This window comes from Tessaracoccus sp. O5.2 (assembly GCF_964266725.1).
GTDB lineage: Bacteria > Actinomycetota > Actinomycetes > Propionibacteriales > Propionibacteriaceae > Arachnia > Arachnia lapidicapta.
The window spans coordinates 57,672-115,048 of the sequence record NZ_CAXWGV010000054.1 but is presented as its reverse complement, the minus strand read 5'-3'; the positions used below and the strand labels follow the sequence as shown (position 1 = coordinate 115,048).

Genomic DNA, 57,377 nt, shown 5'->3' with positions numbered 1-57,377 from the left:
CGAGCGAGCCCACGTTCGCCATGGCGTCGAGCATGGTCTGGCCCGTTCGTGCCGACAACTCGGCGATGGTGACGTTCTCCCGCGGCCGGACCGCCTCACGGATCTCGCGCGGCCCCTCCTCGAGCAGGTCGATCGGCCGGTTCGCTCCGCGACCGGAGGGTTCGGGGACGGTGCCGACCTCCGCCAGGAGTCCGAGGATGTCGTCGGCCGAGGTCACCAGCACGGCCTCGCCGTCGCGGATCAGCCGGTGTGGCGTGGCCGTCAACGACGACGTCACCGGCCCCGGCACGGCCATCACCTGGCGCCCCATGGCCGCGGCCCACGACGCCGTGTTCTTCGCGCCGGACCGATTGGAGGCCTCCACCACGACCACCGCCGCAGAGAGGGCCGCGATGAGCCGGTTCCGGGCCAGGAACGCATATCGGGTGGGCCGATATCCGGGCGGCATCTCCGAGACCAGCGCGCCCTGCCCGATCACCGCGTCCGCCAGCCGCGCGTTCGCAGAAGGGTAGGGCTGATCGAGGCCGCTGGCCACGACGCCGAGCGTCAGACCGCGTGACCCGAGGGCTCCCCGGTGGGCGGCGGCGTCGATACCGAACGCCAGCCCCGAGACGACCGGACGCCCCGCCGCGGCCACGTCGGCCGCCAGCGTCGCCGCCACCTGCTCCCCGTACGTAGTGCAGGCGCGCGCCCCCACCACCGCCACGCCGCCGGTCAAGGCGGACAGCTCAGTGCCCCGCACCCAGAGGCCCAGCGGGGGGCCGGCCTGGCCCCCCACCGACACCCCGGCGAGGAGGTCCACCTCCGCGGGCCACTCGGAGTCGCCCGGGATGAGGAACCGGCTCTCGCATGCCGCCGTCGCGCGCGCGATGACGTCCGGGTCCACCACCGCCGCCCGACGGCCCATGGCCGACGACTCCATCTCCGCGCGCAGCCCCTCCCAGACCGCCTCAGCTCCGACCGCGGCCACGGCTTCGGCCACCGCCGGCGAACCCATGGCCCCCAGCCCGCACAGCCCCATCCTGGCGCGGCGCTCCCCCGCGCTCACGCTGCCCCCCGCATGTCGCCCTGCCTGAGCTGCAGTGCCGCCCTGACCTCCCGCTCGCCGACCCGGTCCCGCCCCGACAGATCCGCGAGTGTCCAGGCGAGCCTCAGGACCTTGTCGACGCCGCGGGCGCTGAGGGTGCCCCGTTGCAGCGCCGTGTTGAGGACCCCGAGGTCCGACGGCAGTGGCAGCTGCTGACGCAGGTACGACCCGGCCACTTCTCCGTTGGTGGTCCACGGGGTGCCGGCAAGGCGCCGCCGCTGCCGGTCCCGCGCCGCCACGACGCGCTGCAGCACCGCGGAGCTCGGTTCCGCGGCCACCGAGCCCACCTCCATGAGCACCCGGTTGACCGACGACATCTGATGCTTGATGTCGATGCGGTCCAGGATGGGTCCGCTCAACCTCTCCTGGTAGCGGCGAACCTTCAGGGGGTCGCACGTGCAGTCCATGCCCGCCAGTCCATGGCGGCCGCAGGGGCACGGGTTCGCGGCCAGGACGAGCTGGAACCGAGCGGGGAACGTGGCGGAGTGCCGGGCGCGGCTCACCGTGATCGTGCCCTTCTCCAGGGGCGTGCGCAGGGCATCGAGCTTGGTGCCGAAGTCCGGGCACTCGTCCAGGAACAGCACCCCGCGGTGAGCCAACGAGATGGCCCCCGGCCGAAGCTCGCCGGTGCCGCCGCCCACCAGCGCCACCGGCGTGACGGAGTGGTGCGGGTCCGCGTACGGGGGCCGCACGATCAGGCCGGTGAGCTGCCGCCCGGCCAGCGAGTGCACCGCGGAGACCTCCACGGCCTCCTCCTCGTCGAGATCCGGCAAGATCGACGGCAGCCGGGCGGCCAGCATTGTCTTGCCCACGCCGGGCGCGCCGTGCAGGAACAGGTGGTGGCGGCCGGCGGCGGCCACCTCCAGGGCGAACTTCCCGTCCTCGTGGCCGATGACCTCGGACAGGTCGGGGGCGAAACCGTCCGGCCCGTCGAAGGGCGGGGACGAGGCGTCGGCCGCCTCTGTGGGGTTCGTCACCGGCTTCCCCGTCAGCAGGTCGATCACCTCCGCGAGGCGACCGGCGCCCCACACCGTGACCCCGGGAACGAGGGCGGCCTCGTCCTGCTGCCCGGCGGGAACGATGGCGCGCTCGAATCCCGCTTTCGCGGCCGCCAGCATGGCCGGCAGGACGCCGCGCACCTTCCGGATGCGCCCGTCCAGGCTCAGCTCCCCGATGAGCACGGTCCGAACCGAGGACACCAGTTCGACCTCCCGCTGGGCGATGAGGGCCGCGACGGCGACCGCCACGTCGTAGTGAGTGCCGCCCTTCGGGAGGCTCGCGGGCGACAGGTTGATCGTCACCAGGCCCGGCGGCCACTCGAGCCCCGTTGCCAGCACGGCCGCCCGGACCCGGGCCTTCGCCTCGCTGAGGGCCGCGTCCGGCAGGCCCACAAGCTGCACCCTCGGCAGGCCGCCGCCGGTGGCGGCCTCCACCTCCACCGGGAAGCCGTCGATCCCCGACAGCGCCACCGACCAGACCCGTGGCCTCACCATTCGTCGATCCCCCGGGCGTAGCTCAGTTCGCACTCCCCGTCCCGCGGCCACAGCACCCCGACGGCGTCCACCCTGATCCGCGGGGGCCGCAGCCGTCGCTCGCGCACGAACAGGGTGCCCAGCCGCCGGAGCCGGCACGCCTTGGCGTAGGTGATGGTCTCCAGCGGAGCCCCGTAGCCGGTGCCCGAGCGGCTCTTGACCTCGACCACGACGAGCGTCCGGCCATCGGGCTCCACCGCCACGATGTCGATCTCGCCCTCGCGGCAGCGCCAGTTCCTGGCGATCACTCGCCAGCCGCGCTCCTCGAGAAACTCGGCTGCCCGTTCCTCACCACGGCGCCCCAGCGCCTGCGTCGGTCTTTCCATCGTCGACCACCTCCGGACCCGTGATCGGCGGACGTGGCGTCCGTTTCCCGTTATCCACAGGAAACGGTGGGTGTCACTTGTTCTCGGGCACCTGGAGCTCGGAGTGGGCGATCTCCTCGATGGACACGTCGCGGAAGGTCAGGACCTTGGCGGACTTCACGAACCGTGCGGGGCGGTACATGTCCCAGACCCAGGCATCGCCCATGGACACCTCGTAGTAGACGTCACCGCCCTCGGTGCGCACCTTGAGATCCACCGCGTTGCAGAGGTAGAAGCGCCGCTCGGTCTCCACCGCGTAGGTAAAGATGCCGACCACGTCCTTGTATTCGCGATACAGGTCGAGCTCGAGCCGGCTCTCATACTGTTCAAGGTCTTCGGCGCTCATGGTCTTCTCACTCTAGCCGCTCGCACCACGTTGTCGAAGCACCAGCGGTGGATGTCGGACGGGCCGTGCAGGTCCAGCGCGGCCTGATGGACGGAGGTGCAGTATCCCTTGTGGACGGCGAAGCCGTACTCCGGGTAGGTGGCGTCGTGCGCCACCATGATGCGGTCCCGGGTGACCTTCGCGACGATCGACGCGGCGCTGACACAGGCCGCCACCTTGTCGCCCTTCCACATCGCCAGCCCCGGCACCCCGAGCCCGTCGACGGCGAATCCGTCGGTGAGGACGAAGTTGGGGGCCACATCCAGCCGGCCGACCGCGCGGCGCAGCCCCTGCAGATCCGCCTGGTGCATGCCGAGGGCGTCGCACTCGCTCGGCTCCACGACCGCGACGGCCACGGCGACCGCCCGCGACATGATCTGACCGTGCAGCCGTTCGCGCGCCTCCGCGCTCAACACTTTGGAGTCGTCCAACCCCTCGATGGGGCGCCCCGGGTCGAGGATCACCGCGGCGGCCACCAGCGGCCCCGCGCACGCCCCACGGCCCGCCTCGTCGGCGCCGGCCACCGGCCCCAGCCCCGCCCGGACCAGCGCGCGCTCATAGCCGTACGGCCCGCGTCCCAGCCGGATCATCAGCAACCGGGCTCCACGTGGATCAGTTCGGGCTCGGCGGGCGGCTCGCCGGTGGCCGCCGGTACCGTCGTGAAGGTCTCCGGCAGCGAGAACGTCGCGAGCCGGTCCAGCGGCGCCACGATGGCCACGGCAGCGCCCACCACGTTGTCGACGGGCACGAAGGCGCTCGCCCCGGGGTTGCGCGACACGTCAGCCAGGCGACACCGCGAGTCCGCCGACGCGTTGCGATGGTCGCCCATCACGAAGATCCGGTCGGCCGGCACGATGATCTCGAAGGGAACGCTGACGGCGGCGACCTGCACGCCGTTCTCGCTGTAGAGATACGGCGTCTCGTCGAGGACGGCGCCGTTGACCTCGATCCGCCCGTCGTCGGTGGTGCGCACCCGGTCCCCTGGCATCCCGATCACGCGCTTGATGAGGTGTTCGGTCCCCGAGTTGGGGAGCACACCGACGAACTCGAGGGCGATCTTGACGGGATTGGTCGTCGGCTCCGTCGCCCCCAACCAGTCGCCCGGATCCTCGAACACCACAACGTCGCCACGCTGGAAGCCGCCGAACTTCGCCACCAGCACCCGGTCGTTGACCTGCAGCGTGTTCTCCATCGACCCCGAGGGAATCACGAACATCTGCCCGACGAAGCTGCGCAGGAGGGTGGCGATGACGACGGCGCCCACGAGGATGAGCACACCCTCGGTCACCCAGGAGAGAAGCCGACGCCCCAAACTCGGACGCCCGGGCTCAGGCGGCCGCACGTCATCGGGGCGATCGGTGGTCGGTTCCACGAATGTCAGTCCTTCGGCGGGGCGGCAACGCTGCCCCAGCATACCGCCCGCGCTCCTGCCCCGAACGCAGCGGACCGCCGGTGACGAATGTCACCGGCGGTCCTACGACGCGGAGCGTGCGCTCAGTCGCGCTTCTCCTTGATCTTGGCGGCCTTACCGCGCAGCCCGCGCAGGTAGTACAGCTTGGCGCGACGGACGTCACCGCGGCGCTCGACCTCGATCTTCTCGATGATCGGGCTGTGCAGCGGGAACGTGCGCTCGACGCCGACGCCGAAGCTCACCTTGCGGACCGTGAAGGCCTCCTGCACGCCACCGGCGGTGCGGGAGATCACGACGCCGGCGAACACCTGGACGCGCGAGCGGGTGCCTTCGACGACCTTCACGTGCACCTTGACCGAGTCGCCGGGGCGGAAGTCGGGCAGGTCGTCGCGGAGAGCGGCCTTGTCGATCTCGAGGATCAGTTTGTTGGTCATGATCAGCCTTCCGTCAGTGCCACAGGTCACCGCGGGGTAGTTCCTACCTGGGTCCGGCGCAGGCGTTCCCCCCATGGCAGGAGCTGCGTGGATCAGGGCTGCCCGGTTGCGGGCAACGACTTGTCATTATGGCAGACACCGGGCCGCGCATGAAATGCGGGGTGGGCTCCCGGGGACAGTCCCCGAGAGCCCACCCGTCAGATGTCGATGCGGACTCGCCTGGCGGCTCGTCCTGTACTCAAGCTGAGTTCTCTCCGGCTACTGCCGGAGCGAACTCACTTCCCGTCGGCCTTGAACATCGCCGCGATGAGATCGCGGTTCAGCTTCGAGATCGACTCGAGCGGGATGCCCTTGGGGCACACCGCCGCGCACTCGCCGATGTTGGTGCAGTTGCCGAAGCCCTCTTCGTCGTGCTGCGCCACCATCGACTTCACGCGGCGGTAGCGCTCGGGCTGGCCCTGCGGCAGCATCGCCAGGTGCGTGATCTTCGCCGCCGTGAACAGCATCGCGGAGCTGTTCGGGCACGCCGCGACGCAGGCGCCGCAGCCGATGCACGTGGCGTTGTCGAACGCTTCGTCGGCCTCCCGTTTGGGGGCGGGGGTCGAGTGCGCGTCCGGCGCCGAGCCCGTGTTCGAGGAGATGAAGCCGCCCGCCTGGATGATCCGGTCGAACGAGGTTCGATCCACCGCGAGGTCCTTGATCACCGGGAACGCACCCGCACGCCACGGCTCGATGTCGATGGTCGCGCCGTCGGCGAAGGAGCGCATGTGGAGCTGGCACGTCGTGGTGCGCACACCCTCCGGCGCGCCATGGGCGACACCGTTGATGACCACGCCACACATGCCGCAGATACCCTCGCGGCAGTCGTGGTCGAACGCCACCGGCTCCTCGTTGCGGTTGGTGAGATTCTCGTTGAGAAGGTCAAGCATCTCCAGGAAGGACATGTCCTCGGACACGCCGTCCAGGTCGTACTCGACCATCCGGCCGGCAACCTCCGGGCCGGCCTGACGCCAGATACGTAGCTTGAGCTTCACTTGTAACTCCGTTGCTTCAGTTCGATTGCCTTGTAGTTCAGCGGCTCTCGGTGCAGCACGGGCTTGCCACCCTCGCCGCCCCACTCCCAGGCCCCCACGTAGAGGAACTCGTCGTCGTGACGCAGCGCCTCGCCGTCCTCGGTCTGGGACTCACCCCGGAAGTGACCGCCACAGGACTCGCGACGGTGCAGGGCGTCGATGCACATGAGCTCGCCCAGCTCGAAGAAGTCCGCGACGCGGCCGGCCCGCTCCAGGGCCTGGTTGAAGTCCTCGTTCACGCCGGTGACCCGGACGTTGGACCAGAACTCCTGCTTGAGCGCACGGATGAGGCGGATGGCCTTCTTCAGACCCTCATCGGTGCGGTACATGCCGCAGTACTCCCACATGATGTTGCCGAGTTCCTTGTGGAACGAGTCCACCGAGCGGGTGCCCCGGATGCTCAGCAGCTTGTCGATGCGGGCCTGTGCCGACTCCCGGGCCTCGACGACCGCGGGGTGGTCCTGACCGACCTTGTCGAACGGTGCGTCCGCGAGGTAGTCGTTGATGGTGTTCGGCAGGACGAAGTAGCCGTCCGCCAGGCCCTGCATCAGCGCGGAGGCACCGAGGCGGTTCGCGCCGTGATCGGAGAAGTTGGCCTCGCCGGTCACGTACAGGCCGGTGATCGACGACTGCAGGTCGTAGTCCACCCACAGGCCACCCATGGTGTAGTGCACCGCCGGGTAGATGCGCATCGGCACCTCGTACGGGTTCTCACCGGTGATCTGCTGGTACATGTCGAAGAGGTTGCCGTACTTGGCTTCGACGGCCTTCTGCCCGAGACGCTTGATGGCGTCCGAGAAATCGAGGTACACGCCGCGGCGGACCTGACGCTCGACACCGTGCTCGTCGCGCTCCGTGACGGCCGGGCCGACGCCGCGGCCCTCGTCGCACATGTTCTTCGCCTGCCGCGACGCGATGTCGCGCGGGACCAGGTTGCCGAAGGACGGGTAGATCCGCTCCAGGTAGTAGTCGCGGTCCTCCTCGGCGATCTGCCGCGGATCCTTCGCGCAGTCCTCGGCCCGCTTCGGGACCCAGATGCGGCCGTCGTTGCGGAGCGACTCGGACATCAGCGTGAGCTTCGACTGCGTGTCGCCGTGCACCGGGATGCAGGTCGGGTGGATCTGCGTGTAGCAGGGGTTGCCGAAGTAGGCACCCTTGCGGTGCGCCCGCCAGGTGGCGGTCACGTTGCAGCCCATGGCGTTGGTGGACAGGAAGAAGACGTTGCCGTAGCCGCCGGTGGCGAGCACGACGGCGTCCGCGGTCCAGGTCTCGACCTTGCCGTTGACCATGTTGCGGGTCACGATGCCGCGGGCACGCCCGTCGACCAGGATCAGCTCCACCATCTCGTGGCGGGCGTACATCTTGACCGTTCCGGCCGCGATCTGACGCTCGAGCTGCTGGTAGACGCCGATCAGCAGCTGCTGACCCGTCTGGCCGCGCGCGTAGAAGGTGCGCTGCACCTGCACGCCGCCGAAGGACCGGGTGTCGAGCAGGCCGCCGTACTCGCGGGCGAAGGGGACGCCCTGCGCGACGCACTGGTCGATGATGTTGGCCGACACCTCGGCGAGCCGGTAGACGTTGGTCTCCCGGGCGCGGTAGTCGCCGCCCTTGACCGTGTCGTAGAACAGGCGGTGCGTGGAGTCGTTGTCGTTGCGGTAGTTCTTCGCCGCGTTGATGCCGCCCTGGGCCGCGATGGAGTGGGCCCGGCGCGGGCTGTCCTGGTAGCAGAAGTTGAGGACGTTGTAGCCGGCCTCACCCAGCGTCGCGGCCGCGGCGCCACCGGCGAGGCCGGTGCCGACGACGATGATGCTGAGCTTGCGGCGGTTCGCCGGGTTGACCAGGCGGGCCTGGAACTGGCGGGTCTGCCACACCTTGTCGATCGGCACACCCTGGGGGGCCTTGGTGTCGGCGATGTCCTGGCCGTCGACCCAGTAGTCGTTGACGGCCGCGGGGGTCGTGGTGGGTGCAGTCATCAGATACCAACTCCGAACAGAACGGCCAGCGGCATGATCATGAAGCCGACGAACAGGACGACCGCCACGATGATGGCCAGCACGTTGAGGATGCGTGCCGAGCGGCCGCTCGTGTTGCCGCCGAGGGTGACGAAGGCGCTCCAGAATCCGTGCCGGATGTGCATGCAGATGAGCACCATGCAGACGGCGTAGAGGAGCACCATCCACCAGAGGCTGAACGCGGCCAGCACCAGCGTGTGCGGCTCGTCCGCGTCCCCGCCGCTGACCGAACCGGGCACGATCGTGAACTGGATGAGGTGGAAGATCAGGAAGGCCGCGATGATGATGCCGCCCCAGCGCATGGTGCGCGAGGAGTACGTCTGCGCCTTCTTGCGGCTCGTCACGTACTTGTCACCGCGGTTCTTCAGCGTCCCGGCCGACAGCGACGCCGCGGCCCAGATGTGGAGGATGACGGACAGGACGAGGGCGAACCGGAAGATCCAGATGAACCACCCGGCCGGGAGGATCGGGTACAGGATCCCGCCGTCCTCGGTGGTCCCCTTGAGCCAGTGAGCGTAGTGATCGAAGGCCTCGGGACCCAGGAACATCTTCAGGTTGCCGTACATGTGCATGAGCAGGAACGCGATCATGATGAGTCCGGTCACCGCCATGATGACCTTCTTCACCACCGTCGAACGCAGCGCACGTTGATGAAGGGTGAGTGTTGTTGCCACGGACGTCACTCTAGCCAACTGGACCCGCGAGAGGGCGGTGGGGTGACTTATCGAACCCGCGTTTCGCTAGGCTATTTACGTGCGTTTCTCGTCGCGAATATCATCGCCGAGCAGATCTGGGCGGCGGGTACGGGTGCGCTCCAGTGCCTGTTCCGACCTCCACTGCGCCACTCGGCCGTGGTGGCCGCTGAGGAGGACGTCGGGTACCTCGCGGCCCCGCCAGACGGGCGGCTTGGTGTAGTTGGGATACTCCAGCAATTGGTCGTGTCCCGCGGAGTGCGACTCCTCCACCAGCGATTCCGGGTTGCCCAGGACCCCCGGGAGCAGTCTGACGACCGCCTCGATGATGGCCAGCGCCGCCACCTCCCCGCCGTTGAGGACGTAGTCGCCCAGCGACACCTCGACCAGTTCGTAGGCGTCTGCGCAGTGGTCGATGACCCGCTGGTCGATGCCTTCGTAGCGGCCGCAGGCGAAGACGAGACGGGGGCGACCCGCCAGCTCGTAGGCCAGCTCCTGCGTGAAAGGCCGGCCGGCCGGGGTGGGCACGACGACGGTCATGGGCAGCGGCGACGTCTGCTCCAGCGCGTCGAACGCCTCGCCCCACGGTTCGGGCTTCATGACCATGCCCGCGCCGCCTCCGTACGGGGTGTCGTCGACGGTGCGGTGGCGGTCGTGCGTCCAGTCCCGCAGGTCGTGGACCGCGACGTCGACGGTGCCGGCGTTGATGGCCTTACCGACGAGGCTGAGCCCGAGGGGCGCGAAGTAGTCGGGGAAGATCGTGACGATGTCGAGCCTCATTCGTCGATGTCCTCCAGCAGTCCCCCGACGTCGGCCAACCTGACCACCCCTGCCGCGAGGTCGACCTCAGGCACGAGAGCCGCCACGAATGGGACGAGCCGCTCCTCGCCCGACGCCGTCGCGATCTGCAGCACGTCCTGCGCGGGCAGGTGCAGGACGTCCTCGACCCGACCGACCTCACGCCCCACATGGTCCAGGACCAGCAGCCCCACGAGCTGCCGGTCGAAGTACTCCTCCGGCTCGCTCGGCGACTCGTCGGCCGGCACGCGAGCGGTGAGGAGCGCCCCGGTGAGCGCCTCGACGGCGGTGCGGTCCGGATAGCCGACGAGGCCGACCACCAGCCGGCCGCGGTTCCACCGCACCCGCGCGACCTCAATCCGTCGGCCGTCGATGAAGAGCTCGGCCCCCTCGTGGAACCGGCGCCCGGGCTCGTCGGTGAGCACGTCGACGGCGATGTCGCCTTTGATGCCGTGGGCGCGCCCCAGCCGCCCGACGGTGACCTCGATGAGCTCGCTCATCCCTTGACCTGCCTCTCGTGGGGCGGAGCGCCCCGTGACGCGCGGACGCCCCGGGCTCCGCAGGGGAACCCGGGGCGTCCGCGCGATGTTCAGCGCCGGCGCGGACGATCGACGTCCACGAAGTCGACGCGGATGCTCTCCTTGCCGGCGAGCGCCGTGATGACGGTCCGCAGGGCCTGCGCGGTGCGGCCCTGGCGCCCGATCACCTTGCCGACGTCGTCGGGGTGGACGCGGACCTCGAGGAGTCGACCTCGCCGCAGATCCTTGTCCTTGACGGTCACGTCGTCCGGATTCGACACGATTCCGGCGACGAGGTGCTCCAGCGCCTCGGCCAGCACGATCAGGCCTCTTCGGCCGGCGCCTCGGCGTCGTCGGCCGCGGGGGCCTCAGCCGCAGGAGCCTTCTCCGCCTCGGAGGCCTTCTTCTTGGCCTTCGAGATGGCCGGCGCGGTGGCGTCGGAATCCTCGGCGAGAGCCTTCGCGAACTCGGCCTCACGGTCGCGGCGCGGGGGCTGCGGGTCGATGCCCGCCGGCGTGGTGTCGCCGGTGAACTTCTGCCAGTCACCGCTGCGCTTGAGGATCGCGACGACAGCCTCGGTGGGCTGCGCGCCCACGGACAGCCAGTACTGGGCGCGCTCCGAGTCCACGCGGATCACCGAGGGATCGTTCTTCGGGTGGTAGATGCCGATCTCTTCGATGGCCTTGCCGTCACGCTTGGCGCGCGAATCGATCACGATGATGCGGTAGTGGGGCGAGCGAATCTTGCCGAGTCGCTTCAGGCGAATCTTGGTTGCCACTGGTGTGGGATCTCCTGTACTGAGAGTCTGGTGCAGACGTTGAGCGATGGACATGCGCAGGCGCGTGGGGCACGCTGCACGTGAACCTGGGTCCCCTGCGTCCGGTTGAGAGGGCCCGGGCACAGAGATGCATCCGACATTGTGCCAGATGCCGCACCGGCGCCCAAACGCCGGCGCGGCCCGTCGCCTAGGATCACGGCGTGGACATCAGCGAGGCGGCGTTCGAGTCGCTGGTCGAGGAGGCGTTGGGGCAGCTGCCCGAGCAACTCACCGTCGGCCTGGACAACCTCATCTTCGTCATCGAGGACGAGCCGGAGGACGGCTCGGACTCGCTCGGCTGGTACGAGGGGACGGCGCTGACCGAGCGTGACCAGTACGGCTACGGCCAGCTGCCGGATCGCATCGTGCTGTTCCGAGGCCCCCTGACGCGCATGTGCCGCCACGAGGACCAGCTGTTCGAGGAGATCTGGGTCACGCTGCTGCACGAGCTCGGCCACTACCACGGCATCGAGGAGGACGCCCTCCACGAGCTGGGTTGGGGCTGAGTCAGCCGCAGACCGCCGGCAGCTGGCCCGCGAAGGCGAGCGGCTGTCCCCCACCGCAGAACGCGCCGCTGACCGCCGGGCGCACGCCCTCGCGGGCGTCGACGGCGGGCGACTGGCCGAACGGGCGCTCGACACCCAGCCACGCCTCCCACATGTCCGGCGGCTGCACCGCCTCGACGCGCGTGTCGTCGGGATCCAGCCCGGCGGCCTCGGCGGCGTGCCGGAAGAAGTCCTCCCGGCCCATCACGCCGTCGATCAGGCCGAGCTCCTGCGCGCGGCGCGAGTCGTAGAGGTGCGCCCCGAGGGTGTCGCGGATGGCGTCCTCGGCGATGCCCCGGTGCTCCGCGACGTGGGAGACGAAGGCGTCGTACTCGTTGGCCAGCCCCTGCTGGTACACCGCCCGCTCCTCGTCGGTCATCGGACGGTACGGGTTGCCGAAGTCCTTGCCCTCGCCCGCGGTCAGGTACTCGGTGGTGATGCCGCCGGTGGTCGTCACGCCGCTCTCAAGCAGGCTGCCGCTGGTGGCGATCACGCCGTCGTAGTACACGAAGGGGCCGAAGATGACCCCGATGGATCCGACCATCGCCCCGTGGTCGGCGAGGATCTCGTCGGCGGGCGCGGTGGCGTACACGCCGCCGGAGGCGGACGTCGAGCTCACGTGCACCAGGACCGGGTTCCCGGTGCGCTCGCGGTAGCGGACGATCGCGTCGCTGATCGCCCGCGACCCCGCGATGCTGCCACCCGGGGTGTTGACGAGCAGCACGACGCCCGAGGCGTCGTCGTCGCCGAGCGAGTCGATCTCGGAGGCCACCTCGTAGCCGTACGTGCCGGAGACCAGGAGCGAGCCGTCGGAGGCGTCGGCCAGGATCGGTCCCGCCACCGGGACCGCCCGCAGCGTCTGGGACCCGTCGCCCCAGATGGTCGCCAGGCGCGTGGTGGCGGAGCCCGCGGCGGTGCCGACCAGCGTCAGCGAGCTCGCGATCAGGAGCGCGCCCAGCGCCAGCGAGCTGACCAGGATCGCCACGCCGAGCCCGAGGCCGATGCCGGTGCCCAGGCCGAAGCCGTGTCCGAAGCCTCCTGCGGGCCGTGCCGCGGCGGGCGCCGGCGCGGAGACAGGTTCCATCCTGCCGGGGCCGGGCGGGGGCAGGTCGGGCGAGCGCTCGCCGACGGACGGGGGCGGGAAGGCGGGCTGCTGATCGGTCATCGGGTCCTCCTGCTGGTCGACGCGCCCACCCTAGCCGGAGGCGGGTCCGCCGCCGGAGGTCAGCCGATGACGCGGCCGCGGAGCACCAGGGCCCGCGGGCGGCGCAGCGTGCTGAGGTCCTGGCGCGGGTCGGCGTCGAGGACGATGAGGTCGGCGCTCGCCCCGGGGGTCAGGGAGTCGGCACCGAGCCAGGTCCGCGCGCGCCAGCTCGCCGCGCCCAAGGCGTAGTCGGCGCCGGCGATCGCGGCCAGTTCGTCGATCTCGTCGCGGATCCGGCCGTGCTCGATGACCGTCCCGGCGTCAGTACCGGCGTAGACGGGCACACCCGCCTCGATGGCGGCCCCGATGGTGCGGTGGCGGCGCTCGTAGAGGTCCATCATGTGCGTGAAGTAGCGGGGGAACTTCTCCTGCGCCGGGGCGGCGTAGGCGGGGAAGTTATCCAGGTTGATCATCGTCGGCACCAGCGCGGTGCCGCGGGCGGCCATGTCGGCGATGCCCTCGTCCGACAGTCCGGTGCCGTGTTCGATGCAGTCGATGCCGGCGGCGACGAGTTCGTGCACTGCCTGCTCCCCGAAGCAGTGCGCCGTGACCCGGGCGCCCTCCTCGTGCGCTACGGCGATCGCCTGCGCCGCGACGTCGGCGGGCCACAGCGGAGCCAGGTCACCGACGCCCCGGTCGATCCAGTCCCCCACCAGCTTGACCCAGCCGTCGCCGGACCGCGCCTCGTGGCGCACCTGGTCGACGAGCTGCTCCGGTTCCACCTCGGCGCCCAGGTGACGGATGTACCGCTTGGGCCGGGCGACGTGCCGGCCGGCGCGGAGGAGCCGCGGCAGCGCCGCGTCCTGCTGCACCCACCGGGTGTCCGACGGCGATCCGGCGTCGCGGATCAGCATCGTGCCCGCGGCGAGGTCGGCTCGGGCCTGCTGCAGGGTGCGGTCGTGGCTGACCCCGCCCTCGGGCCCCAGGCCGATGTGGCAGTGGGCGTCGACGAGCCCCGGCAGGACCCAGCACCCCTCCGCGAGGGTCTCCGCGCCGGACACGGGTTCGTCGGTCAGGAGCCCGCCGTCGATCCAGAGCTCCCGCGGCTCGTCGTCGGGCAGGAACACTCCAGCGATGCGCAGGGCCATGGATGTCTCCTGGTCAGAACTTGGGCTTGTTGGCGTCGAACATCTTCTGCAGCTCCGGGGGCAGCTGGAACTCGTCCAGTGACTGCGGGGCGGGGGCGGCGGGCCGGGCCGACGGCTGGCTGCGCACGCCCTTGGGCCCCTTGCGCTGCTGCTTCTTCGGCTGCTTCTTCTGCGGTGCGCGCCGTCCGCCCATGCCCGGCATCCCCGGCATGCCGGGCATGCCGCCGCCGGCCATGGCCTCCATCATCTTGCGGGCCTCGACGAACCGGGTGACGAGCTTGTTGACCTCCGACACCTGGACGCCGGCGCCCTTGGCGATGCGCGCGCGGCGGGATCCGTTGAGGACCGACACGTCGTCGCGCTCGGCCGGGGTCATGGAGTAGATGATCGCCTCGATCCGGTCGATCTCCTTCTCGTCGATCTCGTTGATGGCGTCCTTGAACTGGCCGGCACCGGGCAGCATGCCGAGGATCTTGGACATGGGTCCCATCTTGCGCAGCTGCTGCATCTGCGACAGGAAGTCCTGCAGGCCGAACTTGCCGCGCCCCATGAGCTTCTCGGCGGCCGCGCGCGACTGCTCGGCGTCGAAGGTCTTCTCGGCCTGCTCGATCAGGGTGAGCACGTCGCCCATGCCGAGGATGCGCGACGCCATCCGGTCCGGGTGGAAGCGGTCGAAGTCGCCCAGCGCCTCGCCGCTCGAGGCGAACATGATGGGCTTGCCGAGGACGCGCGCGATGGAGAGCGCCGCGCCGCCGCGGGCGTCGCCGTCGAGTTTGGTGAGCACGACCCCGTCGACCCCGACCCCCTCGTCGAAGGCCTTGGCGGTGTTGACGGCGTCCTGGCCGATCATGGCGTCGACGACGAACAGCGTCTCGTGCGGGCGGACCGCGGCCTTGATGTCCGCGGCCTGCTGCATGAGCTCCTCGTCGATGCCCAGCCGGCCCGCGGTGTCGACGATGACGACGTCGTACAGCTTGGCCGACGCGTGGGCGATGGCACGGCGGGCCACGTCGACCGGGTCACCGACGCCGTTGCCGGGTTCGGGGGCGAAGACGTGCACGCCGGCGCGCTCGCCGACGATCTGCAGCTGGTTGACGGCATTGGGCCGCTGCAGGTCCGCGGCCACGAGCAGCGGAGCGTGCTTCTCGGCCTTCAGCCAGCGGGCCAGCTTGCCGGCCAGGGTCGTCTTGCCCGCGCCCTGGAGGCCGGCGAGCATGATGACCGTGGGCGGCTGCTTGGCGAAGCGGACCGCGCGCGCCTCACCGCCGAGGATCGAGATGAGTTCCTCGTGGACGAACTTGATGACCTGCTGCGACGGGTTGAGCGCCTTGGAGAGCTCGGCCTCCATCGCCCGGCCCTTCACGGCCGCGACGAACTCCTTGACCACACCAAGGTTGACGTCGGCCTCAAGCAGCGCGATGCGGATCTCCCGCATGGTGGCGTCGATGTCCGCCTCGGTGAGGCGGCCCTTGGCCCGCAGGCCCTTGAACACCGACGACAACCGGTCCTGCAGCGTGTCGAACACTGTTTGAGCCCTTCACCAGACGACTGAACCGCACCAGGATACCGGGGATCGGACCCGCCTCCGCCCCGGCGGCGCGGCTACCGATAGGCTCCTGACACACTCGCCCGATGACTGCGAAAGGAACCGCCCGCATGAGGATCGGCATCCCCGACGAGGCCCCCGAGACCCGGGCTGCGGCCACACCGGCCACCGTGACGGCTTTGTTGACCCTCGGCTACGACGTCGTCGTCCAGGCCGGCGCGGGGGCGCGGTCCTCGTTCCCCGACCACGCGTATCGCGACGCGGGAGCCGCGATCGGTACCGCCGACGACGTGTGGTCCAGCGATGTCGTGGCGATGGTCGGCGAGCCCTCACCTGCCCAGCAGGCGCTCATGCGTCCCGGTCACGTCCTCATCGGGTTCCTGCACCCGCGGTCGGACACCGCGCTCATCGAGGCGTTGGCGGCGCGGGGCGTCACGGCGCTGTCGATGGACATGGTGCCGCGCATCTCCCGCGCCCAGTCACTGGACGCGCTCAGCTCCATGGCCAACATCGCCGGCTACCGAGCCGTCATTGAGGCCGGGCACGCCTTCGGGCGGTTCTTCACGGGCCAGGTGACCGCGGCCGGCAAGGTGCCGCCCGCCAAGGTGTTCGTCATCGGCACTGGCGTCGCGGGGCTCGCCGCCATCGGCGCCGCCGGCGGCCTCGGCGCCGAGGTGACCGCCACCGACGTCCGCCCCGAGACCGCCGAGCAGGTCGAATCGATGGGTGCGAAGTTCGTCAAGGTCGCCGAGGTGGAGGAGGTGCGCTCCTCCGACGGCTACGCGCGCGACACGTCCGCGGACTACGCGGCCAAGGCCGCGGAGCTCTACGCCAGGCAGGCGGCCACCGTCGACATCATCATCACCACCGCCGCGATCCCGGGCCGCCCGTCGCCCAAGCTCATCACGGCGGAGATGGTCGAGTCCATGAGGCCCGGGAGCGTCATCGTCGACCTGGCCGCGGCTGGCGGCGGCAACTGCGTCCTCACACGGCCGGGTGAGACCTACACCACCGACGGCGGCGTCACGATCGTCGGCTACACGGACCTCGCGAGCCGACTGCCCGGCCAGGCCTCCCAGCTGTACGGCACCAACATCGTCAACCTGCTCAAACTGCTCACCCCCGACAAGGACGGCGAGCTGCGACTCGACTTCAACGACGTCGTGCACCGCCAGATGACCGTCGTGCGCGACGGAGAGGTGACGTTCCCGCCACCCCCCATCGAGGTGTCCGTGGCGCCCGCTGCCGCAGCCGCCCCGGCCCCCGTCGCCATCCCCACCGCCGCCCCGCCACCGGACCAGTGGGCGCGCTTCCGGATGGTGCTGATGCTGGTGGCCGGTTGGCTGCTGCTGTCGCTGCTGCTGCCCGGCGGTTTCCTGTCCAGCATCCTGGTCTTCGGACTGGCGATGGTCGTGGGCTACTACGTCATCTGGGGTGTCGAGCCCGCCCTCTACACGCCGCTGATGAGCGTGTCCAACGCGGTGTCCGGCATCACGATCGTCGGCGCCATCACCCAGCTCACGTCCCCCCTGCTGTCCGTGCAGATCATCGCCTTCGTCGCCATCGTCCTGGCCGGCATCAACTGCGTGGGCGGCTTCGCCATCACCAACCGCATGCTCGCCATGTTCAAGAGGAGCTGAACCCATGCTCGACAACATCGTGTTCGGCGGCTACATCGCGGCCGCGCTCCTGTTCATCCTCAGCATCGTCGGGCTCGGCAAGCAGGAGACGGCCCGCAGCGGCAACGCCTTCGGCATCGCCGGCATGACGCTCGCGGTGCTCGCCACGGTCATCCACACCTTCACGCGCGAGTGGAACACGGTCGGCTTCGTCCTGCTCCTGGTCGCGCTCGCCATCGCCTTCACCGTCGGGCTCCTCTACTCCACGCGGGTCGCCATGACGGGTCTGCCCGGGCTCGTGGCGCTGTTCAACGCGTTCGGCGGCCAGGCGTCCGCCGCGGTGGGCATCAACTCCGCGCTGCAGGTCGAGAGCTACCCGGTCCTCAGCGACCAGATCGTCCACGGCGTGACGGTGTGGGCCGCGGTGGTCGTGGGCGCCCTGACGTTCTCCGGCTCCATCGTCGCGTTCGGCAAGCTGGGCGGGCGGATCACGTCGCGCCCCGTCGTCCTGAGCGCCCGCTGGCTGGTGATGGGACTCCTCGGCGTGGGCCTGGTCGGCTCGCTCGCGTGGTACCTGGCCGCCCCGAACATCTGGCCGCTGGTCATCGCGCACGTCCTCGGCTACGTGTTCGGCATCCTCATGGTCCTCGCGATCGGCGGCGCGGACATGCCCGTGGTCGTCAGCTTCCTCAACTCCTTCTCGGGCTGGGCAGGGGCGCTGTCCGGCTTCGCGATCGGCTCGGACCTCCTCGTCGTGGCCGGCACGATCGTCGGCATGTCCGGCATCATCCTGTCGATCGTCATGGCGCGCGGCATGAACCGCTCGATCGCCAACGTGCTGCTCGGCGGATTCGGCACGGCCGACTCGACCGGCGCCGCGGTCGCGATGCTCGACGCTGACGGCAACCCGCTGCAGGCGGTCAGCGCCGGCGCCGACGAGGTGGCGGGCTGGCTGCGGGACGCCGACTCCGTCATCATCGCGCCCGGCTACGGCATGGCCGTGGCGCAGGCGCAGCACCCGGTCGCGGAACTCACCCGACGCCTCATCGCGCAGGGCAAGACCGTGCGGTTCGCGATCCACCCGGTGGCGGGCCGGCTGCCCGGCCACATGAACGTCCTGCTGGCCGAGGCCCGGGTGCCCTACGACATCGTCCTGGAGATGGACGAGATCAACGACGACTTCCCCCGCACCGACGTCGTGCTCGTCATCGGCGCCAACGACACCGTCAACCCGGCCGCGATGGAGGCGGGCTCGCCCATCTCGGGCATGCCGGTCCTCCACGTGTGGGAGTCGCGGCAGGTGGTGGTGTTCAAGCGCTCCATGGCGGCCGGCTACTCGGGTGTCGAGAACCCGCTGTTCGTCCGCGAGAACACCGCGATGCTGTTCGGCGACGCCAAGGCCAGCGCCGAGGCGCTCGTCCAGGCGGTGGGGGCACCGGCGTCGGTCTGAGCTCTCAGCGCGCCGGCAGCGCCACGCGCAGCACCCACTCGCCGTCGTCGGGGCCGACGGCGAAGCGCCCGCCCAACAGGTCGACGCGCTCGCGGATCCCCGCCAGGCCGTACCCGAGGGACAGTCGCGACAGGCGACGCCGCGCGGGGATCGCGCTGCTCATGCGCAGGATGACCTCGTCGCCCAGCACCTCGACGGTGATGGCGCACTCGCCGTCGCGGCTGGCGTAGCGCAGGACGTTGGTGACGCCCTCCTGCATGACCCGGGTGAGGGTGCGCAGCGTGGGCGCCGGTAGCTCGTCGGCGGTCGCATCCACGGAGACCGATGACTTGAATCCGTTGTCGCGGAGGGTCTGGGACAGGACGCCGACGACCGTCGTGGGCCTGACCAGTGCGACCCCGTCGGCTCCGCCCTCTGCCCCGGCCATGATGCGCCCGAGGAGCTCCATCTCCTCCCCCGCCCCGATGATGGACCGGCGCATCCTGTCGAGGGCGGTGCGCAGTTCCACCGGGTCGTCGCTGTCGCCGAAGGCCATGCACTGGAGGGTGGCGACGGAGAGATGGTGCGCGACCACGTCGTGCAGCTCGCGCGCCAGCAGGTTGCGCTCCTCGGTGCGGATGCGTTCTGCCGTGGCCTGCAGCGCCCTCATCTCCGTCAGGTGCCGGCGGCGCGACATCAGGAAATGCCGGGCGGCCACCATCGTCGGGAGCGCGACGAGGACGATCGCGGCCACCAGCGCCCGCTCCCGCACGGCCCCGACGTCGACGGCGGTCGCCATGAGCAGCGCGACGGAGGCCGCGGCGCCCAGGAGACCGGCGGCCCAGCGCTTGGTGACCCGGGCGGCCTGCAGGCAGGCGACCAGGAGCAGCGCCAGCAGCGCAAGGTCGTCGGAGTGCGGCGTGAAGAGCATCCCCAGCGTCGCGGCCACCGCGGGCAGTGTGCCCACCACGGGCCACCAGAGCAGCAGGCCCGCCGCGGTGAATCCGGCTAGTTCCCAGGCGAGGTCCCAGCGGATCTCGCCGGCCATCAGCGCGCCGGGGAGTTGGGCGCCCGCCGTGAGCCCGCCCATGGTCAGGGCCATGGTCAGCACGCCGCGCAGCGTCGCCATCGACAGCCACTGCTGCCAGGCGGGTCCCGTGGCCGGTGTCTCGCGGTCCATGGCGGCGTCGAGTGCGGGCGGCAGTTCCATGCGCAGCATCCGCTTGCCGGCGCGGATCTGGGTCCGCAGGATGCCGCCGAGGGCGTCGACGCGCTGGCTGAGCCGGTCGAGGCGCCGCTCCTGCTCCGGGTCCGGGACCAGCGCGGCCGGGTAGGCGGCGTCGAGCAGCACCCATCCGCGACGGCGCTCCGCGGTGACTGTGACGGCAGTCCGGCCGTCGGTGGGAGGCTCCTCGGCCAGCGCGGCAAGGACGACCTCTTCCAAGGCCTTGACGACGGTGGCCTGCGTGACCCGGCTGAGTCCGTCGAGATCGGCCGGCAGGTCCAGAGCGGTGGACATCCCGCGGGCCGCGAGGCGCTGCTCCGAGCGGTGCGCCATGTCCGACACGGTCGGTCCGGCGATGGATTCGTCGTGTCCGCCTGCGGTCGCGTCCTCGCGGAGCATCCCCACCAGCGCGCGGACCTCGCCCAACGCCCTCAGGCAGGCGTCGTTGATCGCGTGGATGGCGCCGCGGAGGGTCGCGGGGTCCGTCACGGGCGCGGACTCCTCGAGCACGCGCCGGCTCTCGGCGAGCCCCACGGTGATGAGCGTGCGGAGTTCTCCGCCCAGCCGGGCGCGCTCCTCGGCTCGGATGCGCGACGTGTCGTCCTCCATGACGAGGATGCGTCCCTGGCCACGACGCCGGGCCAGCAGCATGCCCCGCAGCAGCCCCCCCGCCACCAACCCTGGGATGAGCAGGACCAGGTAGGAGGCCGTCATCTCCCACCAGGGAGGGCTCTGCAGTCCGCGGAGGACCGCGTAGCTGAGGAACAGCCCCACGGTCGCCGCGGCCTCCAACGGTTTGGCGACAGCCACAAACGCGCCGGTGACAAACACAGGAGCCAACACGTCAGCTTCCATGTTGCCGAATGTCAGCGTCAGCATCATGGGAGCCAGCGCGACCAGAAGGCTAAGTTTGGGACGCCAGAGCGCGATGACGCACGCTGTCGCCTCCAGCACCTGAGCCAGGGGCGAGACCGCGGTGTGCCATCCCGCCCGCTCCCATTCGATCAGATTGCCGAGTGCACCGAAGACCACCGTAGCCGCGAGGATGTAGCGGGAAGCGTTGAGCAGGTCCGTGGATCTAGTACGGACTGTCTTGGACGCACTTCCGCCGGGACTGGCCTGTCTAGCCTCGTCCCGGCGGAGAGATGGGGTGCTGATGGTGCCGAAGCGATCAGCGCGGGTGGCACATGGCGAGCCACGGGAAGATCGGGCAGATGAAGTTCGTGTCCTCGGTCACCTTGACGGTGCCGCCCACGGGCTGCGGGGCAGCCGTCTTGGGGGCCGCGACAGCGGACGGGGCGATGGCGACGGCGAGAATGAGACCTGCGACGAGAGAGCGGACCTTCATGGCAATCCTTCGGGGAAGAAATTTGTGGTGTGCAGTACAACTAATACCGGCCCCCCACGGCACCAGATACTGACTTTCGGCCAGACTTTTCCGAGAGCCCTGTAACTCTACCGCCGTGAAACCCCGTTAGGGTACTCACATGAACAGTCCGTGCCGCCTCCTCGTGGTCGACGACGACCCGATGGTCCGCGAGGCCTATCGCATCTTCTTCGCCCGCAATGCCGGCTACCAGGTCGTCGGCGAGGCCAGGGACGGCAACGAGGCGGTGCAGGCCTGGCGGACGCACCGTCCCGACGTGACCCTCATGGACCTCCAGATGCCCGAGAAGTCCGGGGTGGAGGCGACGCGTGAGATCTGCGGCCAGTGGCCCGAGGCCTGCGTCGTGGCGCTGACGACGTTCGGGACTCGCGAGTACATCGTCGCGGCCCTGCGCGCGGGGGCCTCGGGATACCTGCTCAAGGATGCGGGCGGTCCCGCGCTCATCGCCGGGATCCAGCAGGCGTTGGCGGGCGAGATGCCACTGTCGGCGGCGGTGCGCCGCGAGTTGGTCTCGAACGTCCTGGACACACCCGAGCCCAGCCGGCAGACGCCCCCGGATCCCGGGCTGGCTCCCCGCGAGAAGGAGCTCCTGCGGTGGCTGGCCCAAGGCCTGACCAACCAGCAGATCGGTGCGAAGATGTTCGTCTCGGAGGGCACGGTCAAGCAGTACCTGTCGCACATCGGCGACAAGATGGGCCTGAAGTCGAGGACTCAGATCCTGGTGCGGGCCATTCAGCTGGGCATCGTGGATCCAACCGAGATGGACCCCGTCACGAGTCGCTGACCTCAGCGGCGCGACACCGTCGCCGCGACACCGAACGCCCCCACGGCCAGCAGCCCCAGCCAGACCATCGCCGCGCCGATACTCCCCCACGAGCCGTCCGGAACCCCTGACGGGCCGCAGATCGCCGTCGCGACCGCCGACCCGAGCAGCAGCGGCCGGGCGGCGGGGACACCTGAGAGCAGGGGCTCGATGACGAGGGGCCACCCCAGCACCACCGCCATGGTGGGTCCGGTCCGGCGAAGGACCGACGCTACCGCCACGGCCAGGACCACCACGAACACCGCCACCACCGCGGCACGCGCCACCATGGGCGCCGCGGACATCGTCCCGAGACCCTCCTGGCGGTCGTCGGGCGTGACCAGGGCGACGACCACCACGGACAGGAGCGCCGCGAGCGCGGCCGCCACGGACGACACGAGGGCGTGCACGGTCATCGGGGCCAGGACCCAGCGCCATCCCGACGGTTGGAGGAGCCGGGCCACGTCATGGGTGCCGGTCGAGTACTCGCGGCTGACGGACCACGCCGCGGCGACTGCTAGCCCCAGGACGCCGACGCCCGTGAGCGGGACCATCGCGGACGAGTCGGACGCGGGTGGCAGCGCGGGGTCCGTCGCGACGGCCAGTGCGTGACGCAGCGGTAGCACGACGCCGGCCAGGGCGAGCACCAGCGCCGCCGGGACCCACCCCCGGATTCCTGCGAACCTGATGCGCTCCGCGTGCGTCGCGGCTGTGATCACCGCATCCCGCCGACAGCGAGCGCCGCGACACGCGGCACAGCGCCTCCCGCGAGACGGGCCAGGGTGTGGGCCAGACCGTCGTCGGTCTCGACCATGCTGAGGATCTCGAAGCCGACGGCCGCCTCGTTGATCCGCTGCGCCGAGAGTCCCGACACCTCGAGCGAGACACCGTCGTCGGTGAGCCGGGGGGTGACATCGGCGCCCATGCTCTGCAGGAGGTCGAAGAGTTCCCCTTGGCGCTCTGCGCGCAGGACGACGGTGGGGCGGGCCTGGGCCCGCAGTGCCGCGGCGTCCTCGTCGGCGACGATGCGCCCGTGGCCGAGCACGACCACCCGGTCCGCGACCGCGGCCAGCCTGCCGAGCGAGTGCCCGGTCACGAGGACCGCCTTGCCGCGGGCGGCCAGCCGGCGGAGCACCTGGCGCAGCCAGAGCGCGTCGAGTCCGTCGAGATGCCGCAGCGGGTCATCGAGGACGTAGTGGTCGGGGTCCCCGAGCATGGCCGACGCCACGCCCAGCCGGACGCGGAGGGCGGGGGTGAAGTCGCGTACCTTGATCCCCGCGACGCTACCCAGCCCGACCATCTCCAGCAGGTCGTCGACCCGCCGGGACGGCAGCGCCGATCCCGCGGCCATCCACCGCAGGTGATCGCGGGCGGTACGGGCCGGATGGGCCGGCGCTCCGGCCAGCAGGGTACCCACGGCGGTGAGCGGGGAGTCCAGTGATCCGTACGGGGCGCCGTCGATGAGGGCGGATCCGGTGCCGGCGCGGTCCAGTCCGACGATCGCGCGGACCAGCGAGGTGGCCTCGGCGGCGACGGGGCTGACCACTGCGGTGACCTGGCCCGCGGCGACGCGCAGGCTCACGCGATCCAGCACGGGGCGGCGCCCGTGGGTCGTCGAGAGGTCGCGCACGTCGATCACGTCCCGATCCTGCCTCGCGACGGTGCGGCGACGCCACGCGAAGGGGCCGGATCGGCCGGATCCTGGAAGAAAGTTAGGCGCTCACTCGCCCAGAATGCCCGCGACGAAGCCTTCGGGGTCGAACGGGGCCAGATCGTCCGGGCCCTCCCCCAGCCCGACGAGCTTGACCGGCACGCCCAGCTCTCGCTGGACCTGGATGACGATGCCGCCCTTGGCGGAGCCGTCCAGCTTCGTCAGCACGATGCCCGTGACATCGACGACCTCGGAGAAGATGCGCGCCTGCGTCATGCCGTTCTGGCCGGTGGTGGCGTCGAGGACCAGCAGGACCTCGCTGACCGCCGCCTTCTTCTCGATGACGCGCTTGACCTTGCCGAGCTCGTCCATGAGCCCGGTCTTGGTGTGCAGGCGGCCGGCGGTGTCGACGATGACGACGTCGACGCCCTCCGCCGCACCCTGTGCGACGGCGTCGAAGGCCACCGAGGCCGGGTCTCCGGCCTCGGGACCGCGGACGGTGTGGACGCCGACCCGTTCGCCCCAGGTGGCCAGCTGCTCGGTGGCGGCGGCGCGGAAGGTGTCGGCGGCGCCGAGCAGGACGCTGCGCCCCTCCGCGACGAGCACGCGGGCGAGCTTGCCCACCGTCGTCGTCTTGCCGGTGCCGTTGACTCCGACCACCAGCACGACCGCCGGCAGCCCGTCCGCGGACGGCGTGAGGTTGAGTGAACGGTCGAGGTGCGGATCGACGAGGGCGAGGAGTTCCTCGTGCAGGATGCGGCGGGCCTCCGCGGGATCGGCGACCCCGTCGACGGCGAACCGCCGGCGCAGCGCGCCGGTCAGCTCCGTGGTGGGGCCGACGCCCAGATCCGATGTGATGAGGGTGGTTTCGAAGTCGTCCCACGTCTCCTCGTCCAAGCGGTCCACCGAGAGGAGGTCGGCCAGCGCGCGGGCGAGGGCGTTGTTGCTGCCGGCGAGGCGCCGGCGCAGGCGCGCCCACCGTGAGGTCGCGGACTCGGGACGCTCGATGACGGCGGCCGGCGCTGCCGCGACGTCCGGAGCGCCGGCCGGGGGAACGGCTTCGGCGTAGGTGGGCTCCGCAGGCTCAGGGGTGACGGGCGGTACGACGACCTCGCCGCCCGGCTCACGCGGCTCGAGTTCGGGCCGCTCCTCGTGCTCCAGTTGGCGACGACGGTCGACCGCGACCACGATGCCTGCGATGAGGATCGCCAGTCCGACGATCGCGATGATGACCCAGAAGAACCACTCCACGCGGTCATCCTAGCCGTCGGCCGCGGGGCGGCCGATCCGGCGGTCAGGGCGTGCGCTGATCCAGCCGCTCGAGGAACTTCGGCACCACGCCGCGACCTTCGAGGTGCCGGGCGGCCGCGCTCACGAGGCGCTGCCAGGCGGGGTGCTTGACGGTGAGCCGCCCGGACGACTCCGCCACGACGGCGAGGAGGACGGCGGCGAGGAGGACGACTGAGAGGACAGCGAAGACTGCGACCAGCACGGACGTGCCCTTTCTTCGGCGGGGAAGCTGTTCCCATGGTGCCGCAGGACGGGGCGGGCGGCGAAATCTCCCCCGGCGAGTCTCAGCGTTCGTGAAGCCGCTGCGACACCACCGTCGAGATCCCGTCCCCGCGCATGGTGACGCCGTACAGCGAGTCGGCGATCTCCATGGTCCGCTTCTGGTGCGTGATGACGATGAGCTGCGAGGACGCGCGGAGCTCCTCGTAGATCGACAGCAGCCGCCCGAGGTTGGCGTCGTCGAGGGCGGCCTCGACCTCGTCGAGGATGTAGAACGGGCTGGGACGGGCGATGAACAACGCCACCAGGAAGGCCACGGCGACCAGCGACCGTTCGCCGCCCGAGAGCAGCGACAGCCGCTTGACCTGCTTGCCCGCCGGGCGCGCCTCGACGTCGACACCGGTCGTCAGCCAGTCGCCCGGGTCCGTGAGGACCAGGCGCCCCTCGCCGCCGGGGAAGAGACGGCTGAACACGTCGCGGAAGCTGGCCTCCACGTCCCGGTACGCGGCCTCGAACACCTCCTGGACGCGGCGGTCGACCTCTTCGACGATGTCCAGCAGGTCCGCCCGGGTCCGTTTGAGGTCGTCGAGCTGCTCCGCCAGGAACTGATGCCGGGCGGTCATGGCCTCGAACTCCTCGAGGGCCAACGGGTTCACCCGGCCCAGCACGGCGAGGTTGCGCTCCGCCGCGCGGAGCCTGGCGGTCTGCTGGGCCCGGTCGTAGGCGACCGGCGGGGGCTGCTCGTCGTCCTCGGTGAGGGCAGAGCCGTCGGGACGGGTGAGGACGGGGATGCTGCGGTCGGGGCCGTACTCTGCGACGAGGTCGTCGGCCTCCATCCCCAGGTCGTGCAGCGCGCGGTCGGCGAGCTGTTCCACCCGCATGCGCAGCTCGATCCTGACCATCTCGTCGCGGTGGGCGCCGCGCACGATCTCGTCGAGACGGGCGGCGGCGGCCTTCGCGGTGTGGCGGGCCCGGGTGGTGGCGCTCTCCGCCTCGCGCCTGGCCTGATCGGCCGCCTCCCGCGCCGCCGATGCCAGCCGGCGCGCGGTGTCGACCCGTTCAGCCAGCACCTGCGCCGCCCGGTGCACAGCCGCGGCCACCTCGGCCTCGCGGCGTAGCTGTTCGGCCCTGGCGCGCGCCTTGGCCCGGCTCTGCCGTTCGTGCTGCGCCGCGCGGGCGAGGGAGTCCGCCCGGCCGGCGATCGCCTTGACCTGCTCCTCCGCCGTGCGCAGCGCCAACCGGGCCTCCATCTCGGCCTGTCGTGCCCGGCGGGCCTCGGCGGCCTTGTCGTCGCGCTCGGCCGGGTCCGGCTCGGTGTCGTCGCCCTCGGCAGCCGCCGCCTCGAGCCGCGCGGTCAGCTCGGCCAGCTGCTCCTCATCGCGGGTGCGCGCCGCGCGCGCCGTCTCCATGGCCTCGGCCAACCGCTCGGCCTCCCGCCTGGCCGTCGCCTGGGTCTGGCGGTGCGCGTTGAGCTGCTCCGCCACCGCGGCCAGTTCGGCGTCGGAGGCGTGCAACGCGCTCAGCGCCTCACTCTCCCCGCGCTTCGCCTCCGCCAGCCTCGCCGCGATCTCCTGGGCCCGGAATCGCTGTCGCTCGGCCTCCTGCCGCGACTCCTCCAGGTCGTCGCGGGCCTCCGCGAGCTGCGCCTGCACCTCCAGCAGCGACGGCGCGGCGGCGGACCCGCCCTCGACCAGCCAGGCGGAGAACAGATCCCCGTCGCGGGTGACGGCCACGGCGTGCGGGTGCCGCGACACCACGCGCGTGGCCTCGTCCGCCGTCTCCACGGCGACGGCGGCGCCCAGCAGCCGGTCCAGCGCACCCGCAAGATGGTCGGGGGCGCGGACGAGGTCCAGCAGGCTGGTTCCGTCGCCGGGAATCTCGACGGCGTGACGCGGCGCCCCGGACACCAGCAGCGGGGCACGTCCCAGCTCCGAGTCGGCCAGGAACCGCGAGGCTTTCACGGCACCGTCGAGGGAGTGCACGACGACGGCCTCGGCCATCCCGCGCAGCGCGGCCGCGGCGGCGGCCTCCCAGCCCGCCTCGACCTCCAGGAGGTCGCTCAGCCGGCCGACGACGTCGTCGTGCCCGGCGTCGAGCAGGTCCGCGGTGCCGTCCTTGCGGCGTGTCAGCAGATCCAACGCCTCGATCCGGGCCTCCAGCGCCGCCCGGCGCCGGGTGGTGTCGGCCTCGGCGGAGCGCAGCGTCGCGGCCTCCGCCTCGAGCTCGGCGACCGCGGCGGCCGCCTGCTCGTACGCCTCGTCCAGGTCCGACTCGGAGGCGCCGAGGCCCGCGAGCGACGCCTCCGTGGCGACGTACCGGCCCCCCGCCTCGTCGGCGCGACCCAACGCCTCGTCGCGCCGCGCGGCGAGCCGGGCCATCTCCTCATCCGACGCCTCGAGGCGCGACCGGATGGAGTTCACCCGCCCGGTGAGCCGGGCGAGGCCCTCCCGGCGGTCGGCGATGGCCCGCAGCGCGGCGCTGTAGGACTGTTCGGCGGCGGCGTGCTCGTGCTCGGCGCCGGTGCGCCGCAGCGTCGCGTCGCTCAGCGCCGAACGCGCGGCGTCCACCTGCGCGGCCAGTTCCCGCTCGCGCGCGGCCAACTCCGCGGCCTCGGCCTCCAGGACCTCCGGGTCCCGGCCCCCCACCTCGAGGGCGGGCTGCGCCTCACCCGCCCGCATGCGCTCCGCGGCGATCGAGACGGTCGTCGTGACGCGCTCGCGCAGGCCCGCCAGCGCGTACCACTGTTCCTGCATGGCGTCGAAGTGCGCTGCCGCGGCCTTGAGGTGCGTCTCCGCCGCCTCCTCGGCCTCCAGCGCCGAGGAGACCTCCCGCTCCGCGCGGGCGCGCGCCTCGGCGGCGGCGGCCTCGTCGGCCAGTTCGGCCGCGAGCTTGGCCTGGGCCTGTGCGAGATCGTCGGCCAGCAGTCTCGCCTTCGCGTCGCGCAGTTCCGCCTGGATCACGGCGGCCTTGCGGGCGGCCTGGGCCTGGCGGCCGAGCGGCTTGAGTTGCCGCTGCAACTCGGACACGAGGTCGCCCAGGCGCTCGAGGTTGGCCTTCGTGGCGTCCAGCTTCCGCAGCGCCTTCTCCTTGCGCTTTCGGTGCTTGAGGACGCCGGCGGCCTCCTCGATGAAGCCGCGTCGGGACTCGGGCGTGGCCTGCAGGATGGCGTCGAGCTGGCCCTGCCCGACGATGACGTGCATCTCACGACCGATGCCGGAGTCGCTGAGCAGCTCCTGCACGTCGAGCAGCCGGGCGGCGGCACCGTTGATCGCGTACTCGGAGCCACCCGAGCGGAACATGGTGCGCGTGATGGTCACCTCGGAGTACTCGATGGGCAGCGCCCCGTCGGAGTTGTCGATGGTGAGTTCGACCTCCGCGCGGCCCAGCGGCGCCCGCTTGGCGGTGCCGGCGAAGATGACGTCTTCCATCTTCCCGCCGCGCAGGGTCTTGGCGCCCTGTTCCCCCATGACCCAGCTCAGGGCGTCGACGACGTTCGACTTGCCCGATCCGTTGGGCCCCACGACGCAGGTGATCCCGGGCTCGAAGACCAGCGTCGTCGCGGACGCGAAGGACTTGAAGCCGCGGAGAGTGAGCTGCTTGAGATACATGGCTGCGCTATGCCACCCCGATGGGGGCCTCTGGGCGGCGGATGGAACGGAAGGTCCAGAACTTGTTGAGCAGGAAGCTCACGGGGATCGTGAAGATGATCATGATGAGCTGCGCCCAGTACAGCTTGGTGCGCAGGCCCGAGGAGTTGTCGAACACGTCGCTCGGCAGGGCGATCGGTGAGGCCTCCCACATCAGCAGCGTGAGCAGGATCATGCCGATGCCCTGCGCGGCCAGTCCGACGGTGAGGAACGGCCAGTACTCGCGCCACCAGCGGGAATGCCGGTGCGACCCGAAGGTCCACCACCGGTTGAGCTGGAAGTTCACGAGGTTCGCCACGACGAAGGCCACCATGCTCATCACGTGGTACCAGCGGATGTTGAAGTCCGTTCCTGGGATGGCCCACCAGGCGCCGCCGCCGTAGGCGGAGCCGGGCCAGATGAGCGGCAGCGTGTGGCGCTGTGTCCAGATGACGCCCATGTTGACCAGGACACCGAGGCCACCGACTGTGCCGAACCGCAGGAACTGCCGGATGGAGTGCCGGTAGCGGTGCACGACCCGGGTGATCATGGGAGCTCCTTCGCGACCGGCTGGCAGGACGGGCAGTAGTGGCTGCTGCGGTTCATGAACGCCCGGCGGGCGATCGGGGTGCCGCACCGCGTGCAGGGCTGCTCCTCGCGACCGTACACGGCCAGTGACCGGGAGAAGTACCCGGACTCACCATTGACGTTGACGTAAAGCGAGTCGAAGGACGTGCCGCCCTCGGCGAGGGCCTCGGCCATGACGGAGGAGGCGGCCGCGAGGACCGACGTGGCCTGGTCCGGGGTGAGGGAGGCGGTGGGGTGGGCGTAGTGGACGCCGGCGCGCCACAGAGCCTCGTCGGCGTAGATGTTGCCGATGCCCGAGACCAGGGTCTGATCCAGCAGCGCACGCTTGACCTGGGTGCGGCGGCGGCGCAGCGCGGCCGCGGTCGCGGCGGCGTCGAACTCGGGATCGAACGGGTCGAGAGCGATGTGCGGCACCGGGCACACCGCCATCCCCGGCCGCAGCTCCAGGCCACCGAACATGCGCTGGTCGACGAAACGCAGCTGCGTCCCGTCGTCGAGATCGGCGACGACGCGCGTGTGCCGGGCGCGGGCGTCGCCCGGGGCGCTGACCCGGAACTGGCCGCTCATCCCCAGATGGATGACGAGGGCGTCGGCACCGAGGGCGAGCCACAGGTACTTGCCGCGGCGGCGCACCGCGTCGATGCGCCTCCCGGTGAGTTCGGCGGCAAAGGCGTCGGGGCCGAGGGGGTGGGCCCGCACAGGGCGGGGATGGAGCACGGAGACACCGAGGATCCGACGTCCCGTGACGTGAGCGTCGAGGCCGCGCCGGACGACCTCGACCTCCGGCAGTTCAGGCACCGCTGACGGCCCCGAAGGCGATGCTGGCCGCGATCTGCTCGGCCCGCTTCTTGCTGGGGGCCGTGCCGGTGCCCATGGGCTTGCCGTCGACGTAGACCACAGCCGTGAAGACCCGCTCGTGGTCCGGCCCGGTGCCGCTGACCTCGTAGCGGGGCAGCTCCCAACCGCGTTCAGCGCAGATCTCCTGCAGCGCGGTCTTGTGGTCCGAGTAGTCCCCCGTGGCCGCCGCGGCCTCGATCCGATGGTCCAGGTTGCGGTGGATGAACGCCGCCGCGGCATCTGGGCCGGCGGAGAGGAAGATCGCGCCGATGACCGCCTCCATCGTGTCGGCCAGGATCGACGTCTTCTCACGGCCCTTGGTGGCCAGTTCGCCCTTCCCGAGCAGGATGTGCTGGGCCAGGCCGAGTTCGCGGGCGACCTCGGCGAGGGCCACGGAACTCACGACCCGGGCGCGGAGCTTGGCCAGGTGCCCCTCGGGCAGGTCCGGGTGGCTGCGGTAGATGTGCTCCGTGACGACGATCTGCAGCACGGCGTCGCCCAGGAACTCCAACCGCTCGTTCGACGGCAGTCCCCCGGCCTCGTAGGCGTAGCTGCGGTGGGTGAAGGACAACTCAAAGAGCTGGGCGTCGACCTCGACGCCCAGCTCCCTCAGCTGGTCCTGTAGAGCGCTCATCCCGCCCTCAGCGGGAGAAGGCCGGCTCAGGCCTCGAGCACCTGGCGGCGCGAGCCACGCGGGCCGTACTGGCCGCAGCTCGGGCAGGCAGTGTGCTGCAGGTGACGCTCACGGCACGCCGGGTTGGCGCACACGACGGTGGGGACGACAGTCGTCTTCCACTGCGCGCGGCGCGACCGGGTGTTGCTGCGCGACATCTTCCGCTTCGGAACGGCCACGATGTTCTCCTAGGGTTTCTTCGACCTGATGATCTGCTCAGTTGGGTGCGTCCCCGCCGAGGTCCGCCAGCTTCTCCCACCGGGGATCGACCCGCTGACCATGGCTGTGCTCGGGATCGTCGTTGAGGTTGACCCCACATTCGGGGCAGAGCCCACGACAATCTTCCTCGCACAGTGGCGTGAACGGCAATTCAAGTACCACGGCGTCGCGCAGGGCCTCCTCGAGGTCGATCGTCTCGTCGACGACGACGCTCTCGTCCTCCTCCACCTCGTGTCCGGGGTAGAAGAAGAGCTCCTGCAGATCGAAGGAGGCTTCCCCCTCGATATCGTCCAGGCACCGGGAGCACTGGCCGTGCAGTTGCACGTCCGCCGTTCCCGTCACCAGGACGCCCTCGGTGACGGCCTCGAGCCGGAGATCCAGCTCGATGTCGGAACCGTGTGGCACCCCGATCATGTGGATGCCCAGGTCGGCCGGCGCGGGGACCGTCGTGGACACCTGCTTCATCGCGCCCGTCCGACGCGCCAGCTCGTGCACCTCGAGAACGAGGGGCGAGCGGCGGTCGGGGTGGGGATGCACGGGTGACACGTCGGATTCCCTTCGTAGACCGTCCAAGACCTCGTCATGACCGACCGCCAACTCTACCGAGTCGCGGTGCGATTTCCCAAAACGACGCCCCCGCCGCCACGCTCAGGCGTCGATGCTGCCCCTCAGCCGCGCCACCGCAGCGGCGACGTTGTCGGGGACGTAGTCGCTCACGTCACCGCCGAGGCGGATGACCTGCCTGATGATGGTCGACGACAGCGTCACGTGTCCCTTGGCCGCCGGCAGCAGGACGGTCTCGATGCCGCCCATGGCCTGGTTCATGTGCGCCATCTGCAGCTCGAAGTCGAAGTCCGCGCCGAAGCGCAGGCCCTTGACCACCGCCGGGATCCCTCGGGCGCGGCAGAAGTCGACCAACAGCCCGTCCATCGGTTCCACCGTGATGTGGTCCAGGTCCGCCGTCGCTCCGCGGACGAGGTCCACCCGCTCGTCGAAGCTGAACAGGTAGTCCTTGGTGGAGTTGTTGCCGATCGCGACGACGACCTCGCCGAACAGCGCGTGTGCGCGCCGGATGATGTCGAGGTGGCCGACGGTGATGGGGTCGAACGACCCCGGGCACAGCACTGCCATGACGCTCCTAGTCCACCGCTCCGAAGTAGAGGGTCGTCTCACCGTAGCCGCGGTGCCACGTGTCTGTGAACCGGACGGGCCAGACCGGCTCCCGGTCGCGCGTCGAGCGCTCGACGACGACGAGCCCCCGGTCCGCGAGCGTGTCCGCGGCCAGGCGCTGCAGCAGGGCGTCGACGCGCTCCGTGGGGAGGTCGTAGGGCGGGTCCAGGAAGATGAGGTCGAAGCGACGGCCCGGTTCGGCGGCCACCGATTCGGCGCGCGCGGCCCGCACCTCGACCGCCAGCCCGGTGGCGGCGGCGTTCTCGCGGATGATCCTGGCCGTCGGGCGATCCGCCTCCACGAGCACGACGGGCGCGGCCCCGCGGCTGGCCGCCTCGAGGCCGACCGCGCCGGAACCGGCGTAGAGGTCCAGCACCGAGAAGCCGGCGAGCTGCTCGGCGGGGTCGGCGTCCGCGGCGTCGAACCAGCTGGCGAGCGCCGAGAACAGGGCCTCGCGCGTGCGGTCCGTCGTGGGCCGGGTCGCCGAACCCTTGGGGGTGAGAAGCCGGTGCCCCTTGGCGCGCCCGGCGATGATGCGGCTCATGACTTCTCCATCCATTCGCCGGCCGCGAGCTGGTCCGCCTTCGCCATGAGGTCAGCCAGGAGCGGATCTGCGGCGGCGCGCTCGTCCGCGAGCACCCGCTCCGCCAGCACCTTCGCGCGACCGATCACCTCGGCGTCGTCCAGCGCCCGCAGCAGCTTGAGGGTGCCGCCGCCGGACTGCGCGGCGCCGAGCACGTCGCCCTCACGCCGGATCCGCAGGTCGAGCTCGGCGAGCTCGAAGCCGTCGGTGGTGTCCGCCAGGGCCCTGAGGCGGGCGTCGGCGTCGCTGTCCTCCCCCGGCGCCGCCAGCAGCAGGCAGAGTCCCGCGTGCCCCCCTCGCCCGATGCGGCCGCGCAGCTGGTGGAGCTGCGACAGACCGAAGCGGTCGGCGTCCAGCACCACCATGACCGACGCGTTGGGGACGTCGACGCCGACCTCGATGACGGTGGTGGCGACCAGCACGTCGAGCGCGCCCGCGGCGAAGGCCGTCATCGCCTCGTCGCGATCCTGTGCCGGCTGCCGGCCGTGGACGACGCCGACCCGCAGGCCCGCGAGCGGCCCGGAAGCCAGGTGCGGGGCCACCTCCTCGACGGCGGCCCCGCCGCCCTTCCCGTCTGCGGCCGCGTCCTTCGCCGAGATGGCGGGGCACACGACGAATGCCTGCCGCCCGGCGGCGACCTCCTCGCGGATGCGCTGCCAGGCCCGTTCGACCCAGTGCGGCGTGGCGGCGGTGTCCACGAACACCGTCTGCACCGGCGCCCGTCCGGCGGGACGCTCCCGCAGCTCGCTGACCTCGAGGTCCCCGAACACGGTCATCGCGATGGACCTGGGGATGGGCGTGGCGGTCATGATGAGCGTGTGCGGCCGGGCGGAGGCCTTCGCCGCGAGCGCGGCCCGCTGCTCGACACCGAATCGGTGCTGCTCGTCGATGACGACCAGCCCGAGGTCGAAGAACTCCACCGGGTCGCTCAGGAGCGCATGCGTCCCGATCACGATGCCGGCCTCGCCCGTGACGATGTCGTTGAGGGTGGACCGCTTCGCGGCCGCGGAGCGGCTCCCGGTCAGCAGCACGACGCCCGTGGCGTCCGGGTGTGCGCCGAGCTGCCGGCCCTGGCCGAGGTCGCCCAGCAGCTGGGTGATGGTGCGGTGGTGCTGCTTCGCCAGGACCTCGGTGGGTGCCAGCAGCACGGCCTGCCCCCCGGCGTCGACGGTCGCGAGCATCGCCCGGAGCGCGACGATCGTCTTACCGGAGCCCACCTCCCCCTGCAGCAGGCGGTGCATGGGTGACGTGCCGGCCAGCTCCTCGAACAGCGTCTCCCCCACGGCGCGCTGCCCGGCGGTGAGCGTGAAGGGCAGGCGCTCGTCGAAGGCGTCGAGCAGGCCCCCGGAGCGTCTGGGGCGCGGGACCGCCGGCTGGGCCGCCGCGTCCCGGCGCCTGGCGGCCATAGCCAGTTGGATCCCGAACGCCTCGTCGAAACGCAGCCGCGCCTGCCCGTGCTCGGCCTGCGTGACCTCCACCGGCTCGTGCACGGCCGTGAGCGCCTCCGCGAACGGCAGCACGCCCGCCTCCTCGACGATCCACCGCGGGAGTGTGTCGCCCTCGAGCGAGGGCAGCACCAACTGCACGGATTCGGCGATCGTCCAGGTCGGCAGGTTGGACGTGGCCGGGTACAGGCCGATGAGGGTGGCCCGCTGGACACTGCGTTCCATGGCCGCGCGCTTCTCGGCGTTCTTCCCACCCGTGATGCGGGCCCCGTCGAGCATGACGAAGTCGGGGTGGGTGAGTTGGAGCGTCTCCTTGAACATGCCGACGCGCCCGATGAAAATGCCGCGGCGGCCGCGTTGGAGCATCCGCTCCCAGCCCTCGAGGATCCTGCGGCGCTTCGCGAACAGCGTGATCGACAACGGCGTCCCGGAGCCGTCGCTGAGGGACGCCTGGACCCGCCCGGTGTCGCCGGCCCAGTGCAGCTGTGAGCGCTCGACCCGGGCGATGACGGCGACGTCCTCCCCCACGCGCAGGGTGGAGAAGTCCGACATCCCCGTCCCCGAGATGTAGCGGCGGGGCACGTGCCGGACCAGGTCGTCCACCGTGGTGATGCCGAGCTTCGCGAACTCGCCGGCGGTCTTCGCGCCGAGCACGTCGACGAGGCGGCGGCCGAGTTCCCGGTAGATGGGGGTGCGCCAGCTGGACATGCGTCCGACCCTACCGGCCCGCTCCGACACGCCGCCGAGCCACTCCGCCGGGACAACGCAACCGGCGGCCCGCAGATGCGGACCGCCGGTTGGGCATGGACTAGCTCAGCGCGAGACCTTGCCGGCCTTCAGGCAGGAGGTGCACACGTTCACGCGCTGCGCCGCGCCGTTGACCACAGCGCGGACCCGCTGGATGTTGGGGTTCCAGCGGCGGTTGGTCTTCTTCTTCGACCAAGGAACGTTGTGACCGAAGCCGGGTCCCTTGGCGCAGACATCACACTTGGCGGCCACTGGAATCTCCTTGTTGTCGGTGCCAGGCGACGGCCTGGTTTGATGTTCGTGTTCGGGTGCCCGCGGGGGCAGGCAACCGCACAATGTTAACCCGCCCCCGCGGGATTGGCCAAATGGAGGCCTACTTCTTGCCCCTGCGGCGGGGCTTGCGCTCCCCGCCGTCGGACGGGGACTGCGAGTCCACCGGCTCCTCGAAGCGGACGTAGCCCGCGCCGTGGCAGTGCTCGCACTGTTCGGTGAACGCCTCCTGAAGGCCCGTGCCGATCCGCTTGCGCGTCAGCTGGACGAGCCCGAGGCTGGTCACCTCGGCGACCTGGTGGCGGGTGCGGTCCCGGCCGAGGCACTCGACGAGACGACGCAGCAGCAGGTCGCGGTTGCTGGGCAGGACCATGTCGATGAAGTCGATCACGATGATGCCGCCCAGGTCACGCAGACGCAGCTGCCGGACGATCTCCTCCGCCGCCTCGAGGTTGTTGCTGGTCACGGTCGCCTCGAGGTTGCCCCCCGAACCCGTGAACCGCCCGGTGTTGACGTCGATGACCGTCATGGCCTCGGTGCGGTCGATCACCAGCGATCCGCCCGACGGTAGGTAGACCTTCCGGTCCAGCGCCTTGGCGATCTGCTCGTCGATCTTGAACTGCGCGAACACGTCGGAGTCGTCGCCGTCAGCCTGGAACCGGGACACGCGGTCGGCCAGGTGCGGGGCGACGTGGCCGACGTAGGCCGAGATCGCGTCGTAGGCGTCCTCCGGGCCACCGTTGCCCTGCACGACCAGCTGAGCGAAATCCTCGGTGAAGAGGTCGCGGACGATGCGCAGCGTCAGGTCCGGCTCACTGTAGAGCGCCTGCGGGGCGCTGCCCTGCTTCGACTTCTTCTCGATGACCTCCCACTGGGCCTTGAGCCGGTTGACGTCGCGCACCAGTTCCTCTTCGCTCACGCCCTCCGCCGCGGTCCGCACGATGACGGACTCCTCGTCGGAGATGAGCGTGGCGAGGATGCCGCGCAGCCGGGCACGCTCCGTGTCGGGGAGCTTGCGGGAGATGCCGGAGAGGTGGCCGCCCGGCGAGTAGACGATGTAGCGGCCGGGGAGCGAGATGTGCCCGGTGAGGCGGGCGCCCTTGGCCCCGACCGGGTCCTTGGTCACCTGCACCAGGACGCTCTGACCGGACTTGAGCACGTTCTCGACCTTGCGGTTCTCGCCGGTCACCCCGAACAGCGCCCAGTCCACCTCGCCGGCGTACAGGACGGCGTTGCGGCCGCGGCCGATGTCGATGAACGCGGCCTCCATGCTCGGCAGGACGTTCTGGACGCGGCCGATGTAGATGTTGCCGATCAGTGACGTGGCAGAGGCCTTGTCGACGTAGTGCTCGACGAGGATGTTGTCCTCGACGACGGCCAGCTGCGTGTAGTCCTCCGCCTGCCGGATGACCAGGCGACGGTCGACCGACTCGCGGCGGGCGAGGAACTCGGCCTCGCTGAGGATCGGCGCGCGGCGGCGCCCGGCGGCGCGGGACTCCTTGCGGCGCTGCCGCTTGGCCTCCATGCGGGTGGAACCCTCGATGCCGGTGACCTCGTCGTCGATGGACGACGCGTCGCCCGCGTCACCGCGGCGGCGACGGCGGCGGCGACGGCGGGTGCTGCCGGACTCGTCGGTCTCGGTCTCGGACTCGGGCTCGCCCTCGGCGGACTCGCCTTCGGCGCCCTCCGACTCGGGGCTCTCGTCGGCGTCGGACTCGGCGCCCGTCTCGTCGGACTCGTCGCGCGAGCCGACGCGGCGGCGACGGCGACCGCCGCGGCGACGGCGACGGCGACGGGTCTCGCCACCCTCGGCGTCCACGTCCTCCTCGTCGGAGGCCACGTCCTCGTCGATGTCGTCGTCTGCGTCCGCGACATCGTCAGCGGCTTCTGGCTGATCGGCGATGCCGGCCAGGGCCTCGGTCTGCTCCTCCTCGGCGACCACCTCGTCCTCCGGGCCGGCCGCGATGGCTCCGGCCAGATCGGCGAGCTGCTGGTCGCGTGCCGAGGCGGTGAGGAACGGATCGCTCAGCACGGCCCGCCGCGCTTCTGCGACCTCTTCGGCCGCGCGCAGGGCCGCTGCGATCGGGTCCTCGTCGGTCTCCGCGGGCGCCTGCGGCGGCGCCGTGGGGCGGGTGGCGCGGCGGCGGCGCGACGGCGCGGGCGTTGTGACGGCCTCGTCGACGACGGGCGCGGGCGTCGCGTCCTGCAGCTGATGCAGGGCGCGGTCGGCGGCGGCGGCCGGGTCCGCGTCGGTGGGGGGCGCGGCGTCGGCGGGCGCGGCGTCGGATGCGGGGGCCTCCTGCGAGGCCGCGGGGCGGTCCGCCTCTGCCGGAGGTGCGGTGCGGCGCGTCGCGCGCCGGCGGGTGGGCGCGGGGGCCTCTGCTGCGGGGGCCTCCGCGGCGGGGGCCGCAGTGGTCGGGGCGATCTCCTCAGGCTGGCCGGGCTCCGGCGCGGACTCGGGGGTGGCCTCGACGGCGCTCGCACCGTCGTGCTCGACCGCCTTGACCCGGCGGCGGCGCGGGGCCGCGGGTTCGCCGGCGGCCTTGGTGGCAGCCCGGCGGCGTCGGGTGGGCGGTGCGGCGTCCTCCTGGGGCGCGGGGGCCTCGGCGGCGACCGGCTCGGCGGCGGGCGCGGTGACCGGCTCGGCGGCGGGCGACGCCTCAGGCGCGGCGGCCTGGGCGGGCTCGGCCGCGGCAGGCGCCGCGGGAGTGGGATCTGAGGGGGCGGGGGTTGCGGGCGGCCCGGCCGGGCGGGAGGCGGCGCGGCGACGGCGCGGCGGCGCGGTGGTGGCGGGGACCTGTTCCTGCGGGCTGACGGTACCGTCGGACATCTCGAGCATGTGGCTCCTTACGCGCGCGACGCGCGGACTGGCACAGACGCGCTGTGCGCTAAGACTGAGGTCCGCCGAGGCAGTGCGAGCAGTCGCGGCAAGTTCTCGCCGCGGTGCAGTCTCGCTGCGTCGGGTGGCACCGGCGGTGCCGTGACCTGACCGTTATTCTCGCACACCGCACAAGCATCCGTCGCATGCCCCGCCGGGAATCGCCGTCAGTTACGGCTGCATGACGGGCGACTCGCGCAGCGGGTCCCCGATCCGCTCCCCTACCAACGGACCCTGAGCCAGTCGCGTGAGCAGCGCCTGCGCCGGCACCCGCGCGTCGAGCTGGCGCAACGCCGTCACCACGTCGTCCGGCCGGACCAGGGGCGCCTGGTGCACGGACCTCAACTCCAGGGTCTGGTCGTCGATCGCCCGCAGGATGAGCACCGCGGCACGGACGTCGAAGGTGCGCATGCCGTTCTTGGTCAGGCGCTCGACCGTGTACTCGTCGCGGTCCAGCAGCCGCGATGCGGCGTCGGCCAGCACGCCCGGCCGGGCCTCCGCGAGCGTCACCCTCCAGTCCGACACCTGAAGCAGGTCGCCCAGCGACTCAGGGCGCCCCTCGGCGACGTCCAGGATGACGAAACCGTGCGGCAGCACGTCGTTCAGGGCCGCCGCCACCTTCTGCGGATCGCAGACCTCGGCGAGCGCGAGCTCGACGTACTCCGCCTCGGACGCCGCCGACGTCGGCGCCGCGTTCGCGTAGGAGATGCGCGGATGGGGCGAGAACCCCGAGGAGTAGGCCATGGGGATCTCGGCGCGGCGCAGCGCCCGCTCGAGGGCGCGGCCGAAGTCGCGGTGCGACGTGAAGCGTCCCGGCCCGCGCTTGGCGTAGCGCAGCCGGAGGCGCTGCGCGGGCGGGGCCTGCTGGACCGGAGGTTGTCGTTGAGCCACGCCCGGCAGTGTAGACGAGCGCGCCTCAGCGCTTCCGGTAGAGCTTCTTGCTCTGGAAGACCGGTTCGCTGGTGACCTGCACGCCGAGGCTGCGGAAGATGGCCTCGTCGACCGGCCCGAGGATGACCGTGGTGTGCACGTCGCACCCCCTGAGGCGCGGCAGCTGCGACATGGCGCGGCGCGCGTTGTCGTCGTGGGTGGCACCGACGGCGAGCGCGATGAGCACCTCGTCCGTGTGCAACCTCGGGTTGGCACTGCCCAGGTGGTCCGTCTTCAGCGTCTGAATCGGGCCGATGGTCTCGGGCGCCAGCAGGTGCACCTCGTCGGGCAGGCCGGCGAGCGCCTTCAGTGCGTTAAGGAGCACCGCCGACGAGCTGCCCAGCAGCGCCGAGGTCTTTCCGGTCACCACGGTGCCGTCGGGCAGCTGCAGCGCGGCGGCGGGGGCCTTGGTGCGGCGCTCGGTGTCGAGGGCAGGGGCCACGACCGGCCGGTCCTCCTGCGCGATGCCCAGCTGGCTCATCGTCAGGGCGATCCGCTCCGAGACCGTGGGCTCGAGCTCCTCGCGGCGCTCGTGGACCAGCGCCTTGAAGTAGCGGCGGATGACCTCCTGCTTGGAGGCGTCCCGGCACGCCTCGTCGTCGGAGATGCAGTGGCCGGCCATGTTGACGCCCATGTCCGTGGGCGACTGGTAGGGCGACTCCCCCAGCATCCGCTCGAACAGCATCCGCAGCACGGGGAAGACCTCGACGTCGCGGTTGTAGTTGACGACCTGCTCGCCGTAGGCGGCGAGGTGGAACGGGTCGATCATGTTGACGTCGTCGAGATCCGCCGTGGCCGCCTCGTACGCGAGGTTCACGGGGTGGTCGAGGGGCAGGTTCCAGATGGGGAAGGTCTCGAACTTGGCGTAGCCGGAGTCGATGCCGCGCTGATGGTCGTGGTACAGCTGGGACAGGCAGGTGGCCATCTTGCCGCTGCCGGGACCCGGTGCCGTGACGACGATGAGGTCGCGGGTGGTCTCGATGTAGTCGTTGCGGCCGTAGCCGTCGGCGCTGATGATCAACGCCACGTCGTTCGGGTATCCCTTGATCGGATAGTGGCGGTAGACCTTGACGCCCAGCCGCTCAAGCTTGCGCTTGAAGGCGCGCGCCTGGCGGTGCTCGTCGGTCATCTGCGTGATCACGACGGACCCGACGTAGAGGCCGTAGGACCGGAACTCGTCGATGAGCCGCAGCACGTCCGCCTCGTAGGGGATGCCCAGGTCGGCGCGCTGCTTGTTGCTGGCCAGGTCGTGCGCGCTGACCGCGATGACGACCTCCACCTCGTCCTTCAGCGTCTCGAGCATGGCGATCTTGTTGTCGGGCGTGAAGCCGGGCAGGACGCGCGACGCGTGATGGTCGTCGAACAGCTTGCCACCGAACTCGAGGTACAGCTTGCCGCCGAAGCGGCGACGGCGCTCGTCGATGTGCTGGGACTGGAGGGTGAGGTACTTCTGGCGGTCGAAGCCGACCCTGCGCGCGTTATCCACGGAAGGCCACCCTATCCCAGCCGGGCCGGGCGGCCGTCCTCAGGCGAGGTTGGGCTTCGCAACCATGAGCGGCAGCAGCACCTTGCCCGTGGGGCCGATCTGAATCTCGGTGTCCATCTGAGGACAGACGCCGCAGTCGAAGCACGGGGTCCAGCGGCAGTCCTCCACCTCGCGCTCGTCGAGGGCGTCCTGCCAGTCCTCCCACAGCCAGTCGCGGTCCAGCCCGGCGTCGAGGTGGTCCCACGGGAGGACCTCCTCGTAGCCCCGTTCCCGCGCGGTGTACCAGTCGAGATCCACTCCGTAGGGAGCCAGCTCCTCGGTGGCCGCCGCGACCCAGCGCTCGTAGCTGAAGTGCTCGTTCCAGCCGTCGAACTTGCCACCCTCGCGCCAGACCCGCTCGATGACCCGGCCGACGCGGCGGTCCCCGCGCGACAGCAGCCCCTCGATGACGCCGGGCTTGCCGTCGTGGTAGCGCAGGCCGATGGCCTTGCCGTAGTTGCGGTCCTGCCGGATGGTGTCGCGCAGCAGCAACAGGCGGTGGTCGATCGTCTCGGCGCTCGCCTGAGCGGCCCACTGGAACGGGGTGTGGGGCTTCGGCACGAACCCGCCGATGGAGACGGTGCACCGGATGTCGCGGGTGCCCGACGCGCGGCGCCCGGTCTCGATAACCCGCCGGGCGAGGTCCGCGATGGCCAGGACGTCCTCGTCGGTCTCCGTGGGCAGGCCGCACATGAAATACAGCTTGACCTGCCGCCAGCCGGAGGAGAACGCCGCGGCGACGGTGTTGATGAGGTCGTCCTCGGTCACCATCTTGTTGATGACCTTGCGCATGCGCTCCGAGCCGCCTTCGGGCGCGAACGTGAGCCCGGAGCGGCGCCCGTTGCGGCTGAGTTCGTTGGCGAGGTCGATGTTGAAGGCGTCAACGCGCGTGGACGGCAGCGACAGGGACACGTTGGATCCCTCGTAGCGGTCCGCCAGCTGTCGCGTGACCTCGGCGATCTCGGAGTGGTCGGCCGATGACAGCGACAGCAGTCCGATCTCCTCCAACCCCGTGGCGCGCAGGCCGCCCTCGACCATGGCGCCGATGGTCTCGATGTTGCGTTCGCGCACCGGCCGGGTGATCATGCCGGCCTGGCAGAAGCGGCAGCCGCGGGTGCAGCCGCGGAAGATCTCGACGGAGTAGCGCTCGTGGACCGTCTCGGCCATCGGCACGATGGGCTTCTTCGGGTAGGGCCACTCGTCGAGGTTCATCAGCGTGTGCTTGCGCACCTGGAAGGGCACCTCGGGCCGGTTGGGGGCGACGCGCTGGATCCGGCCGTCGTCGAGGTAGTCGACGTCGTAGAACCGGGGCACGTAGAACGCGCCGGTGGAGGCGAGCCGCAGCAGCAGGCCCTCGCGCCCGCCCTCGCGGCCGTCCGCCTTCCACTCCCGGATGATGTCGGAGATCAGCAGGGAGGCCTCTTCGCCGTCGCCCAGGACCGCGACGTCGATGAAGTCGGCGATCGGCTCGGGGTTGAAGGCCGCGTGCCCGCCCGCGATGACGATCGGCTCGTCCTCGCCCCGGTCGGCCGCGTGCAGGCTGATGCCGGACAGATCGAGGAGGTTGAGCAGGTTGGTGTAGCCGAGCTCGGTGGAGAACGACACGCCCAGCACGTCGAACATCCGCACCGGGCGGTGCGCGTCGAGCGTGAACTGGGGCACGCCGGCGTCGCGCATGCGCGCCTCCATGTCCGGCCAGATGGAGTAGGTGCGCTCGGCGAGGATCCAGTCGCGTTCGTTGAGGATCTCGTAGAGGATGGCGACGCCCTGGTTGGGCTGGCCGACCTCGTAGGCGTCAGGGTAGGACAGGCACCAGCGGACGTCGACGTCCTCCCAGGCCTTGACGACGGAGTTGTGCTCCCCGCCGACGTACTGGATGGGCTTGCTCACCTGCGCGAGCAGCGGCTCAAGCCGGTCGAACAGCGAGTGCGTGGGCAGGGTGGGCAGTGTAGTCATGGCGCCGTCAAGGATAACCGCGGGGCCGACGTTTCCCTATCCCTCGCCGAACCAGAGTGCGATCTCGCCGGCCGCCGACTCGGTCGAGTCCGAGGCATGGACCGCGTTGCGTCGCGTGGACTCGGCGAAGTCGGCCCGCACCGTGCCGGGGTCCGCCTTCGTCGGGTCGGTGGCGCCGTGCAGAGCGCGCACCCGGGCCACGGCGTCCTCGCCGCGCAGCACCATGGCGATGAGCGGCCCCTCCGTCATGAACTCGCGCAGCGGGGGGTAGTAGTCGCGCTCGACGTGTTCGGCGTAGTGCTGGTCGGCGAAGGCCGCGTCGATGCGGCGCAGCTCCATGCGCGCGATCTCCAGCCCCTCGTCCTCGTAGCGCGAGAGGATGGCGCCGACGCGGCCGGCGGCCACTGCGTCGGGCTTGATGATGACGAACGTCTCTTCGGTCACTGGCGCTCCTTGTCGCTGTGCATGGTCTCGAGCCGGCGGCCCAGCACCATGCAGGTCACCCAGATCAGGGCGAAGATGATACCCATGGCGTACATCCACGGGGTGAGGACGCCGAGGCCGATGATGACGGCCTGGGCCGCCCAGCCGACGAGGTAGCCCCACCGACGGCGCAGGCCCGCGATGCCGGCCACGCACAGCAGGGTGGCGACCGCGCACCAGAACGCGGCCACCGCGAGGCTGATCCCCTCGGCCTGGATCATGCCGATGTAGGCGAGCCAGATGACGACGACCTCGAACAGCAGGACCGACATCGCGGCCGGCCGCATCGGGTTGGTGGGTTCGAGCGTCATCACTCGTCACCGCGGGCCGTCAGGAGGTCCCGCGCCTCGCCCGCCGCGATCACGGAGCCGGCCACCAGGACACCTCCGTTCATGCCGAGCGTGTCGGCCAGCATCACGGCGATGTCCAGGGCCTCGGCCATGCCCGGGGCGCGGTGGACCTGCTGCGGCGGGAAGACGGACTCCGCGACCGCCGCGAGGTCCTCGACGGAGCGGCCGCGGGTCGTCGACGAGACGGTCGTGACCACGACGTGCTGCATCTGCTCGGCGAAGATCGTCAGCACCTCGTCGGCGTCCTTGTCCTGCATCATCGCCACGACGCCCACGAGGGGGTCGAACGAGTAGGCCTCGGCGAGGGCGTCGATGGTCGCGCGGGCGGCCGGCGGGTTGTGTGCGGTGTCGAGGAGGATCGGGGGCGAGGTGCGCACCTGCTCCAGCCTCGCGGGCGCCTCGACGGCGCCGAGCCCCTCGACGATGATCTCCGGGTTCAGGGGCTGCGACCCCAGGAACGCCTCGACGGCGGCGACCGCCAGCGCGGCGTTGCGGCCCATGTGCTCCCCGTAGAGCGGCAGGAAGACATCGCCGACCGGGCCGCCGGCGGTGTCGAGGCGCAGCACCTGGCCGCCGACGGCCAGCTGCCGCTCCAGCAGCCCGAAGTCCGGACCTTCCACGGCGATCGAGGCGCCGACGTCCAGGGCGCGCTGCAGCAGCACCCGGGCGGCCTCGGGATCCTGGCCCGCGAGAACGGCGCGGGAGCCCTCCTTGATGATCCCCGCCTTCTCTCCGGCGATCTCGGCCAACGTCGATCCCAGGATGTGCATGTGGTCCATGCCGATGGGGGTCACGACGGCGACGGCCGGATCCGCGACACTCGTGGCGTCCCAGCGGCCACCGAGCCCGACCTCCATCACGGCGACATCGACGGGGGCGTCGGCGAACGCGGCGTACGCCATCCCGGTGATGACCTCGAAGAACGTCATGGCGACGCCGTCGTGCTGCTGCTCGTCCACCATGGCGACGTAGGGCTCGATGTCGCGCCACACCTCGTCGAACCGCTCCTCGCTGATCGGCTCGCCGTCGATGCTGATCCGCTCGCGCACGTCGCTGAGGTGCGGGCTCGCGAACCGCCCGGTGCGCAGCCCTGCGGCGCGCAGCAGTGTCTCGATCATGATGGCCGTGCTGCCCTTGCCGTTGGTGCCCGCCACCTGGATGACCGGCACGGCGAGGTGGGGGTCGCCCAGCAGGTGCATGAGCGCGGCGATCCGCGAGAGGCTGGGCGCGACCCGGTGTTCCGGCCAGCGGGCGGTGAGGGCGGCCGTGAGCGCGGCGTGCGTGGAGTGAGTCATGGTGCCGCCCAGCCTACTGGGGCCGCCCCGCCGGACGCGCGTCGCGACGGGAGCCGTTGCGTGTGCCGGTTAGGATGGCGACGCCGCGGCCCCGCAGGGGGTCCGGCCCCGCACCGCCAGACCAGGAGCACACGTCGATATGGCCAACAACTCGTCGCTCAGCAAGCGCGCCGCCCTCCGGCAGCAGCAGGAACTCGAGGAGCGCAACAAGCGGACCCGCAGGATCCTCGCCGTCGGCGCCGGGCTCGTGGCGGTCACGGTCATCACCGTCATCGCGATCGTGATCTTTCAGGCCCTCGGCCGGAACGCGACGGTGGCTGAGGAGCAGCTGACGCCGCCGAACGCCACGGAGGGCTACGGCATCCTCCTGGCCGGCAAGGCGCCGCAGGAGGGCACCCCGCACCTCGTCGTGTGGGAGGACTTCCAGTGCCCCGCGTGCGCCGCGCGCGAGGAGGACTACGGACCGATCATCGAGCAGCTGGTCGCCGACGGGTCCATCACCGCGGAGATCCGCACCGCCTACTTCCTCGACGCTGGCCTACGCAACGATTCCTCGAAGCGGGCGGCGCTGGCGGCCGCCGCGGCTGCTGAGGTGGGCGCGTTCGACGAGTTCCACAAGGTCGTCTACGCCAACCACCCGGCCCAGGAGGGCCAGGGCTTCACCGAGGAGCAGCTGCGGGTCGACTTCCCTGCGCTGGCGGGCATCCAGGGCGAGGACCTCACGCGCTATCAGGAGCTGTACGACACTCGGGCCTTCGACGAGTTCACGACCAACGCCCACGACAAGTTCGGGACGGATCAGATCGGCTCGACGCCGACCTTCCTCGTGGGCGGCCAGCGCCTCGAATTCTACGACCAGGAGGCTCAGACGGTCCTCATCGAGCCCACCGTCGAGAGCATGCAGGCCGCCATCGACGAGGCGTTCGAGGCGAGCGGCCAGCAGCTGGACAGCTGACCCTCCGCGGGGCCACTAAGCCTCGATCCACCGATGAGCTGCTGAGGAGGTCGCTGTCGGCGGCAGGATGTCGGGGCTGGAGTGAGGGCGTGCAGGAGTTGCCGGTCTGCCCGGCTCTTCCACTGGGGTTCCTGCTTGTAGGGACTGGGTCTGTGGGTCAGATCGGCGCGGTCGCTCGGCGCGGGGCGAGGGCGTCGTAGAGCGCGGACCACGCTGTTTGCCATGGCCAGCCCTGTGGAAGGTGCAGGTGCAGGCGCCGGGCGGAGGAAGCAATACGTGCCGGGACGTTGATGAGCTTGCGGCGGATCGTTGCCGTGGTCGCCCGAGCCAGCCCCGGGGCGTTGGTCAGTGTCGCGGCGGCGCGGGTGAGGTTGAAGGCCATGACCGCGCAGACGAGCCAGGCAGCGTTGGCGTTGAAAACTCCCGAGGGCATGTGCGCCAGCGCGGAGGCCTTGAGGTCGGCGTGGACGTTCTCGATGATGGCGTGTGCCCGGTGGACCTTGTCGGCAGCCACGGTGTCGCGCTCGGCGGCGGGGGCGGTGGTGAAGAACGCGTGGAAGCGCCACGTATCGAACAGTGTGGCCTGCCCGTGGTTCTTCTTCGGGTTCAGGTCGGGGATTCGGCGCACCACCAGGCGGCCGGGGATCTGCTCGCTGGTCTTCTTGGAGGTGAAGGCGGTGAAGGGGATCTCGGCGACCTCGGCCCGCGAGATCCACCTGCCGCTGTCTTCGTCGTAGATCGCGTCGGTGTACTTGATCGTGGTCCAAGCATCGTCGCTGATGGCGGCGATGGCGCGCTTGACGGCCGGGTCCATCCGCACGGTGACCGATACGTGCGCCCCGGTCTTGAGCGCGGCGGTGACCAGGGCGTGGGAGTAGAACGCTGAGTCCGCGCGCACCAGCACTGGCCGCCCGGCCAGGCAGGTGCGCCGGATCAGAGCCAGGGTGTCAGTGGCCAGGCGGACCGCTCCGCGCGGGGAGCCGGCCGAGCCCTTGCGCAGCCGCTGGGCGGCGATCACCGGGGCGATCTGCTCGGTGCTCACGGTGGCCAGCAGCGCATTCAGGCCACGCACTCGGGTATAGCCGAAGGATGCTCCCTGCTTGTGGTGGCCGTGGACCTCGATGATGGTGTCGTCGATGTCGACCATCACCGTGCCGCTGTCCCCCTCGCGGCCCAGGAACTCGGAGCGCTCGACCAGGGCAAGTGCGAACCGTGAAGCCACCGCGTCAGCCTGACGCACGTGTCCGAAGGTGAAGGCGCGCAGGAAGGAGCCCAACGTCGAGGGAGCGTAGGCACGGTCGAAGATCTTGCCCATCGCCCCGTGGCGCAGCAAGGCCATGTCATCGATGCTGTCCGCCCCGGCGGCCATACCCGCCACCAACGAGGCAAGCTTCAGGCCCGCGTTGGCCCCCTTGTCCCTCGCCACGCTCAGGTGCTCATCTCCCAGCCGACGCAGCCCGGCCTCCTGAGCCAGAGCCATCAATGGGACCAGCCCGGCGGCCGACACGAGGTTGGGCTCGTCAAACGTCGCTGAGACCACTGAAGGGGTGTGAGACAGTTGCATCTACGAGATGCCCTTCTTGAGCGGGTTATGCGGACCTTAGACAAGTCGCATTTTCCCAGGTCAGGAGGGCATTCTCACTCTCCCACGCCGCCCACCGGACACAGTCGATCGGTGGATCGAGGCTAAGATCGGGGCCCATGACCGCATCGACCGCTCAGCGCGCTCTGCCCGACAAGCCCGTCCTCGAAGGCCTGGAGGCCAAGTGGGGCGAGGTATGGGCTGAGGAGGGCACGTACGCGTTCCGCCGGCCCGCCTCCCGCGACGACGTGTTCAGCATCGACACCCCGCCTCCGACGGTGTCGGGTTCGCTGCACGTCGGGCACGTGTTCAGCTACACGCACACCGACACGATCGCCCGCTATCAGCGGATGCGTGGCAAGCGCGTCTTCTACCCCATGGGCTGGGACGATAACGGCCTGCCGACCGAGCGCCGGGTCCAGAACTTCTACGGCGTGCGGTGCGACCCGTCGATCCCGTTCGACGCGGGGTTCCAGCCGCCGGCGAAGCCTGACCCCAAGCGGCAGGTGCCGATCAGCCGCGCCAACTTCATCGAGCTGTGCCACGAGCTGACCGCCGTGGACGAGCAGGCGTTCGAGGACCTGTGGAAGCAGCTCGGCCTCTCGGTGGATTGGTCGACGCTGTACACGACCATCTCCGCGAGCTCGCAGGCGGTGGCGCAGAAGGCGTTCCTCCGCAACCACGCCCGCGGGGAGGCCTACCTCAGCTACGCACCGACGCTGTGGGACGTGACGTTCCACACCGCTGTCGCGCAGGCGGAGCTGGAGGCCCGCGAGTACCCCGGCGCGTACCACCGCGTGGCGTTCCACCGGGCGGACGGCGAACCCGTCTACATCGAGACCACGCGGCCGGAGCTGCTTCCCTCGGTCTGCGCCCTGATCGCGCACCCCGACGACGAGCGCTACCAGCCGCTGTTCGGCAGCACCGTCACCTCGCCGCTGTTCGGCGTCGAGATCCCGGTGCTCGCCCACCCGGCGGCCGAGCCCGACAAGGGCGCCGGTATCGCGATGTGCTGTACGTTCGGCGACCTCACCGACGTGCAGTGGTGGCGCGAGCTCAACCTGCCCACCCGGACGGTCATCGGCCGCGACGGCCGGCTCCAGGCCGAGACTCCGGAGTGGATCGTCAACGCCGGCGCCTACGAGCCGCTCGCCGGCAAGACGGCCTTCTCCGCCCGCGAGGCCACCGTGGCCATGCTCCGCGACTCCGGCGACCTGGACGGCGAGCCGAAGCCGACCACGCGCATGACCAACTTCTACGAGAAGGGCGACAAGCCGCTCGAGATCGTGGCAACCCGCCAGTGGTACATCCGCAACGGAGGCCGCGACGAGGACCTCAAGCAGCAGCTGCTCGAGCGCGGCCGCGAGCTGCGGTGGACGCCGGAGCACATGGCGCACCGCTACGAGAACTGGGTCGGCGGCCTCAACGGGGACTGGCTGATCTCTCGACAGCGGTTCTTCGGGGTGCCGTTCCCTGTGTGGTACCGCCTGGACGGCGACGGCGAGCCGGACTACGAGAACCCCATCGTCGCCGACGAGGCCTCGCTGCCGATCGATCCCGTGACCGACTGCCCGCCCGGCTTCTCCCCCGACCAACGCGACCAGCCCGGCGGCTTCATGGCCGATCCGGACGTCATGGACACCTGGGCCACGTCGTCGCTCACGCCGCACCTCGCGACGGGATGGGAGCGTGACGACGAGTTGTTCGGGCTCACCTTCCCCATGGACATCGCCCCGCAGGCGCACGACATCATCCGCACCTGGCTGTTCTCCCGCGTGGTGCGGGCGCACTTCGAGAACGGATCGCTGCCGTGGAAGCGGGCGACCATCTCCGGCTTCGTGGTGGATCCGGACCGCAAGAAGATGAGCAAGTCGAAGGGCAACGTGGTGGTGCCCACCGACATCCTCGACAAGTACGGCTCCGACGCCGTCCGGTGGCGCGCCGCCATGGCCCGGCCCGGGATGGACTCGCCGTTCGACGAGACGCAGATGAAGGTCGGCCGCCGCCTCGCGATGAAGGTCCTCAACGCCGGGAAGTTCGTGTTGACGCTGGCGCAGGACCCGGGCGGCCTCGCCGCAGTGACCAACCCCGTCGATCTGGCGATGCTCGCTGGGCTGCGCGACGTCGTCGCCGCCGCCACGAGCGCGTTCGAGGAGTTCGACTACACCACCGCGCTCGAGGCGGCCGAGTCCTTCTTCTGGTCCTTCTGCGACGACTACCTGGAGCTGGTCAAGGAGCGCGCCTACGGGGCGCAGGCCACGGCCGAGGAGGCCGCCTCGGCGCAGGCTGCGCTCGCGTTGGCGCTGGACGTGCAGCTGCGGCTGTTCGCGCCGATCCTGCCCTTCGTGACCGAAGAGGTCTGGCGGTGGACCCGCGACGGCTCGGTGCACCTGGCCGCGTGGCCGTCGGTGGACGAACTGCCCGACGGCGACTCCGCCCTGCTCGCCGACGTCGCGACCGCGCTCATCGCCATCCGCGGCGCGAAGTCCACGGCGAAGGTCTCCATGAAGGCCGAGGTGGCGCGGGCGGCGTTCTCCGGCCCTGCCGCCGTCGTGTCGCGGCTGCGCACCATCGAGCCGGACCTGCGCGCCGTCGGGCGGCTGGTCGGCGACGTGACGTGGGCCGAGGGCGACGGCCCCCTGACCGTGGAGGTCGACCTGGCCGACCAGGCCTGATCCGGCGGCGCTGCGCCGGCGCGTGCTAGAGCCCCAGGCGCTCCAGGTACGCGTTGGCGAAGCGCCGCTCCGGATCCAGGCGGCGGCGCAGATCGCCGAAATCCGCCCACCTCGGGTACCGGGCCGCCACGTCATGGCCGGGCAGCGTGAAGACCTTGCCCCAGTGCGGGCGCGCCGAGGCCGGGAGCGCCCGCTCGATCTCGGGGAGCAGCTGGCGCACGGCCGACTCGTCGGGCCGCCACGTGAAGTGGAGGCCGACCGTGTCGCGTCCCTGCGCGGGCGAGAGCCACAGCCCGTCCGAGGCCATCGTGCGGATCTCGCACACGAACAGCAGGGGCGCGATCCGCGGGGCGAGGTCCTGCACGGCGCGGATGGCGTCGACGGCGTCGCCGCGGTCCACGAGGTACTCCGACTGCAGCTCCTCCCCCACCGACGGGGTGAACTCGAGGCGGAAGTGGGGCAGGCGGTCGTACCAGGGGCCGGGCGCGCCCAGCTGGGGCGTGCACGGCGTGGGGTCGATGCCCGCGATGGGGTGCCGGGGTCCGTCGGCGGGGCGGCCGCCCGCGTGGCGGATCGCGGCGTCGTCGACGTCCCCGCCCGACTTCACCCACACCTGTGACACGACGGCCGGATCCTGCCAGTGAGTGAACATGCTGACGCTGTCGCCGGCGTGCGGAGCGTGCCGGGCGCCGTCAGCCTCGGCTCCTCGCCCCGGAGCCGGGCCAGCGACACGTGGACGCCCGGGGTATCGGCGATGTCGTTGAAGCAGTGCCGGGATCCCAGGGCCCGGACCCGCGGCTCGCTCGCCACCAGGGCGGTCAGGTCCTCCACGGAGACCGGTTCAGCGACCCGCGACGAGGAGTAGCTGACGTTGCCCACCCAGTTCCGCTGCGTCACCGCGCCCCCTCCGGCCGGCCGAAGCGGGCCGGGCCGAGCGACGGCGGGACGGACGCGGGCCGCTCCTCGAGCCGCGTCAGCGCCTCGTCGACGGCGCGGTCGAGCTGCTCGTCGGCGTCGGACTCCCATTCCGCCGGCCCCATCTCGACGACGATGTCCGGGTCCACGCCGTGGTTCTCGAGCGAGAACCCGTGTCGGTCGAAGGCGATCCAGTATCTCGGCTGCGTCACCTCGGTGCCGTCGACGAGCGCGAACCGCCCGTCGATCCCGATGACGCCACCCCAGCTGCGCTCCCCGACCACCGGTCCGAGGCCCAGCTCCTGCGCCGCGGCGGTGACGATGTCGCCGTCGGATCCCGCGTACGCGTTGGTGAGGAAGATCACCGGACCTCGCGCCGCCTGGCTCGGGTAGGTCGTGACGTCGTCGTGGTGCCGGGCACCGTTCCAGCCCACGGCGCGGCGCGCCAGCCGCTCGATCACCAACTCCGACGTGTGCCCGCCCGCGTTGAAGCGCACGTCGACCACGACGGCCTCGCAGCGCATGGCGGCGTCGATGAGCCGGTGGAATTCCGCCCAGCCTCGGGCGACCATGTCGGGGACGTGCACGTAGCCCACCCGGCCGCCGGAGCGGCGCCGCGTGTACTCGACGCGCCCCGCCACCCATTCGTGATACCGGAGCGGGCCCTCGCTCGCCGTGGGGACCACCGCCACGCGGCGACGCTGCCGACCCTGCACGAGGGTCAGCTCCACGACCTTGTCCGCGGCCCCCTGCAGGAGCATGCCGATGTCGGCCACGTCCGCGGTGGAGCGGCCGTCGACCGCCGCGATGACGTCGCCTGGGCGCGCCGCGACGCCGGCGGCGCGCAGTGGTGAGCGGGCCGTCGGGTCGGACGTCTCGCCGGGCAGGATCCGCGCGATGACCACCTCGCCCTTGGCGTTGCGGGTGAACTCCGCCCCCAGGAACGCGACGTGTGCCGCGTCGTGGTGCGCCGACGGCGGATCCACGTAGGCATGCGAGGTGTTGAGCTCCCCGACGGTCTCCCACAGGACGTCCACCAGGTCGTCGTGCGTGGCGATCCGGTCCAGCAACGGCCGGTACCGCGCCGCGACCGCGGCCCAGTCCGTCCCGTCGAAGTCGTCGCGCCAGAAGTGGTCGCGCATGAGGCGGGCGTTCTCGTCGAACATCTGCCGCCACTCCGCGGCGGGGTCGATGTCGCGCCGCAGGCGGCCGAGGTCCACGGGGATCTTGGCGTCGTCGCCGTCCGGCTCGTGGTCGGACTGCTGCACCCACACCTCGTCGCCGTTGCGCACGACGAGGTGCCCGCCGTCGCCGCTGACCGCCGCACCGTCGCAGCCGTCGACGACGACCGTGAGCTTGCGGGTCTTGAACGAGAAATGCTCGATCTGATCCTTGACCTCGCCCTCGACGCCGGCGCGCAGGGCCCCCAGCTCGCCCGTGGCGCGCACGGAGAGCCACACGAGCCCGTCCTTCGCGGCCTGCAGGTGGGCGTAACGCCCGGACGGCACGGGCAGCGGCACCATGCGGTCCTCGACGCCTTCCGTGTCGAACACGACCGCCGGCTCCTCCGGCTGGTCCTCGCCGTCCTTCTTGGGCTTGTCGCTGTCGTCGCCGTCCTCGCCGTCGCTGACGGGCCAGCCCTCGGCGGACGGGCCGAAGGGCGCCGGTTCGGCGGCGCCCAGCGGGACCAGCCACGGGCGGGTGGTGTTGGTGAAGGCCAGGTCGAAGCCGAGCTCGTCGTAGGTGGGATCGATGGTGCGGCTGGAGAGGAAGCACAGGTGCTTCCCGTCGCGCGTGAACACGGGCGAGAAGTCGTTGAACTGGCCGCGGGTCAACGTGAAGGCCCGGTCCTCGGTGAGGTCGTGTCCGACGAGCTGCCCCCGGGTGCCCTCGTTGGCGATGGCGTTGCGCCAGACGAGATAGCGGCCGTCGGGCGACCACGTCAGCCCCGTCGGCTCTCCCGCGGGCGAGCGCCCGATGCGCTTGACGGATCCCCGCGCGACGTCCACGAGCGACACGGTGCCGTCGTGGCTGCCCACCGCGATCTTGGTGCCCTCCGGGTTGGGTTCGAGCGTCATGATCCGGCCCAGGCGGCCGGTGCCCAGACGGCGAGCGGCGCCGTATCCGTCGAGCTGCCGGATCTCCAGGGCGTCCTCGCCCGTCTCGTCGGTCACCCAGACGCCGCGGCCGGTGCCTGCGAGGAACCTCGGCTCCCGGATGCGCGCGCCGGGGACGTCGGCGACCGCCCGGCCGGGGCCGCCGCGATGCGTGAGGAGGTACGCGGCGCCGCGCCACTCCACGAGCGAGGTGTCGCCGCCGCGGTCCGGCGCGATGACCTCGAGGCGGTCCGTGGGCGCCACCGGCATCGGCTGCGGCCGGCCCACCGGGACCGTGACGTCGACCCGCCGCGCCTCGGCGTCCAGGGAGGGCAGGTGGTAGACGGCGCCACGGGAGTGGTAGACCACGCCGGCCCCGTCGCTGGTGGCGTCGCGCACGTAGCCCTCGGACTCGGTGTGCGCGGTGTGGCTGCGCAGGTCACCGCCGGCGGCGTCGACGGACCAGACCTGGGCCTGGACGGCGGGACCGTCGCCCAGGTCCGAAGTGAAGACCAGCCGGTCCCCCACCCACGTGGGGTGGAACAGGCCCGCCGTCTGGTCGGCCAGCAGGCGGGTCCAGTCCCCGCGCCCATCCGGCGACGTGTAGAGCCGCGCCGCCATGCCGCCGCGGTAGCGCTTCCACCCCGAGGGGTCCCGGAAGTTGGCGGAGGCGACGGCCACGCGGCCGGACGCGTGCACCGCGGCCGAGGTCGCCAGGCCCCAGGGGAGCCGGGTGAGCTGCCCGTCGAGCGACAGGGAGTACATGGCGGAGTCGACGCGGTGGAAGCCCTCGTGCTGCGAGCACACCAGGATGTGCGAGTCGTCGAGCCAGCCTGACACGAGCATGGGGCGGCCGCTCAGCCAGGTGAGACGCCGGGTGCCGCCGTCGAGGTCGACGACGTGTGCGTCCCAGCCGCCGTGCGTCGTCGCGGTGAAGGCGACGCGTGAGCCGTCGGGAGAGAACCGCGGGCTGCGGGGCGTCTCCTCGCCCAGCGTGATGCGGGCGGCCCGGCCCCCGTCGAGTGGGGCGAGCCACAGGTCGTCGTCGGCGACGAAGACGAGCTGGTCACGGTGCAGGTGCGGGTAGCGCAGGTAGCCGTCAGTCACCGGCCCCACGATACCGGCTACGCGAGGGCCCGGACCGCCTCGAGGGTGTCGGCCTCGGCCGCCGTCTTGTCGTCGCGGTAGCGCAGCACGCGCGCGAACCGCAGCGCGACGCCGCCCGGATACCGGCGCGACCGCTGGACGCCGTCGAAGGCCACCTCGACCACCTGCTCGGGCCGGACGTGCACGACGTGGCCCTCCCGGCCCGTCGCCAGCTCCAGGAAGCGGGCGGTCTGCCAGGTGAGCATCTCGTCGGACATCCCCTTGAAGGTCTTGCCCAACATCGAGAAGCCGTCGCCGTCGCGGGCCCCGAGGTGGATGTTGGACAGGAGGCCGGAGCGTCGGCCGCTGCCCCACTCGACGGCCAGCACCACGAGGTCCAGGGTGTGCCGCGGCTTGACCTTGACCCAGGCGGAGCCGCGGCGGCCGGCGTCGTACGGGGCGGCCAGGTCCTTGATCACGACGCCCTCGTGGCCGAGTGCGATCATCCGGTCGAAGAACGCCGCGGCCTCGCCGGCGTCTGCCGTGAGGAGCCGGGGTGCCACGGCCTCCGGCGGCACGATCCGCGAGAGTTCGGCGGCGCGGACGCGGGCCGGCTCGTCGATGAGGTCCCGGCCGTCGACGTGGAGGACGTCGAAGAACATCGGCGTGAGCGGCACGGTGGCGCGCAGTGCGGTGGCGTCGCGGCTCATGGTCCGCGAGCCCGTCTCCTGGACCGGCCGGGGACGGCCGGTCGCGTCGAGGGCGATGGCCTCGCCGTCGAGGACGAGCCGCAGGGGCCCCAGGCTCCTGGCGACGTCGACGACTTCCGGGAGCCGCTCGGTGATGTCGTCCAGCGATCGGGTGAAGACCGTCACGTCGTCGCCCCGGCGGTGGACCTGGATGCGGATGCCGTCGATCTTGCCGTCGACGCAGACCTCGCCGTCGCTCTGGTCCATGGCGGCTGCCACATCCGGGGCCGACGCCGCGAGCATCGGCCGCACCGGCCTGCCGACCTCGAGCCGGAACGCCGCCAGCGCGTCAGCGCCGCCCCGGAGCGCCGCGGCCGCGACGGGACCGGTCGGCGCCGAGAACATCGCGGCCCGCCGCACCAGTTCGACCGGCACGGCGGCAGCCTCGGCGACGGCGTCCAGCAGGAGGGAGTCGAGTGCCCCCTGGCGCAGTTCCCCGGTGATGAGCCCGCGCAGGGCGTCCTGCTCGGCGCCGGTGGCGCGCGCGAACAGCGCCGTGACCTCGCGGGCGCGTTCGCCCTGGGAGCCGGACCCGGCGAGGAGGGAGAGCCGCTCCAACGTGGCGTCGATCTCGAGAGGCGTCAACGACGGGGCGGCCGCCGGGGCGGGCAGATCGGCCAGGCCGCGCCATCCGACGCCGGTCCGCCGCTGCCGCACCCGACCGGAGAGATACGTGGCGACGACCTCCGCCTCGTCAGCGGAGGCGGACCGCAGCGCGCCCGCAAGGAGGCGGCGCTTCTCCAGCCGGGACCGCGTGGCCGCGACGGCCCCGGAGACGGCGACCAGTTCGCTGAACAGCATGGCCCGCGCCCGGAGTGGGTCAGGCGGACATGTCGCGGCGGCGGGCGAGCTTGGCTCGCGGCACCATGGTGGGCGCGGCGAGTCCCTCGACGGCGTCGCGGGTGACGAGCACCTGTGCCACGTCCTCCTCGGAGGGCACCTCGAACATGACGTCGAGCAGCAGCTCCTCGAGGATGGCGCGCAGGCCGCGGGCGCCGGTGCCGCGCACCAGTGCGAGTTCCGCGATCGCCTCGATGGCCTCGTCGGTGAACTCCAGTTGGACACCGTCGAGTTCGAAGAGCTTCTGGAACTGCCGCACCAGGGCGTTGCGGGGCTCGACGAGGATCCGGACCAGCGCCTCGCGGTCCAGCGGCGACACCGACGTGATCATGGGCAGGCGGCCGATGAACTCGGGGATGAGGCCGAACTTGTGGAGGTCCTCGGGGCGCACGGCCGCGAACGGCTCGCCCTTGGGGGCGCGCGCCTCCGTCGAGTTGTTGAACCCGAGCGGACGCTTGCCGATCCGCTGGTTGATGATCTCCTCAAGGCCCGAGAAGGCGCCGCCGACGATGAACAGCACCTTGGTCGTGTCGATCTGCAGGAAGTCCTGATGCGGGTGCTTGCGGCCGCCCTGCGGCGGCACGGACGCGACAGTGCCCTCGAGGATCTTCAACAGCGCCTGCTGCACGCCCTCACCGGACACGTCGCGCGTGATCGACGGGTTCTCGGACTTCCGCGCCACCTTGTCGATCTCGTCGATGTAGATGATGCCGGTCTCCGCCTTGGCGATGTCGAAGTCCGCCGCCTGGATCAGCTTGAGCAGGATGTTCTCCACGTCCTCGCCGACGTACCCCGCCTCGGTGAGCGCGGTGGCGTCCGCCATCGCGAACGGCACGTTGAGCATCCGTGCGAGCGTCTGTGCGAGGTAGGTCTTCCCACAGCCCGTGGGGCCGATCAGGAGGATGTTGGACTTGCCCACCTCCACGTCGTCGTGTTCGGCGCGGCGGCCGTGGCTGCCCTGCTGCGCCTGGATGCGCTTGTAGTGGTTGTAGACGGCCACCGACAGCGTCTTCTTCGCCGAGTCCTGGCCGATGACGTAGGTGTCGAGGAAGTCGCGGATCTCGCGGGGCTTGGGCAGCTCCGCGCCGAGGCCGGTGTCGGTCGGCTGGGGGAACTCCTCCTCGATGATCTCGTTGCACAACCCGATGCACTCGTCACAGATGTAGACGCCGGGGCCGGCGATGAGCTTCTTGACCTGCTTCTGGCTCTTGCCGCAGAAGTTGCACTTGAACAGGTCACTGGACTCGCCGATGCGTGCCACGTCGCCCACCTCCTTCGTTGTCTCGTGCGTGGGCTCTGTCAGAGCCCCACCCTACCCGCGCCGCGCCGCCCTCACGGGCGACACACCAACCCGGATCCGTGGGGCTGCGCCGGATGACGCCGCCCCACGGACGGGAGGTCAGCCCAGGTCCTTCAGCGACGGCAGGATGTCGTCGACGATGCCGTACTCGACCGCCTCCTGCGCGGTCAGGTACTTGTCGCGCTCGATGTCCTTGCTGACCTTGGCGAGGTCCTGACCGGTGTCGGCGGCCAGCATGTTCTCCATCAGGGCGCGGATCCGCAGGATCTCCCTGGCCTGGATCTCCAGGTCAGAGGACTGGCCGTAGCCGCCCTCGGTGGCCGGCTGGTGGATGAGGATCCGCGAGTTCGGCAGGGCGAGCCGCTTCCCCTTGGTGCCGGCAGCCAGCAGGACGGCGGCCGCGGAGGCGGCCTGGCCCAGGCACACCGTCTGGATGTCCGGCTTGATGTAGCGCATGGTGTCGTAGATGGCGGTC

Annotated in this window: 52 protein-coding genes (2 of these 52 cut by a window edge); 6 read left to right on the top strand and 46 right to left on the bottom strand. The window is 71.1% G+C overall.

Going from position 1 to position 57,377, the window contains the following annotated elements; genetic code table 11:
* The 14 genes from dprA to rpsP all read right to left on the bottom strand — a co-directional run.
* Window positions 1-1,048, bottom strand: the 5' portion of a protein-coding gene (gene dprA, locus ACFQPD_RS13775) for a DNA-processing protein DprA (protein WP_385901337.1). It extends 65 nt beyond the left edge of the window; 1,048 of the gene's 1,113 nt are visible here — the first part of the coding sequence; the start codon lies at window positions 1,046-1,048; its stop codon lies beyond the left edge, outside the window.
* Window positions 1,045-2,580 carry a YifB family Mg chelatase-like AAA ATPase gene (locus ACFQPD_RS13770; protein WP_385901336.1) on the bottom strand — a complete coding sequence of 512 codons (1,536 nt, stop codon included), beginning with the start codon at window positions 2,578-2,580 and terminating at the stop codon, window positions 1,045-1,047. The genes dprA and ACFQPD_RS13770 overlap by 4 nt, the downstream gene beginning before the upstream one ends.
* Window positions 2,574-2,945, bottom strand: a complete 372-nt coding sequence (locus ACFQPD_RS13765) for a YraN family protein (RefSeq protein ID WP_068750043.1) — start codon at window positions 2,943-2,945, stop codon at window positions 2,574-2,576. Before ACFQPD_RS13765 ends, ACFQPD_RS13770 begins: the two co-directional genes overlap by 7 nt.
* A gap of 73 nt (window positions 2,946-3,018) precedes the next feature.
* A complete protein-coding gene (locus ACFQPD_RS13760; protein ID WP_353081607.1) occupies window positions 3,019-3,330 on the bottom strand; it encodes a DUF2469 domain-containing protein in 312 nt (103 codons plus the stop codon).
* Window positions 3,327-3,959, bottom strand: coding sequence for a ribonuclease HII (locus ACFQPD_RS13755; protein ID WP_385901334.1), 633 nt, complete (start codon window positions 3,957-3,959; stop codon window positions 3,327-3,329). Before ACFQPD_RS13755 ends, ACFQPD_RS13760 begins: the two co-directional genes overlap by 4 nt.
* Window positions 3,959-4,657, bottom strand: coding sequence for a signal peptidase I (gene lepB, locus ACFQPD_RS13750; RefSeq protein WP_385901332.1), 699 nt, complete (start codon window positions 4,655-4,657; stop codon window positions 3,959-3,961). The genes ACFQPD_RS13755 and lepB overlap by 1 nt, the downstream gene beginning before the upstream one ends.
* A 206-nt stretch (window positions 4,658-4,863) precedes the next feature.
* Entirely contained in the window at window positions 4,864-5,214 is a 351-nt protein-coding gene (gene rplS / locus ACFQPD_RS13745; RefSeq protein ID WP_068750049.1) for a 50S ribosomal protein L19, read from the bottom strand.
* A 275-nt stretch (window positions 5,215-5,489) separates the two neighbouring features.
* Window positions 5,490-6,248: a succinate dehydrogenase/fumarate reductase iron-sulfur subunit gene (locus ACFQPD_RS13740; protein WP_385901330.1), complete on the bottom strand. Its 759-nt coding sequence runs from the start codon at window positions 6,246-6,248 to the stop codon at window positions 5,490-5,492.
* Window positions 6,245-8,260, bottom strand: a complete 2,016-nt coding sequence (locus ACFQPD_RS13735) for a fumarate reductase/succinate dehydrogenase flavoprotein subunit (RefSeq protein WP_385901329.1) — start codon at window positions 8,258-8,260, stop codon at window positions 6,245-6,247. The genes ACFQPD_RS13740 and ACFQPD_RS13735 overlap by 4 nt, the downstream gene beginning before the upstream one ends.
* Complete coding sequence (locus tag ACFQPD_RS13730; protein WP_068750103.1) at window positions 8,260-8,910, bottom strand: succinate dehydrogenase cytochrome b subunit; 651 nt, start codon at window positions 8,908-8,910, stop codon at window positions 8,260-8,262. Before ACFQPD_RS13730 ends, ACFQPD_RS13735 begins: the two co-directional genes overlap by 1 nt.
* A 138-nt stretch (window positions 8,911-9,048) precedes the next feature.
* Window positions 9,049-9,771, bottom strand: coding sequence for a tRNA (guanosine(37)-N1)-methyltransferase TrmD (trmD, locus tag ACFQPD_RS13725; RefSeq protein WP_385901328.1), 723 nt, complete (start codon window positions 9,769-9,771; stop codon window positions 9,049-9,051).
* The gene (gene rimM / locus ACFQPD_RS13720; protein WP_385901326.1) at window positions 9,768-10,289 is read right to left on the bottom strand and encodes a ribosome maturation factor RimM; all 522 of its coding nucleotides are present in this window, start codon (window positions 10,287-10,289) and stop codon (window positions 9,768-9,770) included. Before rimM ends, trmD begins: the two co-directional genes overlap by 4 nt.
* An 89-nt stretch (window positions 10,290-10,378) precedes the next feature.
* A complete protein-coding gene (locus tag ACFQPD_RS13715) occupies window positions 10,379-10,627 on the bottom strand; it encodes an RNA-binding protein (protein WP_068750059.1) in 249 nt (82 codons plus the stop codon).
* Between the two features lie 2 nt (window positions 10,628-10,629).
* Window positions 10,630-11,085 (bottom strand): 30S ribosomal protein S16, encoded by a 456-nt coding sequence (gene rpsP, locus ACFQPD_RS13710; RefSeq protein ID WP_068750061.1) that lies wholly within the window; start codon window positions 11,083-11,085, stop codon window positions 10,630-10,632.
* A 200-nt stretch (window positions 11,086-11,285) separates the two neighbouring features.
* Between rpsP and ACFQPD_RS13705 the strand changes: the two genes are divergently transcribed.
* Window positions 11,286-11,630: a metallopeptidase family protein gene (locus ACFQPD_RS13705; protein WP_068750063.1), complete on the top strand. Its 345-nt coding sequence runs from the start codon at window positions 11,286-11,288 to the stop codon at window positions 11,628-11,630.
* A gap of 1 nt (window position 11,631) precedes the next feature.
* Here the strand turns inward: ACFQPD_RS13705 and ACFQPD_RS13700 are convergent, their stop codons facing one another.
* From ACFQPD_RS13700 to ffh, 3 genes are read right to left on the bottom strand one after another with little or no spacing between them, the layout of a single operon-like run.
* Window positions 11,632-12,834: a S49 family peptidase gene (locus tag ACFQPD_RS13700; protein ID WP_385901325.1), complete on the bottom strand. Its 1,203-nt coding sequence runs from the start codon at window positions 12,832-12,834 to the stop codon at window positions 11,632-11,634.
* Window positions 12,835-12,893: 59 nt separating this feature from the next.
* Window positions 12,894-13,961: an amidohydrolase family protein gene (locus tag ACFQPD_RS13695; protein WP_385901324.1), complete on the bottom strand. Its 1,068-nt coding sequence runs from the start codon at window positions 13,959-13,961 to the stop codon at window positions 12,894-12,896.
* Between the two features lie 13 nt (window positions 13,962-13,974).
* The gene (ffh, locus tag ACFQPD_RS13690; protein ID WP_068750069.1) at window positions 13,975-15,486 is read right to left on the bottom strand and encodes a signal recognition particle protein; all 1,512 of its coding nucleotides are present in this window, start codon (window positions 15,484-15,486) and stop codon (window positions 13,975-13,977) included.
* Between the two features lie 131 nt (window positions 15,487-15,617).
* Here ffh and ACFQPD_RS13685 point away from each other — a divergent pair, with 131 nt between their 5' ends.
* Window positions 15,618-17,147, top strand: a complete 1,530-nt coding sequence (locus tag ACFQPD_RS13685) for a Re/Si-specific NAD(P)(+) transhydrogenase subunit alpha (RefSeq protein WP_385901322.1) — start codon at window positions 15,618-15,620, stop codon at window positions 17,145-17,147.
* Window positions 17,148-17,151: 4 nt separating this feature from the next.
* Window positions 17,152-18,576 (top strand): NAD(P)(+) transhydrogenase (Re/Si-specific) subunit beta, encoded by a 1,425-nt coding sequence (locus ACFQPD_RS13680; RefSeq protein WP_385901320.1) that lies wholly within the window; start codon window positions 17,152-17,154, stop codon window positions 18,574-18,576.
* A 4-nt stretch (window positions 18,577-18,580) separates the two neighbouring features.
* Here ACFQPD_RS13680 and ACFQPD_RS13675 read toward each other — a convergent pair whose 3' ends face one another.
* Window positions 18,581-20,812 (bottom strand): histidine kinase, encoded by a 2,232-nt coding sequence (locus tag ACFQPD_RS13675; protein ID WP_385901318.1) that lies wholly within the window; start codon window positions 20,810-20,812, stop codon window positions 18,581-18,583.
* A 139-nt stretch (window positions 20,813-20,951) separates the two neighbouring features.
* Window positions 20,952-21,128, bottom strand: a complete 177-nt coding sequence (locus ACFQPD_RS13670) for a hypothetical protein (protein ID WP_385901317.1) — start codon at window positions 21,126-21,128, stop codon at window positions 20,952-20,954.
* A 139-nt stretch (window positions 21,129-21,267) separates the two neighbouring features.
* Here ACFQPD_RS13670 and ACFQPD_RS13665 point away from each other — a divergent pair, with 139 nt between their 5' ends.
* Window positions 21,268-21,951, top strand: coding sequence for a response regulator (locus ACFQPD_RS13665; RefSeq protein ID WP_385901315.1), 684 nt, complete (start codon window positions 21,268-21,270; stop codon window positions 21,949-21,951).
* Between the two features lie 2 nt (window positions 21,952-21,953).
* Here the strand turns inward: ACFQPD_RS13665 and ACFQPD_RS13660 are convergent, their stop codons facing one another.
* From ACFQPD_RS13660 to ACFQPD_RS13560, 21 genes are all read right to left on the bottom strand, one after another.
* Entirely contained in the window at window positions 21,954-22,688 is a 735-nt protein-coding gene (locus ACFQPD_RS13660) for a hypothetical protein (protein WP_385901314.1), read from the bottom strand.
* Window positions 22,685-23,608, bottom strand: a complete 924-nt coding sequence (locus tag ACFQPD_RS13655) for an ATP-binding cassette domain-containing protein (protein ID WP_385901313.1) — start codon at window positions 23,606-23,608, stop codon at window positions 22,685-22,687. Before ACFQPD_RS13655 ends, ACFQPD_RS13660 begins: the two co-directional genes overlap by 4 nt.
* A gap of 81 nt (window positions 23,609-23,689) precedes the next feature.
* Window positions 23,690-24,871: a signal recognition particle-docking protein FtsY gene (gene ftsY, locus ACFQPD_RS13650; RefSeq protein ID WP_385901312.1), complete on the bottom strand. Its 1,182-nt coding sequence runs from the start codon at window positions 24,869-24,871 to the stop codon at window positions 23,690-23,692.
* 43 nt (window positions 24,872-24,914) lie between these two features.
* The gene (locus tag ACFQPD_RS13645; protein WP_068750085.1) at window positions 24,915-25,112 is read right to left on the bottom strand and encodes a hypothetical protein; all 198 of its coding nucleotides are present in this window, start codon (window positions 25,110-25,112) and stop codon (window positions 24,915-24,917) included.
* A gap of 82 nt (window positions 25,113-25,194) precedes the next feature.
* On the bottom strand, window positions 25,195-28,737 hold the full coding sequence (gene smc / locus ACFQPD_RS13640) for a chromosome segregation protein SMC (protein WP_385901310.1): 3,543 nt from the start codon (window positions 28,735-28,737) through the stop codon (window positions 25,195-25,197).
* A gap of 7 nt (window positions 28,738-28,744) precedes the next feature.
* Window positions 28,745-29,305 carry a GtrA family protein gene (locus ACFQPD_RS13635; RefSeq protein WP_068750089.1) on the bottom strand — a complete coding sequence of 187 codons (561 nt, stop codon included), beginning with the start codon at window positions 29,303-29,305 and terminating at the stop codon, window positions 28,745-28,747.
* Entirely contained in the window at window positions 29,302-30,141 is an 840-nt protein-coding gene (gene mutM / locus ACFQPD_RS13630) for a bifunctional DNA-formamidopyrimidine glycosylase/DNA-(apurinic or apyrimidinic site) lyase (protein ID WP_385901308.1), read from the bottom strand. Before mutM ends, ACFQPD_RS13635 begins: the two co-directional genes overlap by 4 nt.
* A complete protein-coding gene (rnc, locus tag ACFQPD_RS13625; RefSeq protein WP_068750092.1) occupies window positions 30,134-30,814 on the bottom strand; it encodes a ribonuclease III in 681 nt (226 codons plus the stop codon). The genes mutM and rnc overlap by 8 nt, the downstream gene beginning before the upstream one ends.
* A gap of 26 nt (window positions 30,815-30,840) precedes the next feature.
* Window positions 30,841-31,032 carry a 50S ribosomal protein L32 gene (gene rpmF / locus ACFQPD_RS13620; protein WP_068750094.1) on the bottom strand — a complete coding sequence of 64 codons (192 nt, stop codon included), beginning with the start codon at window positions 31,030-31,032 and terminating at the stop codon, window positions 30,841-30,843.
* 37 nt (window positions 31,033-31,069) lie between these two features.
* Window positions 31,070-31,618, bottom strand: a complete 549-nt coding sequence (locus ACFQPD_RS13615; protein ID WP_385901307.1) for a YceD family protein — start codon at window positions 31,616-31,618, stop codon at window positions 31,070-31,072.
* A 102-nt stretch (window positions 31,619-31,720) separates the two neighbouring features.
* The gene (gene coaD / locus ACFQPD_RS13610; protein ID WP_353082555.1) at window positions 31,721-32,203 is read right to left on the bottom strand and encodes a pantetheine-phosphate adenylyltransferase; all 483 of its coding nucleotides are present in this window, start codon (window positions 32,201-32,203) and stop codon (window positions 31,721-31,723) included.
* A 7-nt stretch (window positions 32,204-32,210) separates the two neighbouring features.
* The gene (rsmD, locus tag ACFQPD_RS13605) at window positions 32,211-32,786 is read right to left on the bottom strand and encodes a 16S rRNA (guanine(966)-N(2))-methyltransferase RsmD (RefSeq protein ID WP_068751054.1); all 576 of its coding nucleotides are present in this window, start codon (window positions 32,784-32,786) and stop codon (window positions 32,211-32,213) included.
* The gene (locus tag ACFQPD_RS13600; protein ID WP_068751052.1) at window positions 32,783-34,978 is read right to left on the bottom strand and encodes an ATP-dependent DNA helicase RecG; all 2,196 of its coding nucleotides are present in this window, start codon (window positions 34,976-34,978) and stop codon (window positions 32,783-32,785) included. The genes rsmD and ACFQPD_RS13600 overlap by 4 nt, the downstream gene beginning before the upstream one ends.
* 105 nt (window positions 34,979-35,083) lie before the next feature.
* Window positions 35,084-35,269, bottom strand: a complete 186-nt coding sequence (rpmB, locus tag ACFQPD_RS13595; protein ID WP_068751050.1) for a 50S ribosomal protein L28 — start codon at window positions 35,267-35,269, stop codon at window positions 35,084-35,086.
* 121 nt (window positions 35,270-35,390) lie between these two features.
* Entirely contained in the window at window positions 35,391-38,126 is a 2,736-nt protein-coding gene (locus ACFQPD_RS13590; protein ID WP_385901306.1) for an Rne/Rng family ribonuclease, read from the bottom strand.
* Between the two features lie 210 nt (window positions 38,127-38,336).
* Entirely contained in the window at window positions 38,337-39,056 is a 720-nt protein-coding gene (locus ACFQPD_RS13585; RefSeq protein WP_385901305.1) for a TIGR03936 family radical SAM-associated protein, read from the bottom strand.
* A 25-nt stretch (window positions 39,057-39,081) separates the two neighbouring features.
* Window positions 39,082-40,581: a DUF1846 domain-containing protein gene (locus ACFQPD_RS13580; RefSeq protein WP_385901304.1), complete on the bottom strand. Its 1,500-nt coding sequence runs from the start codon at window positions 40,579-40,581 to the stop codon at window positions 39,082-39,084.
* A gap of 39 nt (window positions 40,582-40,620) precedes the next feature.
* Window positions 40,621-42,558, bottom strand: coding sequence for a TIGR03960 family B12-binding radical SAM protein (locus ACFQPD_RS13575; RefSeq protein ID WP_385901362.1), 1,938 nt, complete (start codon window positions 42,556-42,558; stop codon window positions 40,621-40,623).
* A 54-nt stretch (window positions 42,559-42,612) separates the two neighbouring features.
* Window positions 42,613-43,020, bottom strand: a complete 408-nt coding sequence (gene ndk, locus ACFQPD_RS13570; protein ID WP_353081756.1) for a nucleoside-diphosphate kinase — start codon at window positions 43,018-43,020, stop codon at window positions 42,613-42,615.
* Window positions 43,017-43,370, bottom strand: a complete 354-nt coding sequence (locus ACFQPD_RS13565; protein ID WP_068751037.1) for a DUF4233 domain-containing protein — start codon at window positions 43,368-43,370, stop codon at window positions 43,017-43,019. The genes ndk and ACFQPD_RS13565 overlap by 4 nt, the downstream gene beginning before the upstream one ends.
* On the bottom strand, window positions 43,370-44,704 hold the full coding sequence (locus ACFQPD_RS13560) for a bifunctional folylpolyglutamate synthase/dihydrofolate synthase (RefSeq protein WP_385901302.1): 1,335 nt from the start codon (window positions 44,702-44,704) through the stop codon (window positions 43,370-43,372). Before ACFQPD_RS13560 ends, ACFQPD_RS13565 begins: the two co-directional genes overlap by 1 nt.
* A gap of 139 nt (window positions 44,705-44,843) precedes the next feature.
* Between ACFQPD_RS13560 and ACFQPD_RS13555 the strand changes: the two genes are divergently transcribed.
* Window positions 44,844-45,659 (top strand): thioredoxin domain-containing protein, encoded by an 816-nt coding sequence (locus ACFQPD_RS13555; RefSeq protein ID WP_353081753.1) that lies wholly within the window; start codon window positions 44,844-44,846, stop codon window positions 45,657-45,659.
* A 157-nt stretch (window positions 45,660-45,816) separates the two neighbouring features.
* On the opposite strand, the gene ACFQPD_RS13550 is transcribed toward ACFQPD_RS13555, so the two are convergent.
* On the bottom strand, window positions 45,817-47,223 hold the full coding sequence (locus ACFQPD_RS13550) for an IS1380 family transposase (RefSeq protein ID WP_385901300.1): 1,407 nt from the start codon (window positions 47,221-47,223) through the stop codon (window positions 45,817-45,819).
* 137 nt (window positions 47,224-47,360) lie between these two features.
* Between ACFQPD_RS13550 and valS the strand changes: the two genes are divergently transcribed.
* Window positions 47,361-49,916 carry a valine--tRNA ligase gene (gene valS / locus ACFQPD_RS13545; RefSeq protein ID WP_385901299.1) on the top strand — a complete coding sequence of 852 codons (2,556 nt, stop codon included), beginning with the start codon at window positions 47,361-47,363 and terminating at the stop codon, window positions 49,914-49,916.
* 25 nt (window positions 49,917-49,941) lie between these two features.
* Here valS and ACFQPD_RS13540 read toward each other — a convergent pair whose 3' ends face one another.
* From ACFQPD_RS13540 to ACFQPD_RS13520, 5 genes are all read right to left on the bottom strand, one after another.
* Entirely contained in the window at window positions 49,942-50,568 is a 627-nt protein-coding gene (locus ACFQPD_RS13540; protein WP_385901298.1) for a D-arabinono-1,4-lactone oxidase, read from the bottom strand.
* A gap of 241 nt (window positions 50,569-50,809) precedes the next feature.
* The gene (locus tag ACFQPD_RS13535; RefSeq protein WP_385901296.1) at window positions 50,810-54,034 is read right to left on the bottom strand and encodes a S41 family peptidase; all 3,225 of its coding nucleotides are present in this window, start codon (window positions 54,032-54,034) and stop codon (window positions 50,810-50,812) included.
* A gap of 17 nt (window positions 54,035-54,051) precedes the next feature.
* On the bottom strand, window positions 54,052-55,563 hold the full coding sequence (locus tag ACFQPD_RS13530) for an ATP-dependent DNA ligase (RefSeq protein ID WP_385901294.1): 1,512 nt from the start codon (window positions 55,561-55,563) through the stop codon (window positions 54,052-54,054).
* Window positions 55,564-55,582: 19 nt separating this feature from the next.
* Window positions 55,583-56,863: an ATP-dependent Clp protease ATP-binding subunit ClpX gene (gene clpX, locus ACFQPD_RS13525; protein WP_385901293.1), complete on the bottom strand. Its 1,281-nt coding sequence runs from the start codon at window positions 56,861-56,863 to the stop codon at window positions 55,583-55,585.
* 138 nt (window positions 56,864-57,001) lie between these two features.
* Window positions 57,002-57,377 carry the 3' portion of an ATP-dependent Clp protease proteolytic subunit gene (locus ACFQPD_RS13520; protein ID WP_228383430.1) on the bottom strand. The gene runs 266 nt beyond the window's last position, so only the last 376 of its 642 coding nucleotides appear in the window; its start codon lies off the right edge, out of view; the stop codon is at window positions 57,002-57,004.

Coding starts and splice junctions, on each gene's coding strand:
- ACFQPD_RS13755 (WP_385901334.1), bottom strand. CDS start 3,959: ATGATCCGGCTGGGACGCGGGCCGTACGGCTATGAGCGCGCGCTGGTC.
- ACFQPD_RS13770 (WP_385901336.1), bottom strand. CDS start 2,580: ATGGTGAGGCCACGGGTCTGGTCGGTGGCGCTGTCGGGGATCGACGGC.
- smc (WP_385901310.1), bottom strand. CDS start 28,737: ATGTATCTCAAGCAGCTCACTCTCCGCGGCTTCAAGTCCTTCGCGTCC.
- trmD (WP_385901328.1), bottom strand. CDS start 9,771: ATGAGGCTCGACATCGTCACGATCTTCCCCGACTACTTCGCGCCCCTC.
- ACFQPD_RS13765 (WP_068750043.1), bottom strand. CDS start 2,945: ATGGAAAGACCGACGCAGGCGCTGGGGCGCCGTGGTGAGGAACGGGCA.
- ACFQPD_RS13565 (WP_068751037.1), bottom strand. CDS start 43,370: ATGACGCTCGAACCCACCAACCCGATGCGGCCGGCCGCGATGTCGGTC.
- rsmD (WP_068751054.1), bottom strand. CDS start 32,786: ATGAGCCGCATCATCGCCGGGCGCGCCAAGGGGCACCGGCTTCTCACC.
- ACFQPD_RS13540 (WP_385901298.1), bottom strand. CDS start 50,568: ATGTTCACTCACTGGCAGGATCCGGCCGTCGTGTCACAGGTGTGGGTG.
- ACFQPD_RS13550 (WP_385901300.1), bottom strand. CDS start 47,223: ATGCAACTGTCTCACACCCCTTCAGTGGTCTCAGCGACGTTTGACGAG.
- ACFQPD_RS13600 (WP_068751052.1), bottom strand. CDS start 34,978: ATGTCCAGCTGGCGCACCCCCATCTACCGGGAACTCGGCCGCCGCCTC.
- ACFQPD_RS13735 (WP_385901329.1), bottom strand. CDS start 8,260: ATGACTGCACCCACCACGACCCCCGCGGCCGTCAACGACTACTGGGTC.
- ACFQPD_RS13695 (WP_385901324.1), bottom strand. CDS start 13,961: ATGGCCCTGCGCATCGCTGGAGTGTTCCTGCCCGACGACGAGCCGCGG.
- ACFQPD_RS13730 (WP_068750103.1), bottom strand. CDS start 8,910: ATGGCGGTGACCGGACTCATCATGATCGCGTTCCTGCTCATGCACATG.
- ACFQPD_RS13555 (WP_353081753.1), top strand. CDS start 44,844: ATGGCCAACAACTCGTCGCTCAGCAAGCGCGCCGCCCTCCGGCAGCAG.
- valS (WP_385901299.1), top strand. CDS start 47,361: ATGACCGCATCGACCGCTCAGCGCGCTCTGCCCGACAAGCCCGTCCTC.
- ACFQPD_RS13560 (WP_385901302.1), bottom strand. CDS start 44,704: ATGACTCACTCCACGCACGCCGCGCTCACGGCCGCCCTCACCGCCCGC.
- ACFQPD_RS13590 (WP_385901306.1), bottom strand. CDS start 38,126: ATGCTCGAGATGTCCGACGGTACCGTCAGCCCGCAGGAACAGGTCCCC.
- ACFQPD_RS13670 (WP_385901317.1), bottom strand. CDS start 21,128: ATGAAGGTCCGCTCTCTCGTCGCAGGTCTCATTCTCGCCGTCGCCATC.
- ACFQPD_RS13685 (WP_385901322.1), top strand. CDS start 15,618: ATGAGGATCGGCATCCCCGACGAGGCCCCCGAGACCCGGGCTGCGGCC.
- ACFQPD_RS13635 (WP_068750089.1), bottom strand. CDS start 29,305: ATGATCACCCGGGTCGTGCACCGCTACCGGCACTCCATCCGGCAGTTC.
- rplS (WP_068750049.1), bottom strand. CDS start 5,214: ATGACCAACAAACTGATCCTCGAGATCGACAAGGCCGCTCTCCGCGAC.
- rimM (WP_385901326.1), bottom strand. CDS start 10,289: ATGAGCGAGCTCATCGAGGTCACCGTCGGGCGGCTGGGGCGCGCCCAC.
- ACFQPD_RS13665 (WP_385901315.1), top strand. CDS start 21,268: ATGAACAGTCCGTGCCGCCTCCTCGTGGTCGACGACGACCCGATGGTC.
- ACFQPD_RS13760 (WP_353081607.1), bottom strand. CDS start 3,330: ATGAGCGCCGAAGACCTTGAACAGTATGAGAGCCGGCTCGAGCTCGAC.
- ACFQPD_RS13680 (WP_385901320.1), top strand. CDS start 17,152: ATGCTCGACAACATCGTGTTCGGCGGCTACATCGCGGCCGCGCTCCTG.
- coaD (WP_353082555.1), bottom strand. CDS start 32,203: ATGGCAGTGCTGTGCCCGGGGTCGTTCGACCCCATCACCGTCGGCCAC.
- rnc (WP_068750092.1), bottom strand. CDS start 30,814: ATGAGCGCTCTACAGGACCAGCTGAGGGAGCTGGGCGTCGAGGTCGAC.
- ACFQPD_RS13700 (WP_385901325.1), bottom strand. CDS start 12,834: ATGACCGATCAGCAGCCCGCCTTCCCGCCCCCGTCCGTCGGCGAGCGC.
- ACFQPD_RS13530 (WP_385901294.1), bottom strand. CDS start 55,563: ATGCTGTTCAGCGAACTGGTCGCCGTCTCCGGGGCCGTCGCGGCCACG.